Here is a 57,671-nt window from a genome sequence, read left to right as displayed (position 1 = left end):
AGCTGCGGGTAGGACCACAGCCCCTCCACCCGCATGGCGCCGACGTAGCGCCGCACGGTCTCCCACACCTGGCGCCGGTGCTCGGGGGCCAGGTGCTGCACCCGGCCGCTGCGCTCGCAGCGGATGTACTGCGGCAGCAGCTCCAGGTTCTTGGCCAGGATCACCTGCTCCCACTCGTCCACCAGGAAGCGACCGGAGAAGGGCAGGCCGTCGGCCAGGGCCAGCGCGCGCCAGCGCCGGGCCAGCTCGTCCCGGCCGATGAGGCGGGGCGCCACGCCGCTGTGGGACTGCACGACGGCGCGGGCGAGGCTGTCGATGGTGGCCACGCGCACCCGCGCGCGGACGCCGGGGTCGGGCAGGAGCTGGTCCAGCCGCTCGGCCAGGGACTGGGCCAGCGCCCGGTTGTAGGTGGTCAGCAGCACCGACTCGCGGGTGTCCTCGGGGTACACGGCGGCGTCGCGCTCGGCCAGATGGGCGGCGCGGTGCAGCGCGATCACGGTCTTGCCGGTGCCGGGGCCGCCGGTGACCTGGACGGACCCGTTGTAGTGCCCCTCGGTGATCCGGTGCTGGTCGGGGTGGAGCGTCAGCTGCCACTGGGCGAAGGGCGCGTTGAGGGCGCCCTCCAGCTCGGGCGGCCCGGCGGGGGTGGGGTCCGCGCCGCCCGGGGCGAGGTCCTCGGGGACCTCGGGGAGCAGGCCGCGGGCGAAGCGCAGTGCCTCCTCGCGGGGGCGCACGGTGACCAGCCGGTAGTGCGTGCCGTCGGCGGAGGAGCCGGGAGGGTCCGCGTCGGGCCGCCCGGACGTGTCGTCGTCCCCGGCGTCGTGGTCGGGGACGACGACGCCGGACCAGTCGGGGGAGATGCTGACGACCCGGACGCGCGGGTCGGCGGCGCCCGCGACGGACTCCAGGTCGGGGTGGTGGTCACCCGCCTGGTAGGCGCGCATCACGGTCAGGGTGTCGAGCTGGACGTCGGGCGTGAGACGGGTGAAGTCGCTGAGAAAGGTCGGGGCGATCGCGAGGGCGGACACGTCGTGGTTTCCTCCGGTCTTCGACCAGGTGGTGTCTGTGGTGCTCGGGGCGGTCGGATCGGACGGGGCCTCGTGCGGGCGGCAGGTCGCTGGCCGCCGCGCTCACCAAGGAGGATGCTCGCCGCAGAATTTGGGCAAACGCCGCTCGAAGGCCGATTCCCGTCAGGCGGAGGAGTCCGGAGGGCGCCCGCGTTCTCCCTGGTCAGGGCATGTTTTGCGGAACTGGGTTCGAATTCCCTGCGGAGGTTTTCCGGAGTGCGGTAGGGGCGTCGTCCTGACCTGCGGTTCTCTGGCGGATCATGGTGTCCTTAACCCTCTTTAGGGAGTATCCGGAACTGGTGCCCCTGGATGCCGGAGTGCGGTGGAGTGCCTGCTCCGAAGGGAAATGGAGCGGGGAGGAAAGGATGATCCTCCGGAGTTGATGCAGTATGACCGAAATCTCTGGGTAAGGAAGGGATACGAGTGGCCCCCGGGCCGGGGGTGGCGGCAGGGGCCGGAGGACGCCGAGACGGGCGGACTCACGCGGTGGCCGCTTCCGGACACGCTCTGTGCGGGAGGTGTCCCGGTGCGAGATCGTGTACCCCACGGGGGGAGAGAAGTACTCGTGTGGTTCAGGACTCTGCCGGGGTCCGTCCTACCCCGGCAGAGTCCTCAACCACCCTAGAGAAGCGGTACCCCGCCCCCGACCGTTCCAAAGCGCGTACCGACGCCGACCTCGGCCCCCACGGGGGCGGCGCCGCGGCGGTCGCGGAGGCCGGCGCCTGGCGGGGGCGCGCACACGTCCGCCAGGGCCCACGGTCACCGCTCCTCCAGGCTCTGTGCCCGTTTCCCCTCATGCTCTACCGTGGGTGTGACAAAAGAGCGGAGAGGAGCGGGACGAGTCCGTGCCCCCCAACCCTGTACCCCCTAATCCAGTGCCCTCCGACCCGGAGTCCCCGGCCGGGTCCGGCCGGGGCCGCATGCGCGTCTCCGACGCCGAACGCGACCAGGTGGCCGAGGTCCTGCGCGAGGCCGCCGCCGAGGGCCGGATCACGCTCGACGAACTCGACGAGCGGCTCGACGCGGCCTACGCCGCCAGGACCTACGACGACCTCCAACCCCTCACCGAGGACCTGCCCTCCGGTCCCGGCGCGCCCACCGGCCCCCTTCCGCCGGTGGTGGACAACCGCCCTCCGGAGTTCCGCGACGGGGGCGGGGCCCTCGTCATCCGCTCCCCGGGCACCACCGTCTCCCGCAAGGGCCACTGGCAGGTGCCGCCCCGGATCGAGGTGGACAACCCGTACGGCTCCACCCGGCTGGACTTCCGCGAGGCCTACATCCCCACCACGCTCGTCGAGGTGCACCTCAACGCCTCCTGGGGGTCGGCCGCCCTCATCCTGCCCGAGGGGGCCACCGCCGAGGTGGACGTGGACACCGCCTGGTTCGGGAGCCTGCGGGTCGACGTCGACTCCGTCCGCAGGACCTCCGGCACGCACTTCGTCATCACCGGGCAGTGCCACGGAGGCGGCCTGTCGGTCCGCTACAAGAGGCCCTTCTCCTGGGCGAACCTCGGCGGCCTCGGCTCCTGAGGGGCCCTCGGGAGCCCCCGGGAGGCACCCGGCACCACCGCGCACCCGGGGCCGGGCCGCCCCCGGATACGCCATGATGGGGTGCGAGCGATCCCGCGCGGGGCGGGAACCGGGGCGCTCGCGCGCCGGACGAGGACGAGGAGCGGCAGGCGTGGGTGTGTGGATCTCGGCGGTCCTGGGAGGAGCGTGCGCCCTGGCGCTGGCCCCCTACGGCTGGACCTACCTGGCCAGCGCCGGACGCCGCGGAAGCGTCGACACCGTGCCGCACCGCCCCGTGGCCGTGGTCCTGGGAGCCGCCGCCTGGAACGACGGACCCTCCCCACTGCTCGCCCGCCGCCTGGACCTGGCCGTGCGCCTGTACGAGACGGGCCGGGTCGAGCGCGTCGTCGTCTCGGGCGACAACCGCGAGGTCTCGCGCCGCGAGACCGACACCATGACCGCCTACCTGGTCGAGCACGGCGTACCCGCGGACCGGATCGACGCCGACCGGTACGGCTACCGCACCTGGGACACCTGCGTGCGGGTACGCGACCTGTTCGGCGTGCGCGCGGCCACCATGGTCACCCAGTCCTTCCACCTGCCGCGCACGGTCGCCCTCGCCCGTGCGGCCGGGATCGACGCCGTCGGCGTCGGCGACCCCAGCATGGGCGCCCGGCGCCGCTCCACCGTGATCGGCTACGCGCGCGAGGTCGGGGCCGCGCTCAAGGCCCTGCGCGACGCGCTCCTGCGCCCCGCGCCCGCCCGCGCCGAACCGTGACCGCCGCCCGCGCCGAACCGCGTCGGCCGCTCCCGCCACCGCCACCGCCAGCACGCAGCCCCGGCCGGTACGGCGGCGGTCCTGCGGCTGGGACAATCAGCCCCATGAACGCGACCACGGACAACGACTTCCACGACGGCGCGGAGAACGTGGACTGGGCGGCTCTGGCACCCGAGGGCGGCGCGCGCATCCCCGAGCTGCTCGGACAGCTCGCCGGGAGCGACACCGCTCTCTCCGAGCTGCACGACATCATCCGCTTCCCCGCCCCCGGACACCTCGCCGCGCCCAGGGCGGTCGACTTCCTGGTCGACACCGCCTGCGCCGAGTCCACCCCGGCCACCGACCGCTGGCGCCCGCTGAGCCTCCTGCTGGAGCTGGTCGCCGGGCACGCCGAGGACCGCCTCCCCGAGCCCCGCGACCTCGACCAGTGGCGCGAGGAGGTGGCCTGGGCCACCTCCAACGACGCCGACACGGTGCGCGAACAGTACCGCTCCTGGGCGGAGGAGGCCCCCGACGAACAGCACCACCACCGCATGCGCAACCGGCTCGCCGTCATGGAGCGGCCCGGCGGCGCCGCGCTCCTGCGCGCCGAACTCGAGACCCACGAGGCCGTCCGCGCCCGGATCCCGGACCTGGTGGGGCTGCTCCGGGGCCCCGACAACCGCGGGGGCATGGACCGCGCGGGGGAGTGGGTGAGCTACCTGCTGGGCTTCCTGGCCGCGAGCGTCGCGAACACCGCGGACGCCGAGCGGATCACGGCCGAGATCACCGGCGCCTCCCAGGTGCTGCTCGCCAAGGACCTGCGCCCGGCGCCCAAACCGCCCACGAGCCTGCGCGACGCGATGACCATGACGGACAGCGGCGAGCCGCTGCCCGCCGAGCTGTTCGCCCTGGGCCTGGTGGCCAGTCCGACCGACACCGACACCTCCGTCGGCCTCACCCACCAGATGGCGGGCGGCAACCTGTACAACTCCTTCGCCGCCGCGGTGGCGATGGTGCTCATCCACGGCGAGAACACCCCGCGCGAGGCGCTGCGCCGCATCGGACGCGGCGGCGGCACCACCGTGGGCTACGAGGGCCTGTTCAACGAGTCCTGGCCGCACTGCGGCGGCCACTCCCCGCGGGTGCTGGGCTTCCTGGCGCTGGGCCGCGCCGGTGACCGCGCCCGCCGCCTGCGCCTGGACATCCTCCCGGGCCTGGTCAAGGGCGAGGAGGACTCCCGCGCGGTGGTGACCGGGGCGGGGCTGGAGATGGTGCTCGGCCCCCGGAGCAAGGGGTACACCGCCGAGGAGCACGCCGCCGCCGACTACGACGAGGAGACCCTCAAGGTCCTGTGGGCGATCGCCGAGCTGCCCGACTCCGCCTGGGAGGACGAGGAGTTCCGGGACACCCTGCGGGCCTGGGCGCTGCCGGACGACCCCGAGGGGTTCCGCGCCCTGGCGGGGGTGGAGGCCGAACCGGAGCCCGAGGACGAGCCCGCCGCCCCGGCCGCGGGGCCGGGGCGGGCCCCCGACGCGCCCGGGCCCGGCGGTCTGCTCGGGCGCCTCTTCGGCGGCGGACGCTAGCAGGACGGCGGCCCGCGGGTCACCCCCCGCCCGCGGGCGCCTCCCCGTCCGGGGCCAGGGCGTCGTCCACACCCGTCTCGTACTCGCCCAGGAAGGTCGGATCGGGCCGCAGCACCGCCGTGCCCAGCGCCGCCACGGCGGCCGGGACCTCCCGCAGCCATCCGTACACCGTGGCGAAGGTGCGCTCGCGCAGGCTGGAGTCGGCCACCCCCACCGCGTCGATCCCCGCCGCACGGCACAGCCGCACCGCCCGGGGCAGGTGGAAGTCCTGGGTGACCACCGTGGCCTCCGCCACCCCGAACACCTCGCGGGCCCGGGCGCACGAGTCCCACGTGGAGAACCCGGCGTAGTCGCCCACGATCCGCTCCGGCGGCACCCCCGCCGCCACCAGGTAGTCGCGCATCGTGTCGGTCTCGTTGTAGTGCTCGACGCTGTTGTCGCCGGTCACCAGGACCGCGCGCACCCTGCCGTCGAAGTACAGGCCGGCGGCGGTGTCCAGCCGCCGGGCCAGCAGCAGGCTGGGCTGCCCGTCCGGGCGCACCCCGGCGCCCAGGACCAGGGCCACCGGGCGCTCCGGAACGGTCGCGGCGGTGTGGCGGTGGTCGGCGGTGGAGGAGAGCACCCACACGAACGGGGCGCACCCCACCGCCACCGCCAGTACCGCCAGCAGGAACAGGCGTCGCAGCGGCCTCCGGCCGGAGGCCGTGGCGGGGTCTGAGTCAGTCACGCCCGGAAAGACGCCCGGCCCGGCTCCGGAGTTCCGCCGCCGCGCTCCGCGGTTCGGTTCCCGCCGGAAAGTTCCCCGGTGTTCCCCGGCCGTCCACCGTTTCCCCACTCCCCTCCGCCGTTTCCACCCTGAACGGAGTGGTCGGTGGACGGGCCCGAAACCGGCTGACGGGATGGCCGGGGCGCCGTTAGAGTCGCCGCATGTCCAACCAGTTCCAGAACGACGACCTGCCCCCCAGGATCAGGGCCCTCGCCGACCTCATGCCGGGGAACATGCGCGAGGGCTCCGGCATGCACGAGTACGACGGCCGGGTCGCCGACATGTCGCCCGACGGGGTCCGCGCGGCCCTCTCCCGGCTGGGCGGAGACCCCCTCGACGACCCCCACGACGAGGCCCACCTGGCCGCCTTCGAGAACGCCCTGCGCTACGAGCTGGGCGAACTCCAGCTCCACCGCGCCAACCCCCTCTACCACCTGGGCGAACTCGACCTGTCCGCCTACGACCGCGAGTACGCGCCGCGCGCCGAGCGCGACGCCGCCCGCGTCAGGCACCTGACCGCGTGGCCGCGCGTGGTCGACAACGCGATCGCCGCCCTGGACCGGGTGCCCGGGCCCGTCGCCGAGGCGCTCCTGGGCGCCGTGCGGGGAGCGGCCGAGGGCCTCCCCGACGACCTGCCCGCCGACGTCCGCGAGGCCGCCCTCGCAGCCCACGCCAGGCTGGTCGCCCACATCGAGCGCGCCGCCGGGGAGGGGCCCGGAAGCGCCGCCCTCGGCGCCCGCGAACTCACCCGCCTCATGGGCAGCGGCGAGGCCGCCGAGGTGGACCTGGCCGACCTGGCCGCCCGCGCCGACGCCGAACGCGACCGCCTGCGGGCCCGCCTCGCCGAGTCCGTCGCGCGCCTGGCACCCGGCCGCGACACCATGGAGTTCGTCCGCGAGCTCACCCGCCAGCACCCCGACACCGACGGGGTCCTGGAGGCCGCCCGCCGCTGGACCCGGCTGGCCCTGGACTTCACCGCCGAGCGCGGCCTGGCGCCCCACGGCGACGGCGAGTGCCGGGTGGACGTCTCCCCGCCCTCCCAGCGCTGGGCCACCGCGATGATGTCCTGGTCCGGCCCGTGGGAGGCCGACACGCCCTCCTTCTACTTCATCACCCCGCCCGACGCCTCCTGGACCAAGGAGGAGGCCGAGGAGTGGCTGGAGATGTTCAGCCACACCACCCTGCCCGCGGTGAGCGTCCACGAGGTGGCGCCCGGCCACTTCTCGCACGGGCGCGCCCTGCGCCGGGCGCCCGGGCCGGTGCGCCGCGCCCTGCACTCCATGACCTTCGCCGAGGGGTGGGCGCACTACGTGGAGGAGGTGTGCGTGGAGGAGGGCTTCGGCGCCTACGCCGCCGAACGCCTGGGCGACCCCTCCTGGACCGCCGACCACTTCGAGGCCGGCGTGTGGGTGGAGGCGCTCATCCGGGTCACCCGCCTGTCCGTGGCCATCGGTGTGCACAGCGGCACCATGACCGTGGCGGAGGCGGCGGCCCGGTTCGCCGAGGACACCCCGCTCCAGGGCCCGGCGGCGCTGTCCGAGGCGCGCCGCGCCACCTTCGACCCCACCTACGGGCGTTACACCTGGGGCAAGCTGGAGATCCTCCGGCTCCGGGAACGGGCGCGCGAACTCTGGGGCGGGGAGTTCACCCTCCAGCGCTTCCACCGGGCGCTGCTCGACCTGGGCTCCCCTCCGATCGGCCTCATCGGCACCGCGCTCGAACGCGGCTGACGGCGCGGCCCGAACCCGCCGCCGCAACGGCGCTCCCCGGGCGCGGGGCCCGGGTAGCGCCGTACCCCGGCCTACCCCCGGGGCTCCTGGCCCGGCACGCCGAGCCCGGTGAGCGCGGCGCGCACCCGGCCCCGCGCCGCGTCCAGCGCCCGGGCGGCCGTCAGCGCGTCCACCCCGGCCAGCAGCGACACCAGCGCCACCCGCGTGTCACCCCCGGCGGAGTTCAGCGCCTCCGCGCACACCTTCTCCTCCATGCCGGTGGCCTGCGTCAGGATCGTCACCACCCGTCCTCGCAGCTTGCCGTTGGTGGCGTCCACCCCCACCATGAGGTTGGAGTAGGTGCGGCCCATCCGCACCATGACCGCCGTGGAGAACGCGTTCAGCGCCAGCTTCTGCGCGGTCCCCGCCTTCATCCGGGTGGACCCGGCGATCACCTCCGCGCCCGTGGACACGCCCACGTGCACGTCCACCCCGGACGCCAGCGGCGCCCGCGGGTTCGCGCTGATCAGCACCGTGGCGGCCGAGCGCTCCCGGGCCGCCTCCAGCGCCCCGCCCACGTAGGGCGTGCGCCCGCTGGCCGCGAGCCCGACGGCCAGGGACCCCGGGGCGACCCCGGCCGCGTCGGCGCGCCCGGACTCCCAGTCGTCCTCGATCCCCTCCACGGCCCGCAGCAGCGCCTCCGCGCCGCCCGCGTGGTGGGCCACCACCCAGTCCGCGGGCACGCCGTAGGTCGGCGGCAGCTCGGCGGCGTCCTGCGCGGCGATGCGCCCCGACGTTCCCGCGCCGAAGTAGTGGATGGCCGCCCCCCGCTCCAGGGCCGCCACCCCCAGTTCCACGGCACGCGCCAGCTCCGGCAGGACCGCGCCCACCGCGGCCGGGACCGTGACGTCCTCGGCGTTGATCTGCCGCAGCACCTCCAGCGCCGGGAGCAGGTCGATGTCGTGGGTCCCCGAGTTGCGGGCCTCCGTGGGCGCCCGCACGATCACGGCCCCGCTCCCCTCCACCCGTTCCCAGGACGGTTCGGCACCGGTCCCGCGCGGGGTGTTCCCGCCCTCCGCCGGGGTGTCCGGCCCGCTGTCGTGCACAGCGCTCTCCTGTTCGGTCCGCACCCGTGCCGTTCCTTTCCGTCAGAGCACCGGACGCGCCCGGCTCCGCCGCCGCTGCGAACGGCACGACGGGGCCGACGCGTACCGGCTCAGCCGTCGCTTGGGTCCGTGCTCCTGCCACCGGGGTCCTCGCCCCGGCGGCGTCTGCGGTCGTCGTTGATCCGCAGGCCCCGCACCGCCTCGAAGGTGGTCTCCAACGCGGTACGGCTGTCGGTGTAGCGGCTCTGGGCCAGGCCCACGAACAGGCAGTCCACCACGGTCAGCTGCGCGAGCCTGCTCGCCGTCGCCCCGGAGCGGAACGTGGTCTCCCGGGCCGCGGTGGTCAGCACGTGGTCGGCGAACCCGATCGCCGAGCGCGGGAAGTTCGTGATGGCCACGGTCACCGCCCCGCGCCGCCCGGCCTCGGTCAGCGCCTGGACCGTGTCGATGGTGGTGCCGCTGTGCGAGATGCCGATCGCCACGTCGCGCCGGTCCAGGACCGCGGCGCTCGTGAGCATCACGTGCGCGTCCGACCACGCGAACGAGGTCAGGCCGATCCGGTGCAGCTTCTGCTGCAGGTCGGCACCGACGAACGCGCTCGCGCCGACCCCGTACACGTCGATGCGCCGGGCGCCCGCCATCGCGTCGATGACCCGGCGCAGCACGTCCACGTCCAGCGCGGCACCGGTCTCCTCCACCGCGCGCGCGTCGGTGAAGGCGATCTTCTGGACCACCGTGACGAGGGTGTCGTCGGGGTTGATGTCGCTGGACAACTCGGGGGAGCCCGAGCGCGCGCCGCGCGCCTGACCGGCCTCGGTGGCCAGGGCCAGGCGCAGCTCCCGGTAGCCGCTGAAGTCGATGGTGCGGCAGAAGCGGATCACCGTGGCCTCGGAGGTGGCGCAGTCCTTGGCCAGCTGGGTGATGGAGGAGGCGGCGGCCCGCTCGGGGTCGTCGATGACGCGCTGGGCCACCCGCCGCTCGGCGGGGGCCAGGGAGGGAAGGAGCGACCGGATGCGCAGCACGGTCGTGGGGACGGGCGATGCGGAGGCCTTCTCGGTCTCCTGCCGCTCGCCCGTAGGCTTCGGGATTTCCGCCATGGAGGAAAGTTTCTTTCGGTCGTGGTGCAGAGTCAACGCGGTGATGGGAAAAAGCGGGAGAATCCAGGATTCCAAGGGACAGCCCTAGCGGCAAGTACCCCCCGCCGATTGCGATCTCCCAGCTCAGGCGGCACCCTGGAAACAGGGGCGCCGCCGCTCACCCGCAGGCGCGGGCGCCCGCCGCGCAGGGGGGATGGTGCTGTGGCGCTGAGTGACCCGGCCGGGCGTCGGCGCGACGCGGACGCCGCCCGGCGGACCACCGCGGCCCGCCAGGACACGCGGACCCGGCGGACCGCCGTGTCCCGCACGGGTACGGCCGCACCCACCGCCCGCGGACTCCGCGTGGGCCTGCTCGGCCACTTCGGCGTCGAGACGGACGGGGGCCCGGTGCGGCTGCGCGGTGACAAGCGCCGCGCCATGCTGGCCACCCTCCTGCTGCACGCCGGACGCACCGTCTCCACCGCCGACCTCATCGAGCGGATCTGGGCGGCACCGCCCTCCCCGGCCGCACGCAGCGCCCTGCAGGTCCACGTGGCCCGCCTCCGCGCCGTCCTCGACGACCACTGCGGCACCCCGCTGATCGCGGGCGCCGACGGCGGCTACCGGATCGACCTGGACGAGGAGGAGTGCGACCTGCTGCGCTTCCGCTCCCTGGTCCGGGGCGCCGCCGAAGCCGCCTACCGGGGTGATCCGGACACCCGGGCCGATCTGCTCATCCAGGCCCTGGGGCTGTGGCGGGGCCCGGTCCTGGCCGACGTGGCCAGCCCCGTCCTGCACGAGCGCGACGTCGCGCCCCTGACCGAGGAGCTCCTGCGCGCCGCCGAGTCGGGGTTCGGCGCCGCGCTGGCCCGGGGGGACCACGAGCGGGTGGCCGACCAGATCGGCCCCGTCGCCGCCGACCACCCCGAGCGCGAGCCCCTCATCCGGGTGCAGATGCTGGCCCTCTACCGCAGCGGCCGTCCCAGCGAGGCGCTGCGCGTGTACGCGCGCACCCGCCGGGTCCTGGCCGAGCGCCTCGGCGCGGACCCGGGCCGGGAGCTCCAGGAGACCTTCCACGGCATCCTGCGCGGTGATCTCGACCGGCCCCCGCGCACCGCCCCCGTCCCGCGCCAGCGCGACTCCGTGGAGGGCGCCGCGCAGGGCGCGGGCGCCGACCGGGCGGGCGGCCCGGTCCCCGGGGCGCGGCCCGCCCCGGTCCACCCGCCCGAGCCGATCCCCCTTCCCCCGGCCCCGGCGGAACTGCCCGCCGCGCCGCCCGCCCTGGTGGGGCGTGAGGAGGCCCTGGCCGAACTGGACCGACTGGCCGGCCCGCGCGGTTCCGCGCCGGTCAGCGTCCTGGTCCGCGGGCCCGCCGGGGCGGGGACCAGCGCCCTCGCGCTGAGCTGGGCGCACGCGGTCGCCCCGCACTTCCCCGACGGGCAGGTCTACGTCGACCTGCGCGGCGGCGACGGCGCCGCGCGCGATCCCGCCGAGGTGCTGCGGCGCCTGGTGCGCTCGCTCTCCAGCGAACCGGGGGAGGGCGGCGCGGACGCCGAGGAGTCGGCCGCCCGGCTGCGCACCCTCCTGGCCCGCAGGCGCGTCCTGTTCGTGCTGGACAACGCCTCCTCCACCCGCCAGGTGCGCCCCCTGCTGCCCGGCGGCACCGGCTGCGCGGCGGTGGTCACCAGCCGCTGCTGGCTGACCGACCTGCTGGTGCGCGACGGATTGCGGGCCCTGCCGGTGGGGCCGCTGCCCCCGGGCGCCGCCGTGGAGCTGCTGCGCGCGCACGCGGGACCGGACCGGTGTACCGAGCCGGTGCTGCGCCGCCTGGCGCACCTGGCCGGGTTCCTGCCCCTGGCCCTGCGCATGGCGGCGGTCTGGCTGGAGACCCACCCCCAGCGCTCCGCGGTCGAGCTGGTGCGGCGACTGGAGGCGGTGGACCCGGCACGCGGGGGCACTCCCACGGCCCGGATGGCCGCCGTACTACGTGCCGGGCCCGAGGAGGGCCGCCACGGCCGCGGGGAAGTACCGGCCGCACCCGACCCTCCTGAACCGAGTGTCGGCCACGCGTCTTACGTTCGGCTTTCACCGAGGTGAGGAGCCGTGGCCGGTCGCGTGGAGGCCCGGCGGCGCCGGGTCCGATTCCACGGCAATCTCACCGCGGGGTCATGAAATCGGTCGGATATGTCCATGGGGGTCCTCACCGCTCACGGGAGTCGCTAGGGTCAACCCCATGACACAGAACAACGATCCCAACAACATGGACCCGGCGGGGACCACACAGCACTTCCGCCGCTTCGTCGACGAGAACCCGGAGCCGGAGGAGCCGGCGCGCCGCCCGATCCTGCCGCTCGTGCTCGCGGGTCTCGGCGTGGTTCTGGCCATCGCCGTCGTCGTCGCGCTGGTCATGGCCTTCGCCTAGGCCGGGCCCCTCCTCCCGGAGCGCGGTACACGGGACCGGGCGCCCGGCCGGTCCGCTATCGGTTCGCGGCCACCCCCGCGGTCCTGCTAGAGTTAACGGCGTCGCCAGGGGCGCGGCCCACGGGGCCGGTGCCACGGCACGGCGGGCGTCATTAGCTCAATTGGCAGAGCAGCTGACTCTTAATCAGCGGGTTCGGGGTTCGAGTCCCTGATGACGCACAGCCCAGCGGCCCCGGAAGGAAGGCAGCACCTTCCTCCCGGGGTCTCTTGCCTGCCCGGTCGCCCGCCCCGCGCGGTGTGATCCACGACCGGCCCGGTGAGGGCCCGGAGAACTCCGGGTGTCGGGTAGAGTGAGACGCGTCGTCGCGGGCCAGCGGCCCGGCGGTGACATCGGGCGTCATTAGCTCAATTGGCAGAGCAGCTGACTCTTAATCAGCGGGTTCGGGGTTCGAGTCCCTGATGACGCACACGAGACGAGGGCCCCGGTCGGTTTCCGACCGGGGCCCCGTCGTCTCCGCGGTAGGGAGTGAATTCCGGCGGAACACTTCTCCGCGGTTTTCCGGGAGGCCGTACCGCTGTCGCTCAACGCGTTTCCCCCGGCACTCCCGGTGCCGTTTCCGGAATGGTATCCACTACGCTCCGCCCATGGTCCCGTCGCACTGAGCCACAAACGGCGTTCTTCGTTGACTGTCGTCACCGTGTGGTGTTCTCGCTCCTGACCGAGAACGCCATGCGGGCAGGAAACCGCAGGACACGGGAGCACTGGGTGACGGAATTACTCCTTTCCGTGTCCACTGGGAATCAGATTGACATAAACCCGCAGCTGGGGAATTGTTACGATCCCGCCATTCCTGCCTGGGTGGCGGATCCCCATGCATAAATTTCGGAGTATCCCCATGTCTACCCTCTCCCCCGTTCTGCGCGCCGCCGGCGCGTCCGTGCTCGCCGCCGGCACCGTCCTGTCCCTCAGCGGCTGCGGCGCTGTCATGTCCCTGCTGGGACAGGGCAACGTGATGGAGCTCAACGTCGGCGACTGCTTCGTCGAGTCGTCCATGAACACCGCCCTCGCGGACAGCGAGGTCAGCGACGTCCCCCTGGTCGACTGTGCCGAGGAGCACGACTCGGAGTTCTTCTTCTCCCACGAGATGACCGAGGACGAGTACCCGGGCGACGCCGCGACCCAGACCCAGGCGGAGGAGATCTGCACCGGCCAGAACTTCACCGACTTCGTCGGGGTCTCCTACGACGAGTCGGAGATCTACGCGGCCTACCTCTACCCGACCCAGGAGACGTGGGACCTGCTCAACGACCGCGAGATCATCTGCTACGTCAACACCCCCGGTGAGATGGTCACCGGCACCCTCGAGGGCGCCAACCGCTAACCGCTGACCGCCAGCGGTTTGAGGCCAGCGAAGGCCCTGTCCCGCCTTCGCCTCCCGGCCCCACCCGCCCCCCACCTCCGGGTTCTCCGCCCTCGGTGACACACCACACGTGGAGTCCGAGCACTTCGGAAAGTTCCTTTCGTTGCGGCTCGGGGCGGAACCTTCCCCGGGTCGCGTGCATCTGGACAGGTACCGCCGATCCGTCCCCCGTCGGCCTGAGTACCTCAACCACCCAGTGGAGACCCCATGCTGTCCGACCCGCGCCGCCCGCTGCTCGGCCGCCTTTCCCTCGGGACCCTCACCATCGGCGCCGCCCTGGCGCTGACGGCGTGCGGCCCCCTTCCCCTCCTGCCCCCGGCCTTCCAGAACGGCGGGGACGACGCGGCCACGGTCTCACCGGAGCCGACGGACACCGGGACGCCCGCCGAACCGGTGGAGACCGGGACCACCGCGCCCGCCGGGCCCGAGGACACCGGCGTCGACGCGGTCTACGTCGGGGACTGCCTCAACGAGATGAGCACCAACGCCGACGACTCGGTCTCGGAGGTGCCCAAGATCGAGTGCTCCGAGCCGCACGACTACGAGATCTACCACGCGGGGGACCTCGCCGACTCGGACACCTACCCCGGTGAGGACTCGATCGCCGAGATGGCGGGTGAGCTGTGCGTCGGGGAGTTCGAGGCCTTCGTGGGCCTGGACTACGCGAGCTCCCGCCTGGAGGTCCTCCCGCTGTACCCGACGGAGGAGGGCTGGAACGAGCTCTACGACCGCGAGGTCCTGTGCCTGCTCTCCGACCCGGCCGGGCAGACCACCGGCTCCCTGGCGGGCTCGGGGATCTAGGCGCCGCCACCGGCCCCGGCGCGCTGAGCGCGTGCGACGGCCCGCACCACGGGGGTGCGGGCCGTCACCGCGTACGGGCGGAGGTCAGAGCCCCGGGCCGCCCGCGCGGAGCGCCTCGCTCAGCGGCAGCAGCTCCTCGGCCTCCGGTTCGGCCTCGGCCAGCGGCTCCGCCCCGACCTCGGCGGGGGGCAGCCCCTGGCAGGTGGCGTCCTCTGGAGCGGCCCCCTCCACCAGGTAGGCGTCCACCGCCTCGGCCACGCAGTCCAGGCCGAAGGGCGTGTAGAAACCGTGTCCGCCGTCGCCCGTTACCGTGACGAACGCGTGGTCCAGCCGCTCGGCCATGGCCGCTCCGCCCTCGTGGGGGGTTTGGGCGTCGAACTCCCCGGCGATGACCAGCCCCTCGGGGTAGCCGTCGCGCTCCAGTCCCACCGGCGGTTCGGCGGGCTCAAGCGTGCTGAAGGTGCACGGCTGGGGCACGGCCCGGTACGCGCCGGTCCCGTACGGGTGCTCCTCCCGGTACCTGCGCGTGTCCGCCCGGTACAGGCTCAGCCGCCGGGGCCACTCCTGCTCGCACAGGACCGCGTTCTGCAGGTCGGGGGTGGCGCCCTGGTACTCCCCGGGGACGAGGAGGCTCAGCCCCACGAACTCCTCGGGCATGGGCTGGTCGTTGACGAGGAACCAGTGGTAGGCGGCGAACAGGTTCCAGTTGGCCTGGTAGCGGGAGTGTTCTCCCACCTCGTAGTCGAACATGGTGCCGTCGTAGTACTCGACCGCGGGGTGGCCTCGGTAGGGCTCCTCGCGCAGCCGTTCGGAGGTCGCGTCGAGGGTCGCGTACACCTCGTCCGGAGTGGCCCCGAAGCCGAAGGCGTCGTCGTGCTCGGCGAGCCAGGCGGTGTACCGTTCCATGTTCTCGCTGTAGGCCCGGGACTGCCAGAGGAAGGCCTCCCGATAGGTGAGCTCGGGGTGCATCGACGAGTCCAGGACGCTGCGGTCCAGCCGCTCCGGGAACAGGCTGCCGTAGACCGCGCCCAGGTAGGTGCCGTAGGAGTAGCCGAGGTAGTTCGCCTTCTCCTCGCCCAGGGCCGCACGGATGACGTCCATGTCCCGGGCGGTGTTGGCGGTGGTCATGTGCGGCAGCAGGTGGCCCTGGTTCTGTTCGCAGGCCCGCTGGTAGGAGATCGCGGCGCGCGTGGTCTGGGAGAACTCCGCGTCGGTCGGGCGGGTGTGGACGGGCAGGGGTTCGGCCTCGCAGTCCAGTCGGGGGGAGGAGCCGCCGCTGCCGCGCGGGTCCATGCCGATGACGTCGTACACCTCGCTGACCCGTGTGTCCCCGAGCATCCCGACGCCCGTCTCCAGGTCGAGGGGGAGGGGCATGGCGCGCCCGTGTCCGCCGGGTCCTCCGGGGTTGGTGAGCAGGATGCCGCGCCTGCGGTCGGGGTCGGTGGCCTCGGCGCGGCTGATAGCCACGGTGATGCGCTCACCGCCGGGGTCGGAGTAGTCGAGGGGGACCTCGACGTCGGCGCACTCCAGGCCCCGGAGGTGTTCCTCGGAGCAGGGGGCCCAGGCCGGTTCCTGGTCGTGGAACCCGGCGAGCGCCGGGTCGTCGGCGGGGGGACCGGTGGGGTCCGCGGCGACCGGGGAGGCGGCCGCGAGGGAGGCGGCCAGGGCGGCCGTGAGGACGCCCGCGGTCAGGGTGGTCGTGCGTGTTCGGCGCACAGGGGGCCTTTCACGTCGGGAACCCGTGTGGGGACGGGTTCGGGGGCGTGTCGGAGTGGCCACCGTAGACAGGAGCGGTCCGTGACCAACACTCACAAAAGTCATATGGGGGAGATGTGGCCGGATACGGCCATCACACGGACACTTTTATGCGCTGTTTTGTGACGCTCTGTTCGTTTCACAGTGCCGACCGTGTCGCGCGTTGGCCGCCGTTTGGTCGCGGGGGTGGTGTGCGCCACATCGATCGGGTTGCCGTGTCCATCTATTAGGAAACTTTCCTAATAGAAACATGGTCCTCCTGTCCCACCCCCCAAGGAGCCCCGTGGCCACCGACATCGCGGCCTCCCCGCCGCCGCCGCGGGCCGACGTCCCCCCGGCGCGCGCCGACGTCCCCCCGCTGCACCTGTGGCGCCACCACGCCCTGGTCAGGGCCCGCAAGGCCGTCGTCGTGGTGTTCGTCGTCGCCAACACCACCTTCTTCCTCGGCCGGGCCATGCCCGGCGACCCCGTCGACGTGATGGCCGGACGCCTCACCCAGGGCGGTATGACGATCGAGGAGGCCCGCGCCATCGCGGCCGACTCCCTGGCCTACGATCCCGGCGCCCCGCTGTACCAGCAGTGGTGGGACTTCCTCGTCGGCCTGGTCACCCTCGACATGGGCATGACCATCGACCGGCCGGGCCGGAGCGTCACGGAGGCCGTCGGCGCCTACCTGTCCTGGACGCTGTTCAGCATCGGCGCGGACACCGTCATCGCGGTCGGCCTCGGTCTGGCCCTGGGCATGGTGATGGCCTACCGCCGCGACCGCTTCCTGGACCACCTGCTCAGCGTGCTCGCCTCAGTCCTGGGCGCCGTGCCCGACTACCTCATCGCCATGGTCCTGGTGGTGGGCGGCGGCATGTACCTGGGCTGGTCCAACCCCATCGACCTGCGCGGCACGGTCAGCCCGGACGTGGAACCGGGCCTGACCGCCGAGTTCGTGGGCGACGCCCTCTACCACGCGGCGCTGCCGATCCTCACGTACGTGCTCGCCATCACCGGCACGTGGATGCTCGTCATGAAGGCCTCCACCACCGAGGTCCCGGGCGAGGACTACGTCACCGTCGCACGCGCCCGGGGCCTGCCCGACCGGCGCGTCGCCGTCTCCCACGTCGGGCGCAACGCGGTCCTGCCCCTGGTCGCCCAGATCGCCACCTCCTTCGGCACGCTCGTCGGCGGCGCGATCTTCGTCGAGCAGGTCCTGGCCTACAAGGGCGTCGGCGGCCTGCTGCTGGACGCCGTCAACTACCGCGACTACCCGCTCCTGCAGGGCCTGCTCGTGATCATCACCTCGTGCGTGGTGGCCGCCAACCTGGTCGCCGACCTGCCCTACAGCCGCCTCGACCCCCGCATCCGGAAGTAGGTCCCACGGACGTCACCGCGATCTGGGGCCCGGCGAGCGCCGAGCACTGGCTCGGCACCAACCACGAGGGCAAGGACACCTTCGTCCAGCTCGTACTGGGCGGACGCGAACCCATCACGGTCGGCGCCACCGCCGCCCTGGTCACCGTCGTCATCGCGGTGGTCCTGGGCGGCGTCGCCGGGTACGTCCGCGGCCGGGCGGACCACCTGCTGCTCCAGATCACCGACATCACGATGGCCATCCCCTTCATCGTGCTGATGCTGGTCGTCGCGTCGTTCTACCGCACGTCCTCGCCGATGGTGGTCTCGCTCACCATCGGCCTGGTCACCTGGCCCTACCTCATGCGCTCCATCCGCGCGCGGGTGCTCAGCCTGCGCGAGCGCGAGTTCGTCGAGACCGCCCGGCTCCAGGACCTGGGCACCGCGCGCATCCTCCTCGTCGAGGTGCTGCCCAACATGGCGGGCTACGTCTTCGTCAACTTCATCATCGCCGTCACCAACGCGATCTACGCGGTGGTCGGCATGTACCTGCCCGGACTGCTGCCCAGCACCGCCGACAACTGGGGCCTGATGATCCAGCAGGCGTGGGACAACAACGCGTTCCTGCTGCCCCGGGCCGCGCCCTTCCTCGTCGCGCCGATGGCCATGATCATGCTCTTCCAGATCGGCCTGGTCACCATGACCCGCTCCCTGGAGCAGGCCCTCAACCCACGACTCCGGGACAGGTGAGCCCGCCATGACCGACCACCCCCGACCACCGGACCGCTGCTCTCCGTCCGCGGCGTCGACGTCGGCTACCGCACCGGGCGCCGGAGCCGGGTGACGGCGGTGCACGACGTCTCCTTCGACCTCCACCCCGGCCAGTCCATGCCCCCGGTGGGGGAGTCCGGCTGCGGAAAGACCACCCTGGGCCTGGGACTGCTCCGGCTCCTGCCGCGCACCGGGGTCGTCTCCGCCGGACAGGTCCTCTTCCGCTGCAAGGACGGCCACCTCGTCGACGTGCGCACCCTGGCCCGCGAGGACCTGCGCCGCTTCCGTTGGAACGAGGCCGCCATGGTCTTCCAGGGCGCCATGAACGCCTTCAACCCCGTGCCGCGGATACGCGACCACTTCCTCGACACCTTCCGCGCGCACGCCCCCGCCCGCCGCCCGCGCGGTGAGCTGCCGGAGGAATCCGCCGAACTGCTGCGGACGGTGCGGCTCGACCCCGCCCGCGTGCTGGACGCCTTCCCGCACGAGCTCTCCGGGGGATGCGCCAGCGCACCCTCATCGCGCTCGCCCTGGCCCTGCGGCCCCAGCTGCTCATCCTGGACGAGCCCACCACGGCGCTGGACGTGCTCACCCAGCGCTCCGTCGTCGAGCGCCTGGCCGAGCTGCGCGAGGAGCTGCGCTTCGCGATGGTCTTCATCACCCACGACCTGGGCCTGGCCGCCGAACTCGCCGACCGCGTCGGGACCATGTACGCCGGGCGCCTGGTGGAGACCGGCGCCACCCGCGACATCTTCCACCGCCCCGGCACCCCTACACCTCGGCGCTGATCTCCTCGGTGCCCCCGGTCCGCGGCGGCCTGCGCGTCCCCGAACCGCTGCCCGGCGGCCCGCCCGGCGTGGGGGCGACGCCCCCGGGGTGCTCCTCCTCGTCGGCCGCTTCGGTGTCCTCACCGGGGCCTTCCTCACCCTGACCAGCGCCTGCACGGCCGCACTCACCCCCTCCGGCACGGCGGAGTCCGCCATCAGCACCGTCACGGTCGGCCTCGGCCTGGTCGTGCTCTGCCTCGGACTGCTCGCCGTCCACCTGGAAAGGAAGCGACAATGACCCCCACCCCCCACCCCGGCCACCTCAGCCGCAGGAAGCCGCTGCGCGCGGTCGGCCTCGGCGCCGCGGGAGCCGCCGGAGCCGGGCTGCTCTCGTCCTGCGCGGGCGGCGACGCGGCCCCGGGCGGCACCACCCGGTTCACCGGCGTCTTCGGCTTCGACCTGGACGCCCAGACGCGCAACGTCGCGGTCGAGGACGGCGCGCTGCTGATGAACTCGGTCTACGCCGACCTCTCCCTGCCCGCCGGGGCGTTCTACAACTGGGAGACCCACGAGTGGGACCACCTGCTCCTGGAGGGCAGCGCGTGGGAGGGCGACGACGAGCACACCGAGTTCAACGCCGAGTTCATCGAGTTCTCCCCCGAGGAGATCATCACCAGCGGCCCCTACACCTTCGACCGCGCCCGGACCTCGGACGCGCGGATCACCCTGGTGCGCGAGGAGAGCGGCTACCAGGGCACCGAGGTGGCCTTCGACGAGGTGGTCGTCCACAGGGGCGACAACCGCCAGGCCGCCCTGCTGGTCCAGCAGGGCGAGGTCGACTACTCGCCCCTGGCCACCTCCGCCGCCGACCAGCAGGCCTTCCAGACCGTGGAGGGGTTCCGCTGGGGCGAGCACCCCGGCTACGACGGCCGGGGGCTGATGTTCAACTTCAGGGCCAAGCCGGAGCTGAGGGACCCCCGGGCGCGCAAGGCGCTCAAGCACGTCCTGGACGGGGACCAGATCGGCCGGGTGGCGCGGGGTGAGGCCTACGACCCGGTGAAGTACTACGCCGGGCTGGTGGACCTGCAGGCCGAGCAGATCTTCACCGCCGAGGAGCTGGAGGGGTTCGACACCTACGACCAGGATATGGAGCGGGCCACCGAGCTCCTGGAGGAGGCGGGCTGGACGAAGGAGGGCGGGGTCTGGCACACCCCGGAGGGGGAGGAGGCGAGTTACGAGATCATCGGCGTCGCGGGCTGGGGGACTTCGAGCTGACCGCCACCCAGGCCGAGGAGGCCCGGAACGACTTCGGGGTCAGGACCACCGCGCGCAACGTGCCCGCGGACAACCCCTGGGGCATCTGGGCCGCCGGTGACTTCGAGGTGGCCGTGCGCCACTGGGGCGACCCCGAGATCCCCAGCTACTGGGGCCCCTTCCAGATGAACTACCTCGTGGGGAACGCCGGCACCGGCGACACCCCCGGGCAGTCCTTCGACCTGGAGGTGGACAGCCCCAGCCGGGGGAGGGTGGACCTGGTCGCGCTCGTGGAGACCGCCAAGACGGCGCCCACGGAGGAGGAGCAGACCGAGGCGCTGAAGACGATGGCGATCGTCTTCAACGAGCTGCTGCCGCGCATTCCGATCCGGACGTACACGTACCTGGCCCCGGCCCTGGAGGGGGTGCGCGTGGCCTCCTTCGACGAGGACCACCCGGCGGCGCGCAACCAGATCTACCGGGACAACCACGTCATGCTCGCGCTGATCCAGGGCGACCTGAGGGCGTGGAGTAGCGGGGGCGGTCCGGAGGGCCGGGCCGCGGCGGTGTGCGGGGGCGCGACCGGGGGTCGCGTCCCCGACGCGTGTGCGCGTGTGTTCTTTTCTGTCGGTTTTCCTTCCTTTAAGGGATTTGTGTGGGAATATAGCTCTCGAAGCTTCACAAGCGAGTGTCGTGGCTTCGTGGGATGAGTGTCGTTTTCCGGGACTTTCGTCCCTGGACAAAGGCGCGGGCGGTCGTTTCCTGGTTCGTCTTCATCGTGTCCCACTGAAATCTCGTGTCCGGCCTGAAAAGGGCGAAAGGCAATGTACTACCAGTTCAGGGCGGTGTGGAAGAGAATTCCGGCTTCGACGTAACACGACCCGAACGCACTCCGGAAGGGACGGGGGGCGAACTCCGCCCTCCCGCTTCCCGCGCCCCGGCTCCCCGTGCCGGGAAGGCGGGGGACCCGGGCCGGACCGGTGCCGGACCCCGGCCTCCCCCCGATTCCGAATTCGGACAGCCCTCACTCCACTTCTTCGCGCGGGCACCCGCCCCTCCGGGCGCACGTGTGCGCCTGCACGGCCACTGGTTCCGCGCGGCATCCCCACCCCGGTCGCCGGAAGGAAGAACCCATGTACAAGGACCTGTACGACCTCGGCGAGATACCCCCTCGGGGCCACGTCCCCGCGCGCATGCACGCCTTCACCATCCGGCGCGAGCGCTACGGCCGGCCCCTCGACGCCTTCGCCCGGGAGATCGTCCCGGTGCCCCGGCTCCAGCCCGGGCACGTGCTCGTGTACACCATGGCCGCGGGCATCAACTACAACAACGTCTGGGCCGCACAGGGGCGCCCCGCCGACGTCATCGCCGCGCGCCAGAAGGCAGGTGCCGAGGAGGACTACCACATCGGCGGTTCCGACGGCTCCGGCGTGGTCTGGGCCGTGGGCGAGGGCGTGCGCGGCGTGGAGGTCGGCGACCACGTCATCCTCTCCCCGGGGCAGTGGGACGAGGGCGCCGAGGACGTCCGGATGGGCCTCGACCCCGTCGCCTCGCGGAGCATGCGCGCGTGGGGCTACGAGAGCAACTTCGGTTCCTTCGGTCAGTTCTCCCTGATCCGGGACTTCCAGTGCCATCCCAAACCCGGGAAGCTGCCCTGGGACGTGGCGGCCGGCTTCATCGTGAGCGCGGCCACCGCCTACCGGCAGCTGTTCGGCTGGGAACCCCACGTGGTCCGTCCGGGCGACCCCGTGTTGGTCTGGGGCGGGGCCGGGGGGCTGGGCACCGCGGCCATCCAGCTGGCACGCCAGGTGGGCGGCAAACCGGTCGCCGTGGTCTCCACCGAGGCCAAGGCCGAGGTCTGCCGCGGACTGGGCGCCGTCGGCACGATCCTGCGCACCGAGTTCGACCACTGGGGCCGGGTCCCCGACGAGCGGGACACCCGGGCCCACGCCGAGTGGATGCACGGTGTGCGCGCCTTCGGCAAGCGGTTCTGGGCGGAGCTGGGGGAGCGGCGCTCGCCCCGGATCGTCTTCGAGCACACCGGCGCCGACACCCTGCCCACCTCGCTGTACCTGTGCGACAACGGGGGCATGGTCGTCCTGTGCGGCGCCACCTCGGGCTTCCGGGCCGACATCGACCTGCGGTTCCTGTGGATGCGGCTCAAGCGCCTGCAGGGGTCCCACTTCGCCTCCCTGTCGCAGTGCCGTATGGTGATCGGCCTCGTCGCGGGCGGCCAACTGGACCCGTGTGTGACGGAGATCGTGGAGTTCGACCGGATCGGTGAGGCGCACCAGCGGATCTTCGACAACACACAGCCCCCCGGAAACATGTCCGCGCTGGTCAACGCACGTGCCGGACAGATCGGGCTGGATGTGTGACACCCCTCCGGCGGGGTTGCTGACACCAGACCGGAAACAGACACGACCCCATAAATCTCACAAAAACAGCCGGTGCCGAGGTGCCGCCCCACCGCTGTCCGCGCACGTCAGAGCCGTTGCCGGGGAGGCATTTCCGGTGCTTCCCCGATTCGTCTGCCAAGCCCGCCGACCTTTGTTAGTCTGACGAACCGAACGACGGTTCTCGGTGGAAGTACAGGAATTGTGCGGGGTCGTGGATACTTGTCGCCGGATGGGCGCCGTACCCGTCCGCCTCCCGCACGAGCGGGGGCGACAGCGTCCCCGTCACGGCGTTCCCCCGGCGAACGGGGCGCCCGGCTGCCACGGGTCCCCGCCGCGGTCCCCGAGGCGGCCATCTCCCAGGTCAGGGCGGTGGTGCGGGACCACCGCCGATTCGCCCACCTGACGCGAGGAGACGAGATTGTGGCAGAGGCGCCGTCGCCGCGAGACACTTCCTCCGCGCAGCCGCGCGGAGGCCAACCCACACCATCGGCGGAGGACGGGCAAGGAACCAGACGAGAGGGCGTGTTCCGCCGGGCCATCTCACGTATGGTCAGGGCCCACGAACCCCCCTCACCGGAGACCGAGCAAGGAAATCCCGTGCATCATCCCGTGCATCCGCATTCGCAGGAACCCGGCCGCAGCTCGGAACGGGAAGGCGGCCAGCACACGGCCGGTGACGCCTCCGAGCCCAGTACCGCGGCACGCGGCGGTGACCCCTCGCCGCCGGCCACCGGGCCCTTCTCCGGCTCCGCCGAGAACGGCTACCGCCCCTCCGCCAGGGTGAACGTCCCCAACCCCTACACCACGCGCCGGGTCAGCGTCGACGACGTCGACACCGGCGCCACCCCGGTCGGCCAGTGGCGCGGGGCCGGCCTGAACGAGCCCGAACCCCGCACCGCGCCGCACATCCCCGCCACCACGGACACCATGACTGACACCCCCTCCGAACACCCGGAGCCATCCGAGTCCTCCGCCGCCGCGACGCGGCCCTCCGCGGCGGCCCGACCCCAGCGGTCCGAGGTCGCGCGGACCTCCTCTGCGCGGCACGAGGCCCCGCGCGAGAAGCCCTCCGCACCGCGGGCCGGATCCGACGGAACCCCTCCGGCCGAGCCCTCGCGGGACCGGGCCCCGGACGCCGGCGCACCCCGGGCCGATCACCGCTCCGAGTCGGCCGAACGCCGCGGGGAGCCCTCTCCGGAGCCGGCGGCGCCCCAGGCCCCCTCCGCCCCGCGGGAGCCGCGGGCCGAGCAGGAGCCCCAGACCGCACAGGCACCGTCGCCCGCGGGGTGGACGGCGACACACCCCGCCGAGCCCGCCCCGCCGACCGAACCCTCCGGCGGAGCACCCCACGAACCCGCGCCCCACCCCCCGTCTCCGCAGGCGCCCGCCTGGAACGGCTCCGTGCCCCAGGCGCCCGCGGCCTACCAGGGCCACCAGCCGTACCAGCAGGCTCCCGCCCCGGTCCAGGGCCAGTACGGGTACGCCCCGCAGCCGGGTGCCGCCCACGACCCCTACGCCGCGCACGGCGGCCCCTACCAGCAGGCCCCCGGCGCTCCCTACGGCCAGCCGGCCCACTGGCAGGAGCAGCAGCGGCCCCCGGCCCCCCGCCCCGACGGGTACGCGCCCGGGCCGCAGCAGCACGGCGGCTACCCGCCCCACCCGCAGGCCCAGCACGGCTACGCTCCGCAGCCGGCGCCCTACCCGGCGCCCTACCCGGCGCCCTACCCGCCGGTGGTCGCCTACCAGAGCCCCTACCCGGCGCCCTACCAGCCCCCGGGCTACGTCCTCCACGGGCAGCCGGTCTTCTACCCGGGCCAGTACAACCCCTACGGCCAGCCCGTGCAGCACGTCATCGTGCTCACCGCCGGGCAGCAGCCGCAGGTCATCAGCGCCGAGTCGGCCAGTACGCTGTTCGCCGAGCACTCCGAGCCCACCGCGGACGCGCGCGGGGAGCGGGCCCTGCCCCGCTCCGAGCGCGAGGAGGAGACCGAGGGGGACGCTCCCGCGGCGGAGACCGCCGAGCGGGACGCGGAGCCGCGGGCGGAGGCCGAGCCCGACGCGCGGCCGGCCGCGCAGGCCCCGGACACCGGGACCGCCGCCGACGAGGCCGCCCTCCAGGCCGCCGCCCGGTCGGTGGCGGAGGCCGCCTCCGAGGCCGGCCACCACGGCCTGCTCACCGAGGCCCTGGCGGGTCTGGCCATGCGCGACCTGTCCCTGGTGGACGCCCTCCTGGAGATGGTCGAGGAGCTGGAGACCGACGCCAAGGACCCCGACCTGCTCGACAAGCTCTTCCAGATCGACAACTTCGCCACCCGCATGCGGCGCAACGGCGAGAACTTCCTGGTCCTCACCGGGCACGACGGCGGCGAGTCCGACGCCCACGACGAGATCGTGCCGCTGCTGGACGTGGCCCGAGCCGCCAGCTCCGAGATCAAGGACTACCCCAGGGTCCGGCTGGGCAAGATCCCGCAGACCTCCATCACCGGTATGGCCGCCGACGACATCAGCCACCTGCTCGCCGAGCTGCTGGACAACGCCACCGCCAACTCGCCCGAGCACTCCCAGGTCGTGGTCAGCGCCCAGGAGCTGAGCGACGGCCGCCTCATGATCGTGGTGGAGGACGAGGGCGTGGGCATCCCCGAGGCCCAGCTCGCCGAACTCAACGAGCGCCTGAGCGGCGAGCCCGTCCTGGACGACGACGTGCCCCGCCACATGGGCCTGTACGTCGCCAGCAGGATCGCCAAGAAGCACGGACTGGAGACCCGGCTCGAATCACGCTCCTTCCGAGGGGTGAGCGCCTACACGATCATCCCCAAGGAGCTGCTGCGCGTGGCCACTCCGCGAACCCCCGGCCAGGCCCGCACGTCGACCGTCCCGATGAGCGCGTCGGCCGGTCCGTCCGCCCCCGCCGCCCCGCCACAGGCCGGCGGTCCCCCCCGCCGTCCCCCAGTCAACGGCTCGGCCAGGCCTTCCCCGGGCAAGCCGTCCGCGAGCGGCACCTCCGCGGTCACCGCGGCTGGCCTGCCCCGGCGCAGCGCCACCCCGCACGGCTCTCCGCTGCGCGCGATGCCGCGCCCCGGCCAGGGCGGCGGCGAGCCGCCCAAGGCGCGCGAGGACACCCCGCCCAAGCTGACCGGGGAGGCGCGGGCGCAGCAGATCCGCGACGAACTCGGCGACTTCTTCGACGGTGAGCGCGAGGCCCGAGAGGGAAGCGACTCCCCGGAGGACGGTCAGAAGTGACCTCCGCACCGCACACGACGACCTCGGTTTCGGGCACTCCCCCTCCCGGCGTGCCCCGCATCCCCCAGCGAACACGACACTCCGCCCAGGCAGGTAAGGCACAGCGATGACTGAATCCGTGAACGACAGTGTTGAGAACTTCTCCTGGCTCATCGACCGGTTCGTCCGGGACGTGCGCGGTGTCGAGCACGCCGTGGTGGTCTCCTCCGACGGTCTGGTGCTGACCCACTCCAGCGACTTCCCCGAGGAGCACGCCGAGCAGCTCGCGGCCATCGCCAGCGGCCTGCACAGCCTGGCCGTGGGCGGGGCGAGCCTCTTCCAGCGGGGTGAGTGCGAGCAGCTGCTCGTACGCTTCAACCACGGGCACCTGTTCATCATGGCGATCAGCGACGGTTCCTGCATGGCGGTCCTGACCGCCCCCGGCAGCGAGCTCAAGATCATCGGCTTCCAGATGACCAAGCTCGTGGAGAACGTCGCACACGTGCTCACGCCGCAGCTGCGCTCGCAGCTGCGCGAGGTCATCCAGAACTGACGACGGTGACCGAAACCGTTCGGGAGGAGAGGTTGCCTCGGCTATGAGCTTCCGCAGGAGAAGGAGTAACCGTGTCCGCCCGTTCACCTTCACCGGTGGGCGGACGCGGTCCCGGCATCCGCTGATGGTGCAGACCCTGGTCTCGACCTCCGAGCCAGGGCAGGAACCTCCCAGCACCCTCATGCCGGAGTCGATCAGTATCTACAAGCTTTGCCGGGAGACCCGGTCGCTGGCCGAGGTCTCGGCCGAGTTGAACATCCCCCTGGGCGTCACCCAGGTCCTGGTCAGCGACCTGGCCGAACAGGACCTGGTGTACATCCACCCGACCATCACCGGCAGCAGTCCATCGGAAAACCAGGTTCTGGAGAGGGCTCTTCGTGGTCTCGAACGACTTTTCCAGTGACAAGCGGTCCAATCGCAAGAAGATGTCGAGCAAGATCGTCATCGCCGGCGGCTTCGGCGCCGGCAAGACGACCTTGGTGAGCTCGGTGTCGGAGATCCCGCCTGTCACGACCGAGGCGATCATGACCGAGGCCAGCATCGGTCATGACGACACCTCGATCACACCCGACAAGACGACGACCACCGTCGCGATGGACTTCGGTCGCATCACCATCGACGACGAGCTGGTCATGTACATGTTCGGTACGCCGGGCCAGGCGCGGTTCTGGTTCATGTGGGACGATCTGGTCCGGGGCGCCGTGGGTGCCGTCGTCGTGGTCGACTGCCGCAGGCTCGCGGACTCCTTCGACGCCGTCGACTACTTCGAGACGACCAAGCGGATCCCCTACATCGTGGCGCTGAACAAGTTCGAGGGCCAGCTCGACTACACGGCCGAGCAGGTCCGCGAGGCGCTGGAGGTCAGTCCGGAGGTCCCCATCATCGACTTCGACGCCCGGAGCCGGTTGTCCGGGGGTGAGGTGCTCAAGACGCTGCTGCGGTACGCGTTGGAGCACAACCGCGCCAGCGAGCCCGTCGCCTGACGGGCGGGGAGACCCGGTCCTCCCCACCGCCCCGCAGATTCCCCAGGAAAGTTAGCGACAATGCGCAAGATCCTTATCGTCGGCGCGGGTCACGCCGGCCTGCACCTGGCTCACGGGCTCCTGACCCATGGTTACGACGTCACGGTGATCACGGGGCAGTCCTCGCTGGAGATTCGTACGGGCAAGGCGTCCGTCGCCCAGTTCACCTTCCCGACGGCCCTGGAGTACGAGCGCCAGCACGACCTCGACCTCTGGAGCGCTCTCTCACCCCAGATCCGTGAACAGCGAGTCCATCTGTATCCCTCGGGGGACCAGCCCGTCAGGACGTTCAAGGGCAGGACCGGCCTGAACAACGACTACGTCGTGTCGGTCGACCGGCGGGTGAAGATGGCCGACTGGCTGGAGTACTTCGAGGACCGCGGCGGCAAGGTCGTCATCCACGGCGTGACCGTGACCGACCTGGACTACTTCTCCCGGATGTTCGAGTTGATCATCGTGGCCGTCGGGCACGGTGAACTCGGTCAGCTCTTCGACTACGACGAGAGCCGGTTCAGCGGGGCCAGGCCCCGGTCCATCGCCCAGGCACAGGTCTACGACGTCTGGCCCGAAAAGGAGGGTGACGAGAACATCGGGTGGGCGGCCTCCGCGGCCGACGCGGGCAACATCATGTTCCTCCCCATCCTCACGCAGGAGGGGCCCTGCCACAACCTGCTCCTCGTGGACAAGCGGGGCGGGCCGATGGACGCCTGGCCCGACCGTCCGGGCCCCGAGGAGCAGCTGCGGCGGATGAAGGACCTGCTCCGCCAGTACGCTCCGGACTACTTCGAGCGCGTCAAGGACGCGGTCCTCACCAACGGCCGCAACAGCACCCTGGTGGAGGAGCTCACCCCCCAGGTCCGCAACCCCGTCGGCGTACTTCCCTCGGGCGGGCGCGTGCTCGGTATGGCCGACGTGGTCGTCACGATGGACCCGTACGTGGGCCAGAGCTGGAACAACTCCACACGTTGTGCGAAGGCGTACCTGGAGAGCATCATCGAGCATGGTGACGGTGCGTTCGATGAGGGATTCCTGGTCAGGACCTTCGACCGTTTCTGGGAATTCGGTCTGCACAATCAACTCTGGGCTGAGATGAATTCCACACTGTGGGATGCGGGAGACCTGCCACCGTACTTCTACGACCTCGTCGACGCGGCCGCCGCGTATCCGGAGGTGGGTGACCGGTGGATCCAGGGATGGGACTATCCGCCGGACTACAGCAGCTGGCTCCTCGATCCGGAGCTGGCGATGCAGTACGTAGCCGAGGTCCGCGCGCGACACGGGGACTGACCGAGTCGCGTCCGCCCGGAAGCCCGATGTCCCTGAGGCATCGGGCTTCTCGCTGTCCAGGTGTTTTCGCTCCGGATTATGCCGATGACCGAATTATTACAGGGAATGACCGAAAATAACCTCTGCGTTGTCACGCAACCTGAGCGGCGGTTACGATCCTTCGTGTTGGTGCCTGTAAGTGCCTTATGTTCATGAGTGGGGTTTATGTGACGTCTGTGGTTGGCACGACAGGCATCCGTCGGCATGGGCCATCCCCGAAGAGGACCCGTGCCAGTCACGAAGGGTGTTCCATGTATCCCCCGCGTACTTCTTTTCCCCTCCTGTCTCCGGCTCCGTCCGCGACGCGGATGCCGTGTTCCGCGTGGGAAAGGACTTCATCAGTTCCGGGGTAGCCCTTCTGCTCCTCGGAAAAGGCGGTTCACCCGTGCATCTGCACGTACAGTCACACCGCCCGTGAGGGCGCACATCGCAGAAGTCCTCGTGTACGCACGACGGGAACGTGAAGCGGAGGCAGCGCGTTGAGCAGTGACCATGCGTACGGTGACCGCGGGGTAGAGGCCGCTCCCATCGCCGTGGTGGGAGTCTCCTGCCGTCTTCCCGGGGCGCCGAACCCCGATGCCTTCTGGCGCCTGCTCTGCGAGGGCCGCGAGGCGATCACCCCGCCCCCCGAACGCCTCGGCGGGCCGACTCCGGACCGTGACGGGCGCTGGGGCGGTTACCTGGAGCGGGCCGAGGACTTCGACGCAGCGTTCTTCGGGATCTCTCCGCGTGAGGCGCTGGCCATGGACCCCCAGCAGCGCCTCATGCTCGAACTCAGCTGGGAGGCCGCCGAGAACGCCAGGATCGCGCCCTCCGACCTGCGGGGCACCCGCACCGGCGTGTTCACCGGCGCCATCGCCTCCGACTACGCGCTCCTGCTCCGGGCCGGCGGCCGCTCGGCCATCACCCATCACACGCTGACCGGCACCCACCGGGGCATGATCGCCAACCGGGTCTCCTACGCGCTCGGTCTGGGCGGACCGAGTCTGACCGTCGACGCGGGGCAGTCGTCCTCGCTGGTCAGCGTGCAACTGGCCGCGGAGAGCCTGCGCCGGGGCGAGTCCGACACCGCGCTCGCGGGCGGCGTGAACCTGATCCTGGTACCCGAGAGCACCGACAGCGTCAGCGAGTTCGGCGGCCTGTCACCCGACGGCCGGTGCTACACGCTGGACTCCCGTGCCAACGGCTACGTGCGCGGTGAGGGCGGCGCGGTACTGGTGCTCAAGCTCCTGGACCGGGCGCTGTCGGACGGCGACCGCGTCCACGCCGTCCTGCGCGGCGGGGCGGTGAACAACTCCGGACAGACCTCCTACCTGGCCCGGCCCGAGGTCGAGGGGCAGGTGAAGGTCCTGCGTGAGGCCTACCGCCAGGCGGGCGCGGAACCGGCCGACGTGGGCTACGTGGAGCTGCACGGGACCGGTACGCCCGCGGGGGACCCGGTCGAGGCCGCCGCTCTGGGGGAGGTGTTCTCCCGGGGCGGGCGCGAGCCCCTGCGCGTGGGTTCGGTGAAGACCAACATCGGCCACCTGGAGGGCGCCGCTGGGGTGGCCGGACTGCTCAAGGTCGTGCTGAGCCTGTCGCACGGGCAGTTGCCGCCGACCCGCAACTTCGCCTCGCCCAACCCCGGCATCGACCTGGAGCGGCTGGGGCTGTCCCCGCAGACCGAGCGCGAGCCCTGGCCCGCCGACGCTCCGCTGGCGGGTGTCTCCTCCTTCGGGATGGGCGGGACCAACTGCCACCTCGTGCTCGGGCCGCCCCCGCCTCCCAGGCCGGAGCGGACCGAGCCCAGCGCGGCGGAGGGTGCCCTGGACCCGGTGCCCTGGGTGATCTCCGCGCGTTCGGAGGCCGCGCTGCGCGCGCAGGCCGCGGCCCTGCACGCCTTCGTCTCCGCACGCCCGGGCCTGCGCGCCGAGGACGTCGGACTGTCCCTGGCCACGACCCGCGCGGTGTTCGAGCACCGCGCGGTGATACTCGCCCCGAACGGCGGGGGAACCCGGGAGCTGGAGTCGATACGCCCCGCGGCCGTGCCCGAGGACGCCCGGGACCGGAGCGGGCCGGTCCTGGTCTTCCCGGGCCAGGGCGGACAGTGGGCGGGGATGGCCCGCGACCTCCTGGGCGGAGCCGGACCCCTGGCCCAGGTGTTCACCCGACGACTGCTGGAGTGCGAGCGGGCCCTGGACCCCCACGTGGACTGGTCGCTCGTCCAGGTGCTGCGGGGCGATCCCGGGGCACCGCCCTATGCCGGGCCCGGCGCCCGGGTCGACGTGGTCCAACCGGTCCTGTGGGCCGTGATGGTCTCCCTGGCCGGGGTGTGGTCGGAGCTGGGTGTGGAACCCGCCGCCGTGATCGGTCACTCCCAGGGCGAGATCGCCGCCGCCTGCGTGGCCGGGGCGCTGTCCCTGAAGGACGCCGCGCGCGTGGTGGCCCTGCGCAGCCGGGCCCTGACCTCCCTGGCGGGGACCGGGAGCATGGCCTCGCTCGGCCTGACCAGGGAGCGGGCGCGGGAGTACGTCGCCGAGGCCGAGGACCTGTACCTGGCGGCCGTCAACGGACCGGACTCGGTCGTGGTCTCCGGCGGCGCCCAGGCGGTGCGCCGCGCGGTGGAGCACTGCCTCGACAACGGCGTCCACGGCGCCCTGATCGACGTGGACTACGCCTCCCACTCCGCGCACGTGGAACGTATCCGCGGGGAACTGCTCGACCAGCTGGCCCCGCTCGCACCGCGCTCCCCGCGGGTGCCGTTCTTCTCCACGCTGACCGGTGAGCGGTTGACGGAGGACGGCCCCGTCCTGGACGCCCGGTACTGGTACCGGAACCTGAGCGGCACGGTCCGCTTCGCCGAGGCGACGGAGGCGGCCGTCGCCGCCGGACACACCACCTTCGTCGAGGTCGGCCCGCACCCGGTGCTCTCCTTCGGGATCGAGCGCACCCTGGAGGCGGCCGGGGTCCGAGGCACGGTACTGGAGACGCTCCGCCGCGACCGCGGCGACCAGGCGCAGCTGCTCACGTCGGCGGCCCAGGCGTTCACCGCCGGAGTGGACGTGGACTGGGGCGCCCTGTTCCGGCACACGAACGCGCGCCGCGTGGACCTGCCGACCTACGCCTTCCAGCGCAGGCGCTTCTGGCCCGAGACCGCGCCGGCACCCCTCTCCGCGCCCGTGCCCGCGGCTCCGGCGCGGGTCGCCGCCGACGCCCCCGGGGGCGTCGGCGCCCGGGAACTGGTCCGCGCCCTGAGCGCCCGGATCCTGGAACAGGACTCCCTGCCCGAGGCCGACGAGCAGAGGGCCTTCCGCGACCTGGGCTTCGACTCGATCATGCTGCTCGAACTCGCCGACCTGGTGGAGGAGGAGACCGGGGTCCGGCTGGAGGACACCGTCCTGTTCGAGGTGCCCACGCCCGCCGCGCTGGCCGAGTTCCTCGCCGGTGAACTGGGCGAGGACGCCCCGCGGAGCGCCCCCGTCCCGGCCGCGCCGGCCACGCCCGCCGCCCCGGCCGCACCGGAGGACGACCCGGTGGCCATCACCGCGATGGCCTGCCGTCTGCCGGGCGGCGCCGACTCGCCCGAGGCCCTGTGGCGGCTGGTCGAGGACGGCGCCGACGCCATCGGCGCCTTCCCCGACAACCGCGGCTGGGACCTGGACGGCATCTACGACCCCGAGCCCGGCAAGCCCGGCCGCACCTACACGCGCTCGGGCGGGTTCCTCCACGACGCCGACCTGTTCGACGCAGACTTCTTCGGAATCAGCCCCCGCGAGGCCGACGCGATGGACCCCCAGCAGCGGCTCCTCCTGGAGACGTCGTGGGAGGCGATCCGGCGGGCGGGACTGGACCCGGCGGCCCTGCGCGACCAGGAGGTGGGGGTTTTCGTGGGCGCCATGCCCACCGAGTACGGCCCCCGCCTGGCGGACCCGGGCGCGGGCACCGACGGCGGATACCGCCTGACCGGCAGCACCCTGAGCGTGGCCTCGGGGCGCATCGCCTACGTGTTCGGTCTACGCGGCCCCGCGATGACCGTCGACACCGCGTGCTCCTCCTCCCTGGTGGCCCTGCACCAGGCCGCGGAGGCCGTCCGGCGGGGCGAGTGCTCCATGGCGCTGGCGGGCGGAGCCACGGTGATGGCCACCCCCGGCATGTTCCTGGAGTTCTCCGCCCAGCGCGGCCTGTCCCCGGACGGGCGCTGCAAGGCCTTCGGAGCCGGGGCCGACGGCACGGCCTGGGCGGAGGGCGCGGGCATGCTGGTGCTGGAGCGCCTCTCCCAGGCCCGCCGCGCCGGACGGCCCGTGCTGGCCCTGCTCAGGGGAAGCGCGGTCAACTCCGACGGTGCGAGCAACGGCCTGACCGCTCCCAGCCGAGAGGCCCAGGAACGGGTGATCCGGCAGGCGCTGGCCTCGGCCCGGCTCACCTCGCACGACGTCGACGCGGTGGAGGCGCACGGCACCGGCACCCGCCTGGGCGACCCCATCGAGGCCCGGGCCCTCATCTCCGTCTACGGCAACGCGCGCCAGGGCGAGGACGAGCTGCGGCTGGGCTCGCTCAAGTCCAACATCGGCCACGCCCAGGCCGCCGCCGGTGTGGCCGGGGTGATCAAGATGGTGGAGGCGCTGCGGCACGGGAAGCTGCCCAGGACACTGCACGCCGACGAGCCCACGGACAAGGTCGACTGGGCGGGCAGCGGTGTGCGACTGCTCCGCGAGGCCGAACCGTGGCCGGAGACCGGGCGACCCCGGCGGGCGGCGGTCTCCTCCTTCGGTATCAGCGGCACGAACGCGCACGTCGTGCTGGAGGGCGTCGAGGACGAGGGCGCTCCCGTCGTCGTGCCCGAGCTCCCCTTCCGGCGCCGCCGCCACTGGATGTCCGCCCCCGCCCTCGCTCCGGCTCCGCTGCTCGACGGCGGACTGGAGCTGGCTGACGGGCGCACCGTGTTCAGCGGACGGATCAGTCCGGCCGACCACCCCTGGGTCAGCGACCACCGGGTGTGGGAGCGGACCCTCGTTCCCGGGACGGCCATGGTGGAGGCGGCCGCCCACGCCGCCGCGCGCGTCGGTTCCCCCTCGATACGCGATTTAGTCCTGGAGGCCCCGCTGGTGCTGACCGCGGACCGGGGCGTGTCGCTCCAGGTCACCGTGGGCCCCGCCGACGGCGACGGCGTTCGCGAACTGCACCTCCACGCCCGCCCCGAGGGCGGCGGAGACGCCGCCTGGACACGGCACGCCTCGGGCACCCTCGCCCCCGACGATCCGTCGGCCCCGCGGCACCAGGCGCCGACCTGGCCCCCCGAGGACGCCGAACCCGTGGACACCGGGGCCGACTACGCCCTCCTGGAGGGGCGCGGCTACACCTACGGTCCGGTGTTCCGCGGCCTGCGCTCGGTCTGGCGGCGTGACCGGGACCTCCTGGCCGAGGTGGTCCTCCCCGACGGCGCGGCCACGGGCGGTCCCTTCCACGGCCCGCACCCGGCCCTGGTGGACTCCGTACTGCACGCGCTGCTCGCGCACGGCGCGGAGCGGCAGGGACTCCTGGTGCCCTTCGCCTGGTCGGGTGTGCGCGTCACGCCGCCGACGGGGGGCGCCGCCCCCCGAACCCTGCGGGCGCGGATCACCGAGCTGGGCGAGGGGCGCTACCGCATCCTGGCCGCCGACGAGCACGGCGCCCCCGTCGTGACCGTGGACGAACTGGGAATGCGCCCCCTGGACCGGCAGTCCCTGCCCGAACGCGACCCCGCCGAACTGCCCGGGCTCTACGAACTGGTGTGGGAGGCGGCGCCCGTCCCCGACCCCGTGCCGGACGTGCCCACCGACCTGCCCGACCTGGCCTCCCTCGGCCCGGACGAGCCCGTACCGTCCACGGTCTACACCGAGCTGCCCCCCACCGCGGTCTACACGGAGGGCACGCCGGTCCCCGAGGCGGTCCGCGCCGGACTCGACGCGGCGCTGCGCATCGTCCGCTCCTGGCTGACCGACGAACGGTACGCCCACGCGCGGTTGGTCGTGGTGACCTGGCGCGCCGTGGCCACCGGCCGGGAGGACGGGGTCGCTGGTCTGGGGGCCGCCCCGGTCTGGGGGCTGTTGCGCGCTGCGCAGCGGGAGCACCCCGACCGCCTCGTGCTCGTGGACTCCGACGGCTCCGAGGACTCCCACCGGGTACTCCCCGGAGCGGTCGAGCTGGGTGAACCGCAGCTGGCACTGCGCTCGGGCACGGTCCTGGTACCCCGCCTGACCGAGGCGGGGGCCCGGGAACTCACTCCGCCCGGGCCGCTGTGGCGGATGGACACCCGGGCCCCGGGGTCGCTGGAAAATCTAGAGCTGCTGCCCGCGCCCGGGGCCGCCGCTCCCCTGGACCCCGGGGAGGTGCGGGTCGCCGTGCGGGCTGCGGGGGTGAACTTCCGCGACGTGGTGGTCGCCCTCGGCCTGGTCGAGGGCGAACGCGGCATGGGCATCGAGGGAGCGGGCATCGTCCTGGAGACGGGCTCCGCCGTCCACGACCTGGCTCCGGGCGACCGCGTCACCGGCATGTTCGACGGCGCGTTCGGGCCGGTCGCCGTCGCCCACGCCGACCGGCTCGCCCGTATCCCCGAGGGGTGGACCTTCGAGCAGGCGGCGGCGGTCCCCGTCGCCTTCCTGAGCGCGTACCACGGGTTGGTGGACCTGGCCGCGGTGCGTCCGGGCGACAGCGTCCTGGTGCACGCGGCCGCGGGCGGCGTGGGAACGGCCGCCGTCCAGCTCGCCCAGCACATGGGCGCGCGCGTGTTCGGAACCGCGAGCCCCCACAAGTGGGCCGGACTGGCGGAGTACGGGCTCCCCGAGGAACGGCTGGCCTCCTCCCGGACCCTGGAGTTCGAGGAGCGTCTTCGCGCCGCCAACGGCGGGCGGGGCATGGACGTGGTCCTCAACTCGTTGACCGGCGAGTTCGTGGACGCATCGCTACGTCTGCTGCGCTCACCCCAGGACGGGGAGGGTCCGGGCGGACGGTTCGTGGAGATGGGCAAGACCGACATCCGCTCCCAGGAGGACCTCACCGAGTCCCACCCCGGCCGCGACTATCAGGCGTTCAACCTTCCCGACGTGGACCCGAAGCGGATCGGGCAGATGCTCAGGCGCCTCATGGAGCTCTTCGCCAGCGGCGCGATTCGGTCCCTACCCACCACCGTCCACGATCTGCGCGACGCGGGAACCGCCCTGCGGGCCCTCCAGCGCGGTGAGACCGTCGGCAAGCTCGTCCTGACCGTCCCGGCGCCGTTCCCGCAGGAACGCACCGTGCTGGTCACGGGCGGCACCGGGACCCTCGGCCACAGGGTGGCGCGCCACCTGGTCACCGGGTACGGGGTGCGCCACCTGCTGCTCACCAGCCGGGGCGGTCCGGACACCGCGGACCAGGCCGCGCGCACAGCGGAACTGGAGGCCCTGGGCGCCCGGGTGGAGGTGGCGGCCTGCGACGCCGCCGGCCGCGGCGACCTGGAACGGCTCCTGCGCCGGATCCCCGAGGACCGCCCCCTGGGGGCCGTCGTGCACGCCGCGGGCGTCCTCGACGACGCCCTCCTCACCTCGCTCACCGCCGAACAGGTCGACCGGGTGCTGCGTCCCAAGGCCGACATCGCCTGGAACCTGCACGAGCTGACCGCCGACGCCGACCTGGGGGCGTTCGTGCTCTTCTCCTCGGCCGTCGGGGTCCTGGGCAACCCGGGGCAGGCCAACTACGCGGCGGCCAACGTCTTCTGCGACGCCCTGGCCCACCACCGCCGCGAGCAGGGGCTGCCCGCCACCTCGTTGTCCTGGGGGCTGTGGGCCGGGCCCAGCGGCATGACCGGGCACCTGGACGAGGCCGACCTCGGCGCGCTCGGCCGCGGTGGCCTGCTGCCGATGCCCGCCGAGGAGGCACTGCGCCACCTGGACACCGCGCTGCTGTGGGACATGGTCCACAGTGTCCCCGCCCGCCTGGACACCGCGGCCGGCACCGGCGCCGCCGTACTGCGCGGCCTGGCCGGGCCTACGGTCCGGGCCGGCGGGGAGACCCCGGCGGCCGCAGGGCCCGCGGACCCCGCCGCCGACCGGTTCGCCGGGATGTCCGGGGCCGAGCGGGAGCGTGCCCTGCTCCACGAGGTCCGCGCGCACACCGCCGTGGTCCTGGGTCACGGGCCGGACGCCGGACCCTCCCGGGTGGACGCGGAACGGCCCTTCACGGAGCTGGGGCTGGACTCGCTCACCGGCGTGGAGCTGCGCAACCGGCTCAGCGCCGCGGTCGGCGTCCGGGTTCCGGCCACCGCCGTCTTCGACCACCCGACCCCGCGAGCGCTGGCGCTCCTGTTGGCCGACCTCGTGACCGACGACCTCCCGGAGGAGACCCCCCGGAGGCACACAGCGGACGACGCGCCCGCCGACGACGCCGGAGCGCAGGAGAGCAGCATCGATGCGATGGGGGTCGAGGACCTGTTGAACCTCGCCCTCCAGGGCGAGGCCCACGCACCCCCACGTGGACAGGAGACGGCAGATGACTACCGATGACCGACTGGTCGCGGCACTCAGGTCCGCGCTGAAGGAGAACGCACGTCTGAAGGAGGCGGTCGGCCGGGCCGCCTTCCGGGAACCGATCGCGATCGTGGGGATGGGCTGCCGCCTGCCGGGCGGGGTCCGCAGCCCCGAGGACCTGTGGGACCTGCTCACCCACGGCCGCGAGGCCGTGGGCCCCCTCCCCGGCGACCGAGGCTGGGACCTCGCCGCGCTCCTGGGGGAGGGCGGCGGGGAGCCCCGCTCCGCGATGTCCCAGGGGTCCTTCCTCGACGCCGCGGGCGAGTTCGACCCCGAGGCCTTCGGGATCTCCCCCCGCGAGGCCGAGGCCATGGACCCGCAGCAGCGCCTCCTGCTGGAGGTGGCCTGGGAGTCCCTGGAGCGCTCCGGGATCGCCCCGTCCTCGCTCTCCGGGTCCGACACCGGCGTCTACGTCGGCACGCTCACCCCCGAGTACGGTCCCCGGCTGTCCCAGGCGCCCGAGGACGGGCTCGCGATGACCGGGACGGCGCTCAGCGTCGCCTCCGGCCGGATCTCCTACACCCTCGGGCTGACCGGCCCCGCCATGACCGTGGACACCGCCTGCTCCTCCTCACTCGTGGCCGTGCACCTGGCCGTGCGCGCCCTGCGCGCGGGCGAGTGCTCGCTCGCGCTGGCGGGCGGGGCGACGGTCATGTCCTCCCCGGGCCCGCTCACCGAGTTCACCCACCTGCGGGGACTGGCTCCGGACGGGCGCTGCAAGGCCTTCGGCGCGGGTGCCGACGGCGCGGGCTTCGCCGAGGGCGTGGGCATGGTCGTCCTGGAACGCCTCTCCGACGCCCGCCGCAACGGGCACCGGGTCCTGGCCGTGGTCCGCGGCGGCGCCGTCAACCAGGACGGCGCCTCCAACGGCCTCACCGCGCCCAACGGGCCCTCCCAGGTGCGGGTGATCCGCGGTGCCCTGGCCGACGCCGGACTCGAACCGGGCGACGTCGACCTGGTCGAGGCGCACGGCACCGGCACCACCCTGGGCGACCCGATCGAGGCGCAGGCGCTGCTGACCGCCTACGGCCGCGAGCGCCCGGCCGACCGGCCCCTGTGGCTGGGCTCGCTCAAGTCCAACGTCGGCCACTCCCAGGCCGCGGCCGGGGTCGCGGGACTCATCAAGCTGGTGCTGGCCCTCCAACACGGAGCGCTGCCGCGCACCCTGCACGCCGACGAGCCCACACCGCACGTGGACTGGTCGGTGGGGGCGGTCCGACTGCTCACCGAGGAGCGCCCCTGGCCGCGGACCGACCGTCCCCGCCGGGCCGCAGTGTCCTCCTTCGGGATGAGCGGCACCAACGCCCACGTCATCGTCGAGCAGGCGCCCGAGGCCGACCACGCGCACGAGGAGGGTCCCGCGCGGGTCACGGAGCCCGCGCTCGCGGTCGGCCCCCGGCCCTGGACGCTCTCGGCGCGCGGTGAGGCCGCCCTGCGCGGGCAGGCGGCGCGGCTGCGCGACCACCTGCGGGACCGGCCCGGGGCCGACCCCGCCGACGTCGGCTGGTCGCTGGCCACCACCCGTTCCGCGCTGGAGCACCGGGCCGCCGTCGTCGCCGACGGCCGGGAGGGGTACCTCGAGGCCCTGGACGCCCTGGCCCGGGCGCGGCCCCACCCCCGGACGGTCCTCGGCGTGGCCAGGGGCGAGCGCCAGCCCGTGTTCGTCTTCCCCGGCCAGGGAGGCCAGTGGGAGGGCATGGCGGCCGAACTCCTGGAGGCCTCGCCCGTCTTCGCCGGGCGTGTGGCTGAGTGCGAGCGGGCGCTGGCCCCCCATGTGGACTGGTCGCTGACCTCGGTGCTGCGGGGGCGGGAGGCGGGCGCCCTGGAGCGGGTGGACGTGGTCCAGCCCGCGCTGTGGGCGGTGATGGTCTCCCTCGCCGAGCTGTGGCGCGCCCACGGGGTGCGCCCGGCGGCCGTGGTCGGCCACTCCCAGGGTGAGATCGCCGCCGCCTGCGTGGCCGGGGCGCTGTCCCTGGAGGACGCCGCGAAGGTCGTGGCGCTGCGCAGCCGGGCGCTCCTGGAACTGTCGGGCACCGGGGCGATGGCGTCAGTGGCCCAGCCCGCCGGCCGGGTCCGCGAGCGCCTCGCCGCACTGGGCGGCGACGTCCACGTGGCGGCCGTCAACGGCCCGTCGGCCACGGTCGTGGCGGGCGAACCCGAGGCGGTGCGCACCCTGGTCGCGCGGTACGAGGCCGAGGGCGTCCACGCCCGGCTGGTCGCGGTGGACTACGCCTCGCACACCCCCCACGTGGAGCGCCTGCGCGCGCGCGTCACCACGGCGCTGGCCGGGATCACGCCGCTCCGGCCCGACGTGCCCTTGTACTCCACCCTCACCGGCGACAGGCTGGAGTCCGCGGAGACGGACGCCGCCTACTGGTACCGCAACCTCGCCGGCCCGGTCGCGTTCGCCGACGCCGCCCGGGCCCTGCTGCGCGACGGCTACGACACGTTCGTCGAGGTCGGACCGCACCCCGTGCTCAACTCCGCGCTCCAGGAGACCTGCGAGGAGTCCCAGGTGCGCGACACCGTGGTCCTGGGCACCCTGCGCCGGGACGAGGGCGGACCGCGCCGGTTCCTGACCTCACTGGCCGAGGCCCACGTGCACGGCGTGGCCCCGGACTGGGAGCGGGTGTACGGCGGCGGCCGCGGCGTGGTCGACCTGCCCACCTACGCCTTCCAGCACCAGTACTTCTGGAGGGCGGGCGGAGGCGACGGGGCCGGCGCCGCACCGCCCTTCCCCGCGGCCGCCGGGAGCGCCGACCCGTGGGACGAGTGGTCCTACACCGAGGAGTGGACGCCCGCTCAGGCGGGACCGTCCCGCCCGGTTCCGCCCGGCACCTGGCTGGTGCTCGGCTCCGGCGCGACGGACCCCGCCGTCGCGGACGGCGCCGCGTCCCTGGAGGCGCGCGGCTACCGCGTGCGGACGGTGGACGTGCCCGCGGACGCCGACCGCGCCCTGACCGCCGCGCTCATCGGCAAGGCCTACCAGGAGACCGGGGACCTCGTCGGGGTCCTCTCGGCCCTGGCCCTGCCCGGTGCCTCCGGGGACGGGGCGCCCGCCCTGCCCACCGAAGCCACCGGCCACCCGCGCACCGTCGCGCTCGTCCAGGCCCTCGGTGACGCCGGGGTCACCGCACCCCTGTGGTGCCTGACCCGGGGCGCGGTTCCGGCCGGGGCCGGGGTGACCGACCCTCTGGGCTCCCTCGTGTGGGGGTTCGGCCGGGTCGCCGCCCAGGAGCACTCCGACCGGTGGGGCGGCCTCGTCGACCTGCCCGCCGCCGCGACGGAGGACGCGGGCCGGGTGCTGGCGGAGGTCCTGAGCGGGGGGCGCGCACCCGGCGAGGACCAGGTCGCGATCCGCGGCGGCGAGGTCCTCGTCCGCCGGCTCACGCGGGCGCCGCTGGGCCGGACGCGGGCGGTACGCCGCTGGGAGCCCTCCGGGACCGTCCTGGTCACGGGCGGCACCGGCGCGCTGGGCGCGCACACCGCGCGCTGGCTCGCCCGGCGCGGCGCCGACCACCTGCTCCTGGTGAGCCGCCGGGGCTCGGCCTCCCCCGGGGCCGGGGCGCTGGAGGCCGAACTGCGCGAGGCGGGGGCCCGGGTGACCCTCGCCGCGTGCGACGTCGCCGACCGGGCGGCCCTCGCCGAGGTCCTGTCCGCGGTGCCGGAGGAGTACCCGCTCCGCGCAGTGGTGCACACGGCGGTCTCCCTGGACGACGGCGCGGTCGACGCGCTCACCCCCGGCCAGGTGGCCCGCGCCCTGCGCGCCAAGGCCGACGGAGCCGTACACCTGCACGAGCTCACCCGGGACGCGGACCTGTCGGCCTTCGTGCTGTTCTCCTCGGTCTCCGCCGTCCTCGGTGTGTCCGGACAGGGCAACTACGCACCGGGCAACGCTTTCTGTGAGGCGCTGGCGCACCACCGCCGCGCGCTCGGGCTGCCCGCCACGTCGGTGGCGTGGGGATCCTGGGCGGGCGGGGGCCTGGCCGAGGACGAGGCGGTCGCCGCCCTCCTCAACCGCCACGGCCTGCCGATGATGGAACCCGGGGCCGCCCTCGCTGCGCTGGAGCGCACGCTCGACCGGGACCTGACCGCGCTCGCGATCGCCAGGGTCGACTGGCCGCGTTTCCGCACCGCGTTCACCGCCAACCGGCCGAGCCCGTTCGTCGGCGACCTCGGCCGCGCCGACGGCGAGCACACCGTCCCCGGCGGCGCCGCGGCGGGCGGTCTGGAGGCGCGGCTGTCCTCGCTGGGACGCGCCGAACGCCGAAGGGTCCTCACCGACCACGTGTGCGAACAGGTGGCCGCCATCCTCGGCTACCCCTCCGGCGAGGCGCTCGACGCCGACCGGGGGCTGAAGGACCTGGGCATGGACTCGGTGACCGCCGTCGAGCTGCGCAACCGGCTCTCCGCCCTCACCGGGCTGCGGCTGCCCTCCGGGCTGGCCTTCTCCCACCCCACGTGCGCGGCGCTCGCCCGACACCTGGAGGAACGGCTCTTCGGCGACACCGAGCAGCTCGTGATGGCGCGGATCGACGGCATCGAGGCGGCCCTGGCCGAGCACGAGGGTTCCGACCTGGACCGCGAGGCCGTCGCCCGGCGGCTGCGCGGGCTGCTCGACCGGCTGTCCCCCTCCAGCGCGGGAGCCGTGGACCGGGACCTGGAGTCCGCGACCCCGGAGGAGCTGTTCGCGTTCCTCGACGACACCCTGCGCGACTGATCCACACCGCCTCCGACCCACCCCCGCCCCCTTCCACCCGTGGCCCCGGGCCGTGGACAACGTGAAACGGTGAGCCAACACCATGACGGAAGACGCCCGACTCCTCGACTACCTCAAACGGGTGACCGCCGACCTGCGCCGTACACGCGCCGAACTGGACGACCTGCGCTCCCGCGACCGGGAACCGATCGCGATCGTGGGCATGGGGTGCCGCCTGCCCGGGGGAGCGGACTCCCCCGAGGCGCTGTGGCGCCTGCTGGAGGAGGCCGCCGACGCGGTCGGTGACCCGCCCACCGACCGGGGATGGGACCTGGACGCCCTGGCCGAGCGGCTCGGCTCCCGGCGCTGGGGCGGTTTCCTGGACGGGGCCGCCGACTTCGACGCCGACTTCTTCGGGATCTCGCCGCGCGAGGCGGCGGCCATGGACCCGCAGCAGCGCCTCATGCTCCACGTGACGTGGGAGGCGCTCGAACGCGCGGGGATCGACCCCTCCTCCCTCGCGGGCAGCGCGACCGGGGTGTTCACGGGGATCAGCGCCCGCGACTACGCCGGGGGCGCGACCTCCGGGTCGCTGCCCGTGCCGGAGGAGGCCGAGGGGTACCTGATGACCGGTACCGCGACCAGCGTCGCCTCCGGGCGGGTGGCGTACACGCTGGGCTTGGAGGGCCCGGCCCTGACCGTGGACACGGCCTGCTCCTCCTCCCTGGTGGCGGTGCACATGGCCGTGCGGGCGCTGCGCTCGGGGGAGTGCTCCCTGGCGCTGGCGGGCGGAGCCACGGTGATGGCCGGACCGTCGCTGTTCACCGAGATCGGCCGGCAGGGCGGCCTGGCCGCCGACGGGCGCTGCAAGGCCTTCGGCGCGGAGGCGGACGGCGCGGGGTTCTCCGAGGGCGCGGGCGCGGTGGTCCTGGAACGGCTCTCCGACGCCCGACGCCACGGCCGCCGGGTGCTGGCGGTGATCCGGGGGAGCGCGGTCAACCAGGACGGCGCCTCCAACGGGCTGACGGCTCCCAGCGGTCCGGCGCAGGTACGGGTGGTGCGCGCGGCGCTGGCGGACGCCGGCCTGTCCGCGGACGACATCGACGCCGTGGAGGCGCACGGAACGGGAACCGCACTGGGCGACCCCATCGAGGCCCAGGCGCTGATGGACGTGTTCGGGCCGGACCGGGGTGCCGGGACGGTGGGGTTGGGCTCGCTGAAGTCCAACGTCGGCCACACCCAGGCCGCCGCCGGGGTGGCCGGGATCATGAAGATGGTGCTCGCCCTGCGCCACGGGACACTGCCGCGCACCCTGCACGCCGACGAGCCCACACCGCACGTGGACTGGTCGTCGGGACGGCTGCGCGTGCTGTCCGAACCGCGCCGCTGGGAGCGGGGCGAGCGGGTCCGCCGGGCCGGGGTGTCCTCCTTCGGCGTCAGCGGGACCAACGCGCACGTGATCGTGGAGGAGGCCCCCGAGGAGCGGGCGCCGGAGGGGGCCGCGGAGGCGGACCCGGCACGGGGAGGGGAGGTTGCCGCCAGGCCGCTGGTGGAGGGGCCGCTGCCGTGGGTGCTCTCCGCGCGCACCGCCCCGGCCCTGGCCGAACAGGCCGCGCGTCTGCGCGCGCACCTGGAGGGGGGCGCCGCGCCGCCCGCCGGGGTGGCCCGGGCCCTGGCCACCGCCCGGACCGCCTTCGCGCACCGGGCCGCGGTCGTGGGCGCCGGGCACGCCGAACTCGTCGAAGGGCTGCGCGCGCTGGCCGAGGGCCGTCCCGCCGAGGGGGTGGTCACCGGCACGGTCGGCCGCACCGGCCGCTCCGTGGACCCCGTGTTCGTGTTCCCCGGGCAGGGGGGCCAGTGGCCGGGGATGGCCCGGGGCCTGATGGCCTCCTCGCGGGTGTTCGCGGACTCGCTGGCCGAGTGCGGGGCTGCCCTGGCGCCGTTCACCGACTGGTCCCTGGAGGCCGTGCTGCGTGGCGAACCCGGGGCACCGGAGGTGGCGGGGCCCCGAGCCCGGGTGGACGTGGTGCAGCCCGCGTTGTGGGCGGTCATGGTCTCGCTGGCGCGGCTGTGGCGCGCCGCCGGAGTGGAGCCCGCCGCCGTGGTGGGGCACTCCCAGGGCGAGGTCGCCGCGGCGTGCGTGGCGGGCGCGCTGTCGCTGGAGGACGGCGCCCGGGTCAGCGCGCTGCGCAGCCGCGTCTTCCACGACGTGGCCGGACACGGCGGCATGGCGGCGGTCCGGGTCGGTGCCGAGCGCCTGACGGAACTCATCGCACCCTGGAAGGGCCAGATCGTCGTGGCCGGGGTGAACGGCCCGGACGCCACCGTCGCAGCCGGTGACCGCGACGCGGTCACCGAGTTCGTCGCCGCCTGCGAGCGCGACGGCGTGCGGGTGCGCGACTTCGGCCTGGACTACTGCTCCCACGCCTTCCCGGTCGACCGGGTCAGGGACCGGCTGCTGGAGGACCTGGCGCCGATCCGGCCGCGCTCGGGAGAGGTCCCCTTCTACTCCACGGTCGCCACCGCCCCCGAGTGGTCGCCGGAGTCCGTGCCCGAACTCGTGCCCGTGGACGGCGCCCGCCTGGACGCGCACTACTGGTACCGCAACCTGCGCCACCCGGTGGCCCTGGCCCCGGTGATCGCGGGCCTGTCCCGCCGCTCCGGCGCGTTCGTCGAGGTCGGCCCGCACCAGGTGCTGACGCCGGTGATGGAGGAGACCCTGGAGGCGGCCGGTACCGACCGGCCGGTGATCAGCACGCTGCGCCGGGACGAGGACGGACCCTCCCGGTTCACGGCCGCCCTGGCCCGAGCCCACTGCCAGGGCGTCGGCGTGGACTGGGACCGCGTGCTCGGCTCCACCGGCGGGGCGCCGGTGGAGCTTCCCACCTACCCGTTCCAGGTCCGCCGGTACTGGCTGCCCGAACTCCGGGCCTCGGGAGACCCCTCCGCGCTGGGCGTCACGGGCACCGGACACGCGCTCCTCGGCGCACGCGTCCCCGTCGGCGACACCGGGCGCACGGTGTTCACCGGCGTGCTCGACCCCGGGCGGCACCCGTGGCTGACCGAGCACGCCCTCGGTGACCGTGCCCTGCTGCCCGGCACCGCCGTGGTGGACCTGCTGCTCCACGCGGGACGCGAGTGCGGGTGTCCCGAGATCGCCGACCTCACACTGCGGACACCGGTGGTGGTGCCCTCCGGCGAGGGGGAGCCGGGACCGCGGATCCAGGTCCTGGTCGAGGCCCCCGACGGCGGCGGAGCCCGCGCCGTGCGCGTGTTCTCCCTCGCCCAAGGAGAGGAGGCCTGGACCCTGCACGCGGAGGGCGAACTCGTCCCCGAGACCGGGCAGGGCCCGCCCCCCGCCGAGGGCCCGCGCGCGGACGCGGTGCCGCTGCCGGTGGAGGGGGCCTACCCGCGCTTCTCCGCGCTCGGCTACCACTACGGGCCCGCCTTCCGGGGGCTGCGCGCCGCGTGGGAGGACGGGGCCGGGGTGGTGAGCGAGGCCGGGTCCGACACCCCGCCGCAGGACGCCCCCGGCGTTGCGGGCCCCCACCCCGCGCTGACCGACGCCGGGCTGCAGGCGCTGCTGCTGCACCACCTCGCGGGCGGTGGTGAGCGGCGCTCCCCGATGCCCTTCGCCTGGCGGGGCGTGCGCCTGTACACCACCGAGGCGCCCTCCCGGCTGCGGACCCGCGTCACCCGGACCGGCCGCGACACGTGGTCGGTGATCCACACCGGCCCCGACGGCGCGCCGGTGCTGTCGATCGACAGCCTCACCGTGCGCGAGGCCCCGGCCGCCGCGGAGCCGCCCGCCCTCTTCCAGCAGGACTGGACGGAACTGGCCCCGCCCGCGGTCGGCGGGCACCCGGACCGCACCGACACGTGGGTGGCCGTGGGCGCCACCGGCCCGGAGGGCCTGCGGCGCCACACCGACACGGCCGCCCTGGAGGCCGTGCTGGAGGCGGGCGCGCCCGCACCCGAGATGATCGTCGTCCCCGCGGGCGGCGGCGACGGGGAGGCACCCGACCGCGTCCGCGCCGAACTCCACCGCCTTCTGGCCCTGCTCCGGGAGTGGGTGGACGACGAGCGCCTCGCCGGGGCCAGGATCGCGGTCCTCACCGACGGCGCCGTTCGCCTTCCCGACGACCCCGCCGGGCACGTGGATCTGCCCGGGGCCGCCGTGTGGGGTCTGGTGGCCTCCGCCGAGACCGAGAACCCGGGACGCTTCCTCCTCCTGGACGCCGACCGGGTCGACACCGCCCTCCTCGCGGCGGCCGCCGCGACCGGGGAGCCGCGGGTGGCCGTCCGCGACGGCCGCCTGTACGCCCCCCGCCTGGCCGAGGCCCGGACGGACCGTGACGGCGTCCGCCCGCCGCGGCGCCGCACGGACTGGAGGCTGGACGTGCGCGACCCGGGCAGGGTCGACGGGCTCGCCCCCGTCCCCGACCCCGACCAGCGCCGTCCCCTGGCCCCCGACGAGGTCCGCGTCGCGGTCCGGGCGGCCGGGGTCAACTTCCGCGACGTCCTGATCACCGTGGGCATGTACCCCGAACCCGGGGGTATCGGCAACGAGGGCGCGGGCCTGGTCCTGGAGGTCGGCTCCGGCGTGGCGGACCTGGCCCCGGGCGACCGGGTGATGGGCGTCTTCCCCGGCGCCTTCGGCCCGGTCGCCGTCGCCCGGCGCGCCTTCGTGGCTCCCGTCCCGTCCGGCTGGGACTACGCCACGGCGGCCTCAGTGCCCGCCGTCTACCTGTCCGCCCATCTGGCCCTGGAGGAGGCCGGACTCAGATCCGGCGAGACGCTGCTCGTCCACTCCGCGGCCGGGGGAGTGGGCCAGGCTGCCCTGCACCTGGCCCGGCGCCTGGGCGTCGAGGTCCTGGCCACGGCCAGCCCGGAGAAGTGGGAGGTCCTGCGCGAGCAGGGCGTCGAGGAGGAGCGCCTGGCGCACTCGCGCCGACTCGACTTCGAGGAGCGCTTCCGCGAGGTGGCTCCGCCCGTGGACGTCGTCCTCAACTCCCTCACCGGTGCGGCCATCGACGCCTCACTGCGGCTGATGGCCCCCACGGGACGCTTCGTGGAGTTGGGGCGCAACGAACTCCGCGACCCCGCCCGCGTGGCGGCCGACCACGGCGGCGTCCGCTACATCCCGTTCGTCCTGCCGCTTGAGGATCCCGAACGCATCCAGCGGGCCCTCACCGACGTCCTGGCCCTCCTGGGGGGAGAGCGGCCCCCGGCGCGGATCACCCGCTACCCCGTGGAGCGGGCGGTGGAGGCCTTCCGCCACATGCAGCAGGGCCGCAACGTCGGCAAGCTCGTCCTGGACATGTCCACCCGGCTGCGCCCCGGCGGCACCGTCCTGGTCACCGGCGGCGCCGGCACACTCGGTGCCCTCGTCGCCCGCCACCTGGTCGTCCGGCACGGCGTCACCCGGCTGCTTCTGGTCGGACGCCGGGGAGCCGACGCCCCCGGAGCCGCCGAGCTCGCGGCCGAACTCGGCGCCCTGGGCGCACACGTGACCCCGGCCGCCTGCGACGTCGCCGATCCCGGGGCCGTGCGGGCGCTCCTGGACACGATCCCCGACGCCCACCCGCTCACCGCCGTGATCCACTCCGCGGGCGTGGTCGACGACGCCACCGTCACCCGGCTCACCCCCGAGGCCCTGGACAGGGTCCTGGCCCCCAAGGTCGACGGCGCCTGGAACCTGCACCGGGCCACCGCCCACCTGGACCTGGACGCCTTCGTGCTGTTCTCCTCCGCGGCCGGTGTGCTCGGCTCGGCGGGCCAGGCCGGGTACGCGGCGGCCAACGCGTTCCTGGACGCGCTCGCCCACCACCGCAGGGCCCTGGGGCTGCCCGCGCAGTCGCTGGCCTGGGGGCGGTGGGCCGACACGAGCGAGGCGACCGCACGCCTGGGGGAGGTGGAGACCTCCCGCATGTCCCGGATGTGGGGCGTGGAGGCCATCGGCGCGGACGAGGGGTGCGCGCTGCTGGACGCCGCCGCGGACGTCGACCGCGCCCACCTGCTCCCCGTCCCGATGGACCTGGCCGGCCTGCGGGCGCGCGCGGACTCACCCGAAGCCGTCCCGCACCTGCTGCGCGGACTCGTGCGGGCCCAGCGGGTACGGCGCTCCGACTCCGGGGCGGGCGCGCGGCTGCGGGCCGCCGCACCCGGCGACGAACGCCGCGCCCTGCTGCGCGAACTGATCGGGGTGCGCGCCGCCGAGATCCTCGGGTACCCCTCGGGCCGGCGTGTGGAGGCCGACCAGGACTTCCTGGAGACGGGCTTCGACTCGCTCACGGTGGTGGAGCTGCGCAACCACCTGCGTGAGACCACCGGGCTGCGGCTGTCCGCGTCCGTGGTGTTCGAGCACCGGACCCCCTCCCTGCTGGCCGCCCACCTGGACGAGCGGATGGGCGGGGGCACGGACCAGGCCGGACCGGAGCGGCCCACCGACACCCTGGTGGGGCTGTTCCGCGACACCTGCGCGGACGGCAGGCCCCAGGAAGCGGTCGCGATGGTCCGGGCCGCGTCCCGGGGCCGGGCGGTGATCACCGCCGGGCAGGCGTGGCCGGTCGAGCCGGTCCAGCTCTGCGCGGGCTCGGAGGAACCGGTCCTGGTCTGCTTCCCGTCCCTGGTCATGACCTCGGGCGCCCAGGAGTTCGCCCGGTTCGCGGCGGGGCTGCGGGACCGGCGCCGGGTGCACGCCCTGCCCGCCCCCGGGTTCCTCGCCGAGGAGGGGCTGCCCGCCGATCTCGGGGTCTTCGTCAACGGGCAGGCCGACGCGGCGCTCCGCGCCGCGGACGGTGCGCCGCTCGTCCTGGTGGGACGGTCCTCGGGCGGCTGGGCGGCGCACGCCGTGGCGGAGGAGCTCCACCGGCGCGGCCGCACCCCCGCGGGGCTGGTGCTGCTGGACACACCCCTGCCGGGTGAGGAGGGCGTGCTGCCGCTGGTCGCCGCCTCGCTGCCCATCGTCACGGAGTCGGTGATGGCCCGCGCCAGCGAGTTCGAACTCCTCGACGCCGCCCGGCTGACCGCCATGGGTGGCTACCTGGGGCTGTTCGCCGACTGGCGGCCCGGCCCCCTCCCGGTGCCCATCACCCAGGTCTGCCCGGAGGAGCCGGTGCGCACCCCCTCGGGCGAGGTGCTTGAAACGGGGTGGGAGTGGCCCGGCCAGGACGCCGGCGTCCGGGTCCCGGGCGACCACCTCACCATGTTGGAGGCGTACGCCCAGGACACGGCCGAGGCCGTCGAGGAGATCGTCGCCCGGCCCGACGGGGAGGCCGCCGCCCAGCCCGACGGGGAGTCGAGGAGGCGCTCGCTGGTGCGCCGCCTGCGCAACCGGGTCAGGAAACTCCGCTGACCGGTCCGCCCGCCGCGTGGCCCCGTCCACGCGGCGGGCGCTGGTGACGGCGGCCACCTCCCGGGGGGCCCGGCCGCGCGAGCGGCCCAGGCCCACCCCGGGCCCGGGAACCGTTCCGTTCCCCCCCCGCGAACCACAGGGCGCCCGCGTGGAAGGGCCCGTGGCCCGGGGCGGAACAGAACCGGCCCGGCGCGCGTTGGGCCCTACGTGCCCGCGGCCCCCGACGTGCCGTCCGCCCCGGCGCGGCCCCGGCGGGAAAAACCGGTTGCCGCCCCTTCTACCCTTGACTACTGATGAGCACCACCACGCCCGCGCCCGCCGCGGACACACTGCGTTCCCGGTTGCGCGACCTCATGCCCTCGGACCGCCACCGGCTCCGTCGGCGTATCGACGGCCTGGCCAAGATCCGCGACGAGCGCCGCCGCGCCGCCGTCACCGCCCAGATCGCCGCGGACATCGACGAGGCCGTCCTGCGCGTCGCGCTGCGCCGCGAGGCGGTGCCGGAGCTCACCTACCCCGAGGCGCTCCCGGTCAGCGCCCGCCGCGAGGACATCGCCGAGGCCATCCGCGACCACCAGGTCGTCATCGTCGCCGGTGAGACCGGCTCGGGAAAGACCACCCAGCTGCCCAAGATCTGCCTGGAGCTGGGTCGCGGCGTCATGGGCACCATCGGCCACACCCAGCCCCGGCGGCTGGCCGCCCGCACGGTCGCCGAGCGCATCGCCGAGGAGATCGGCACGCCCCTGGGCGAGACGGTCGGCTACAAGGTCCGCTTCACCGACTCCTCCAGCGACAGCACGCTGGTCAAGCTCATGACCGACGGCATCCTGCTGGCCGAGATCCAGCACGACCGGATGCTGCGCCAGTACGACACGCTCATCATCGACGAGGCCCACGAGCGCAGCCTCAACATCGACTTCCTGCTGGGCTACCTCAAGCAGCTGCTGCCCAGGCGCCCGGACCTGAAGGTGGTCATCACCTCCGCCACCATCGACCCCGAGCGCTTCTCCCGCCACTTCGACGACGCCCCCATCGTCGAGGTCTCCGGCCGCACCTACCCCGTGGAGGTGCGCTACCGGCCGATCTCGGAGGAGATCCTCGACCCCGAGGAGAGAAACCCGGGCGGGGGCACCGACCGCGACCAGACCCAGGCCATCCTGGACGCCGTCGACGAGCTCGGCCGCGAGGCCCCCGGCGACGTGCTGGTCTTCCTCAGCGGCGAGCGCGAGATCCGCGACACCGCCGAGGCCCTGGAGAAGAAGAAGCTCCCGAACACCGAGGTCCTCCCGCTGTACGCGCGGCTGTCGGTCGCCGAGCAGAAACGCGTGTGGTCCTCCCACAGAGGCCGCCGCATCGTGCTGGCCACCAACGTCGCAGAGACCTCGCTGACCGTGCCGGGCATCAAGTACGTCATCGATCCCGGCACCGCGCGCATCTCCCGCTACTCCCACCGCACCAAGGTCCAGCGCCTGCCCATCGAGGCCGTCTCGCAGGCCTCGGCCAATCAGCGCAAGGGCCGCTGCGGCCGCGTGTCGGAGGGCATCTGTATCCGGCTGTACTCGGAGGAGGACTTCCTCTCCCGCCCCGAGTACACCGACCCCGAGATCCTGCGCACCAACCTGGCCTCGGTCATCCTGCAGATGGCCGCCCTGGGCCTGGGCGACGTGGCCGCCTTCCCGTTCGTGGACGGCCCGGACCACCGCCAGATCAAGGACGGCGTCAACCTCCTCACCGAGCTGGGCGCCCTGCACCCCGACCCCTCGGGCGCCAAGCGCAGACTCACCCGGACGGGCCGCCGCCTGGCCCAGCTGCCGGTGGACCCGCGCCTGGGCCGGATGATCCTGGAGGCCGAACAGCGCGACTGCCTGGGCGAGGTCCTGGTCATCACCTCGGCCCTGTCCATCCAGGACCCGCGTGAGCGCCCCTCCGACAAGCAGCAGCAGGCCCAGCAGGCGCACGCCCGGTTCGCCGACAAGGAGTCGGACTTCCTGGCCTTCCTCAACCTGTGGAACTACCTGCGCGAGAAGCAGCGGGAGCTGTCGGGCAACCAGTTCCGCAGGCTGTGCCGCGACGAGTACCTCAACTACCTGCGCGTCCGCGAGTGGCAGGACATCCACGGCCAGCTCAAACAGGTGCTGCGCTCCATGGACGTGGAGGTCCCGGCCCCGCGCGAGGAGGCCGCCGACCCCCGCGGCGTGCACATGTCTCTGCTGGCCGGTCTCCTCTCCCACGTGGGCCTCAAGGACCCCGAGAAGCACGAGTACCTCGGCGGGCGCGGCGCCCGCTTCGCGATCTTCCCCGGGTCGGCGCTGTTCAAGAAGCAGCCCCGCTACGTGATGGCCGCCGAGCTGGTGGAGACCTCCAAGCTCTGGGGCCGCATGGTCGCCCGGATCGAACCGGAGTGGGCCGAGGAGCTGGCCGGGGACATCGTCAAGCGTCAGTACAGCGAGCCGCACTGGGAGCGCAGGCGCGGCGCCGTCATGGCCTTCGAGCGCGTCACCCTCTACGGCGTGCCCATCGTCGTGCAGCGCAAGGTCTCCTACGGCAGGATCGACCCCGAGCTGTCCCGGGAGCTGTTCATCCGCCGCGCCCTGGTCGAGGGCGACTGGGAGACCCGCCACCACTTCTTCCACGACAACCGCAGGCTGCTGGAGGAGGTGGAGGACCTCGAACACCGGGCTCGGCGCCGCGACATCGTCGTGGACGACGAGACCCTCTTCGCCTTCTACGACGCCCGCGTCCCGGACTCGGTGGTCTCGGCCGCCCACTTCGACGCCTGGTGGAAGCAGGCCCGGCGCACCGACCCCAAGCTCCTGGACTTCACCCGCGAGGAGCTCATCAACGAGGGCGCCGGGGCGATCAGCGAGGACGACTACCCCGACGTGTGGCGCCAGGGCGCGTTCGCGTTCGCGCTCACCTACCAGTTCGAGCCGGGCAGCGACTCCGACGGCGTCACCGCGCACATCCCGCTGAAGTTCCTCAACCAGGTGGAGAACACCGGGTTCGACTGGCAGATCCCGGGGCTGCGCGCCGAGCTGGTCACCGCGCTCATCCGCTCCCTGCCCAAGCCGCTGCGCCGCAACTTCGTGCCCGTGCCCGACAACGCCGCCCGGGCGCTGTCCGGACTGGCCCCCTACGAGGGGACGCTGGCCGAGGCGCTGGCCGCGGAGCTCACCCAGATGGCGGGCGACCGGATCCGGCCGTCCGACTTCGACCTGGCGAAGGTGCCCGACCACCTGCGCATCACCTTCCGCGCCGTGGACGACCGCCAGCGCACCCTGGCCGAGGACAAGGACCTGGAGCGGCTGCGGGCCAAGCTCAAGCCGCGCCTGCGCGAGGCCATCTCCGCCGAGGCCAGGGGTGTGGAGAAGAAGGGACTCACCTCCTGGGACTTCGGCCCGCTGGAGCAGACCCTGGAGCGCAAGGCCCTGGGCCCCAAGGTCAAGGGCTACCCGGCGCTGGTGGACGAGGGCGACAGCGTCGCGATCCGCATCTTCGACACCCGCCCCGAGCAGCGCGCCGCCATGTGGGCGGGCACCCGCCGCCTGCTGCTGCTCACCGTGCCCTCCGTGGCGCACGTGGTCAGCAAGGGGCTGAACAACCCCGACAAGCTCGCCCTGGCCGACAACCCGCACGGTTCGGTCAAGAAGATGCTCGCCGACGCCGAGATGGCCGCCGTCGACCACCTGCTGGCCCGTGAGGGCGGGCCGGTGTGGAACGGCGAGGACTTCCACAAACTCTCCGAGCGGGTGCGCGCCGACCTCGGTGACACCCTCCAGGAGGTCCTGGACAAGTCCGCCCGCGTCCTCGTGCAGTGGCGCAAGGTGTCCAAGAAGGTCAAGGGCACCACCTCGCTGGCGGTGCTGCCCTCGCTCAACGACGTGCAGGGCCAGCTCGGCGACCTGGTCGGGGACGGTTTCGTCACCCGCACCGGCCTGGCCCGCCTGGACCACCTGCACCGCTACCTGCGCGGGGTGGAGGTACGGCTGGACAAGCTGCCGGAGAACCCGCGCCGCGACCAGGTGAACATGTCCAAGGTCGAGCAGATGCGCCAGGCCGTCGCCGGGGTGCGGGGGGCCCTCCCCGCCGGACGCGCCGCCGACCCGGACGTCCGGGAGCTGCGCTGGATGCTGGAGGAGTACCGGGTCAGCCTGTTCGCCCAGGAGCTGCGCACCGCCTACCCCGTCTCCGACAAGCGCATCCTCAAGGCCGTCGAGGCGGTCAGGGCCGCCGAGCGCGGGTAGGCCCCGGGGCCGTGCGTTCCCGGGCGGCGGCGTCCGTTCAGGTCTCGCGGCGGCGGAAGAGGAAGATCCCGTACGGGGTCTCGGAGTCCCGCCACTGGGCCTGGAGGCTGAAACCGTGCGCTCCCACCTCGCGGGTCAGCCGCTGGACGCTGAACTTCACCGAGTAGCCGACGTTGAGGAAGTGCCCGCGCGGTATGCGCAGTGTGAGTCCGAGCCCCGGCACGGGCACCGTCCGGTCGGCTCGGGCACGGAGGCGTCCCTCCACGGTGGAGGTGTCCGCGTCGTAACAGGCCTCCGGGACGAAGTCGTCGAGCACGAAGGCGGAGCCGTAGCGACGGTTGAGCTGGGTGAGGTAGTTGAGCCGAAAGTCGGCGAAGGCCGAGTGTCCGGCGGGATCGTTGTAGCAGGTCTCCAGGGCCTCACGGTCTTTGTCCATATCGGCGGAGACCAGGAAGCCCTCACCCGGGCCCAGGGTGCGGGCGATCTCGCCGAGCAGCGCGTCACGCTCCCCGCGCGTGGCGTTGCCGAAGCTGCTGCCGAGGAAGGCGACCGCGAGCGGCTCGCCCGGGTGGGTGCGCAGCCAGTCGAGACCGGCTTCGTAGCGCCCCCACAGGCCCGTGACCTCCAACCGGTCCAGCTCCGCGCACAGCGCGGCGCCGCTGGACCGCAGCATGCCCCGGTCGACGTCGATCGGAAGGTAGGTGGTCGCGCGCAGGCGCACGCAGCTTTCCAACAGCAGCCGTGTCTTCTTCGCGCTTCCGCTGCCCAGTTCCGCGATCCGCCCGCAGGCGAGCAGCTCGGCTATCTCGGGGGAGTGGCGTTCCAGCAGGCCGCGTTCCACGCGGGTCAGGTAGTAGGTGGGCAGCTCGGTGATCTGTTCGAACAGTTCGGAGCCGACCGCGTCGTAGCCGAGCCAGGGCGGCAGCCGGGGCGGTGTCCGCCGGAGGCAGTCGCGCACGACCGCGTCCTCCGGCACCGTGCCGCCCCTGTCGGCGACCGGGAGGACGCTGGCCCGCGCCGCCGGTCCGGGCGGTTTCATGGTCTCCCCGCGTTCGACCCGTCGCGAAAGCTCGACTCGCCGTGGTTCCAGTGGTGCAACAGGCGCTCCTCCAACCGGGCGGCCAGGAACGTGCTACCGCGGATTCCGAACGAGACGTCGGGGGCCAACCCCGGTTCGGCCCTCAGCAGCGGTGCGATCACCTCGCGCCGGACGAGCTGCTCGTGCACCGCGTCGGCCTCGACGTGCTCGGCGTAGAACCGCAGGGCGGTCGGACCGCAGCCCAGCCTCCGCATGGCCTTGACCATCCGGTCCGCACCGGGGGAGGAGGTGAGCTCGACGGTGGCGAACTGCCCGATCAGAGCCGCGCGCAACCCGCGGTGCAGCCCGCACAGCGACATGAAGTTGACCTCGGCCAGTACTTCGGCGGGGGCGGAGTCGAGATAGGCGCCATAGGTGTCGGAGAGGCCGAGCTCGACCATCATGTCGGCGAAGAGCCTGGAGTGCGCCCGCTCGGGGTCTCCCGAACCGTACTCGTCGTGCTGCACCGTCACGAGGGCGGTTTTCGGCGGGCCGTCCAGGCGCGGGATGACGAAGGTCTGCGGGTCGGCCTCCTTCAGGTGGTAGAGCGAGCGGTGCGCGACGTACTCGCGCAGCTGCCACAGCTCCCCGCGGCGGCGCAGGTGGTGGGAGACGCCGAACGCGTCGACGTGTTCGACGAGGAGTGCGCTGATCTCGCCCTCGACGTCCGCGTCGGCGGGCACGTCGTCTCTGAGCGCACCGAGGAAGGCCCTCTCCAACCCGGCGCGGAACGCCAGCAGCGCCGGGTCCCACTCGCGTTCGGCGTCGACCCCCCGGAACCCGCGATAGTGGAGCTCGTAGCAGCAGTAGAGCGCCAGCTGGAGGTCCTCGCCGTAGGGCGGGGACTCCTCCACGTCGGGAAGTTCGGGCCGGTCTCCGCGCAGTGCGGACAGAACCGCCCCGGAGAGCGGGCCGCGGGGCGCGGGAAGCGTCGGCGTCCCCAGCATCGTCGTGGTCACGGGGCGTGCTCCTTCCCCTCCTCGCCGCGTACGCGGCGACGGTGGCTGGTGTCGCAGAACGGGCGGCGCCGACTGCGGCCGCACGCGCACAGCGCGGTGACCGCCCGGTCGCTGCGCACGCGTGTTCCGTCGGGCATCTCCACGTCGGTCGGGCCGTAGACGAGGACCGGGCCCTCGTCGGTGACGATGACCCGGCGACGGGCCTCACCCATGGCGCGCCTCGATGACCACGAGTTCCTCCTCCACCTGCTCGGGGCCGAGCAGCCCGCGGGCGCGCAGCATCGGAGCACGCGCCCGCAGGACCGGCCCGAACGGGACGCGGGCCCTCGCGATGACCTCGGCCACCAGCCCCGCCCGCCTGAGCTGGTCCACGGTGGTCCGCCCGTCGGCGAGCTCGGACTGCACGAGCAGCAGCGCGCCGTCCTCGCTGAGCACCGAAGGCGCCTCCGCGCAGATGCGGTCCAACAGGATCCGTCCGTCCGGTCCCGCGTCCCAGCACCTCGCCATCCGGTGGCGGGGCGGCAGCGGACCGGCGGCGGGCACGTAGGGCGGGTTGGCGAGCACGAGGTCGAAGCGGCGCGGGGCCACGGGAGCGAACAGGTCACCGCGCCGGACCGTCGCCGGGACCCCGTGCAGCCGGCTGTTGAGCCAGCTCGCCAGTACGGAGCGCCGCGACAGGTCGATCGAGGTGAGACTGACCGCGCCGTTGCGGAAGGCCTCGATGCCCAGCGCCCCGGTACCCGAACCGACGTCGAGGACCGAACGGCCGGCGACCTGGCCGCGCTGGCGCAGCACGTCACGGAGCAACGCGGTGTCCTCCTGTGCCCGGTACACGCCCGGCGGTCTCACTAGCAGCATGCGCGGACCACTACCCGGTCCCCGGGCCGCCAACCGTGTCCGCGTCCACGGCGTCAACCGCGGGGAACCCGACCGCGGAGGTCCCGTCGCCCGCCGGGGCACGCCCGAGGGGCGGGGAAGCGGACCCGCTTCCGGCAGCGGGCACCGCGGAGTTCACCCGGCGTGTCCGGCTCACCGGAAACGGCATCCCGGAGCCGGGCGGTGGAACACCGTGCCTGTAGCATGCGCCCGGCTGTTCAGACCACTGACGCCATAGGACGAGGGAAACGGGGATTCCGGTGGACGACTCCTGGGACGGGCGGCGGCTGCTGCTCGTGGGCACCTACACCCCCGACTCCGACCCGTCCGGGGAGGGCGAGGGCGTCTACCGGGTCTGGTTCGACCCCATCACCGGCCACATGGCGGACGGGGGCGTGGCCGCCCGCACCCCGGGTCCCTCCTTCCTGGCCTTCCACGCGGACCCGCCCACGGTGTACGCGGTCAACGAGCGCGCCGAGGGCACCGTCACCGCCTTCCGCGTCGACGGGAGGGCCGAGCTCACCGAGCTGGGCCGGGCCGCCACCGGAGGCGGGTCGCCCTGCCACGTGCTCGCGCGCGGCTCCGAGCTGGTGGTGACCAACTACGCCAACGGCGTGGCCGCCGTGTACGGCCTGGGCGGCGACGGAGCGTTCGCCGCCGGACCGGTGGAGCTCGCGCACACCGGGAGCGGCCCGGTCACCGAACGCCAGGAGGGCCCGCACGCGCACAGCGCGGCCGCTCCCGACGACCGGCACGTCCTGGTGGCCGACCTGGGCACCGACGAGCTGCGCGTCCTGCGCGGCGACGCACAGGCGGGCGCCGTGGCGCTGCCCCCGGGCACCGGTCCCCGGCACGCGGCGGTGGCGGGGGAGTACGTGTACGTGGCCGGTGAGCTGGACTCACGGGTGCACGTGGTGCGCTGGGACGCCCGGGAGGGCGCCGGCGAGCACCTGGGGTCGGTCCACGCCACCGGCGAGGAGGCCGCGGGGGACAACTTCCCCGCCGAGATCCTCGTGCACGGCGGTTGCGTGTACGTGTCCAACCGGGGCGCCGACTCGATCGCCACCCTCGCCGTCCGCGACGGAGGCGCCCGCCTGGAGCACGTCGCCGACACCCCGGCGGGAGGTGCCTGGCCGCGCAACTTCACCGTCGTGCGCGGGCACCGCGAGGAGCCCGACCACCTGGTGGTGGCGGCCCAGAACGGGGACTCGCTGGCCTCGCTGCGGATCGACCCCGACACGGGCGTTCCGGCCGACACGGGGCACCGTCTGGACGTCCCCGTTCCGGTGTGCGTGCTCCCGGTTCCCATCA

30 protein-coding genes, 2 tRNA genes and 3 pseudogenes (2 of these 35 running past the window's edge) are annotated in these 57,671 nt (G+C 73.7%); 26 read left to right on the top strand and 9 right to left on the bottom strand.

Going from position 1 to position 57,671, the window contains the following annotated elements; translation table 11 throughout:
• Positions 1–1,028: the 5' portion of a UvrD-helicase domain-containing protein gene (locus tag FYW95_RS11110; protein ID WP_159942983.1), read on the bottom strand. The gene continues 811 nt to the left of window position 1, outside the view; 1,028 of the gene's 1,839 nt are visible here — the first part of the coding sequence; it begins with the start codon at positions 1,026–1,028; the stop codon falls past the left edge of the window.
• Positions 1,029–1,987: 959 nt separating this feature from the next.
• Here FYW95_RS11110 and FYW95_RS11105 point away from each other — a divergent pair.
• The 3 genes from FYW95_RS11105 to FYW95_RS11095 all read left to right on the top strand — a co-directional run bounded on the left by FYW95_RS11105 (position 1,988) and on the right by FYW95_RS11095 (position 4,918).
• Positions 1,988–2,596: a DUF1707 SHOCT-like domain-containing protein gene (locus FYW95_RS11105; RefSeq protein ID WP_159943052.1), complete on the top strand. Its 609-nt coding sequence runs from the start codon at positions 1,988–1,990 to the stop codon at positions 2,594–2,596.
• 151 nt (positions 2,597–2,747) lie between these two features.
• Positions 2,748–3,353: a SanA/YdcF family protein gene (locus FYW95_RS11100; RefSeq protein WP_159942982.1), complete on the top strand. Its 606-nt coding sequence runs from the start codon at positions 2,748–2,750 to the stop codon at positions 3,351–3,353.
• 104 nt (positions 3,354–3,457) lie between these two features.
• The gene (locus FYW95_RS11095) at positions 3,458–4,918 is read left to right on the top strand and encodes a hypothetical protein (RefSeq protein ID WP_159942981.1); all 1,461 of its coding nucleotides are present in this window, start codon (positions 3,458–3,460) and stop codon (positions 4,916–4,918) included.
• A 19-nt stretch (positions 4,919–4,937) separates the two neighbouring features.
• Here FYW95_RS11095 and FYW95_RS11090 read toward each other — a convergent pair whose 3' ends face one another.
• On the bottom strand, positions 4,938–5,645 hold the full coding sequence (locus tag FYW95_RS11090; RefSeq protein ID WP_159942980.1) for a SanA/YdcF family protein: 708 nt from the start codon (positions 5,643–5,645) through the stop codon (positions 4,938–4,940).
• Positions 5,646–5,845: 200 nt separating this feature from the next.
• Between FYW95_RS11090 and FYW95_RS11085 the strand changes: the two genes are divergently transcribed.
• Complete coding sequence (locus tag FYW95_RS11085; RefSeq protein ID WP_160050319.1) at positions 5,846–7,414, top strand: DUF885 family protein; 1,569 nt, start codon at positions 5,846–5,848, stop codon at positions 7,412–7,414.
• Between the two features lie 71 nt (positions 7,415–7,485).
• On the opposite strand, the gene FYW95_RS11080 is transcribed toward FYW95_RS11085, so the two are convergent.
• Together FYW95_RS11080 and FYW95_RS11075 are read right to left on the bottom strand one after the other, a co-directional pair.
• Positions 7,486–8,523, bottom strand: coding sequence for an N-acetylmuramic acid 6-phosphate etherase (locus FYW95_RS11080; RefSeq protein WP_159942978.1), 1,038 nt, complete (start codon positions 8,521–8,523; stop codon positions 7,486–7,488).
• Positions 8,524–8,609: 86 nt separating this feature from the next.
• Complete coding sequence (locus FYW95_RS11075; RefSeq protein WP_159942977.1) at positions 8,610–9,596, bottom strand: MurR/RpiR family transcriptional regulator; 987 nt, start codon at positions 9,594–9,596, stop codon at positions 8,610–8,612.
• 201 nt (positions 9,597–9,797) lie between these two features.
• Here FYW95_RS11075 and FYW95_RS11070 point away from each other — a divergent pair, with 201 nt between their 5' ends.
• From FYW95_RS11070 to FYW95_RS11045, 6 genes are all read left to right on the top strand, one after another.
• Positions 9,798–11,672, top strand: a complete 1,875-nt coding sequence (locus FYW95_RS11070; RefSeq protein ID WP_370462995.1) for an AfsR/SARP family transcriptional regulator — start codon at positions 9,798–9,800, stop codon at positions 11,670–11,672.
• Positions 11,673–11,808: 136 nt separating this feature from the next.
• On the top strand, positions 11,809–11,997 hold the full coding sequence (locus FYW95_RS11065) for a hypothetical protein (protein WP_159942976.1): 189 nt from the start codon (positions 11,809–11,811) through the stop codon (positions 11,995–11,997).
• A 145-nt stretch (positions 11,998–12,142) separates the two neighbouring features.
• Positions 12,143–12,215, top strand: a tRNA-Lys gene (locus FYW95_RS11060).
• A 175-nt stretch (positions 12,216–12,390) separates the two neighbouring features.
• Positions 12,391–12,463: transfer RNA gene (locus FYW95_RS11055), tRNA-Lys, on the top strand.
• A gap of 429 nt (positions 12,464–12,892) precedes the next feature.
• On the top strand, positions 12,893–13,378 hold the full coding sequence (locus FYW95_RS11050; RefSeq protein ID WP_160050318.1) for a septum formation family protein: 486 nt from the start codon (positions 12,893–12,895) through the stop codon (positions 13,376–13,378).
• 246 nt (positions 13,379–13,624) lie between these two features.
• A complete protein-coding gene (locus FYW95_RS11045) occupies positions 13,625–14,218 on the top strand; it encodes a septum formation family protein (protein ID WP_160050317.1) in 594 nt (197 codons plus the stop codon).
• A gap of 84 nt (positions 14,219–14,302) precedes the next feature.
• Here the strand turns inward: FYW95_RS11045 and FYW95_RS11040 are convergent, their stop codons facing one another.
• A complete protein-coding gene (locus FYW95_RS11040; protein WP_159942973.1) occupies positions 14,303–15,934 on the bottom strand; it encodes an alpha/beta fold hydrolase in 1,632 nt (543 codons plus the stop codon).
• 322 nt (positions 15,935–16,256) lie between these two features.
• On the opposite strand from FYW95_RS11040, the gene FYW95_RS11035 reads away from it, so the two are divergent.
• The 15 genes and pseudogenes from FYW95_RS11035 to hrpA all read left to right on the top strand — a co-directional run bounded on the left by FYW95_RS11035 (position 16,257) and on the right by hrpA (position 53,447).
• Positions 16,257–17,336 (top strand): ABC transporter permease, encoded by a 1,080-nt coding sequence (locus FYW95_RS11035; protein WP_159942972.1) that lies wholly within the window; start codon positions 16,257–16,259, stop codon positions 17,334–17,336.
• 2 nt (positions 17,337–17,338) lie between these two features.
• Positions 17,339–18,064: pseudogene (locus FYW95_RS11030) on the top strand (ABC transporter permease); the annotation flags it as partial.
• A gap of 36 nt (positions 18,065–18,100) precedes the next feature.
• A pseudogene (locus FYW95_RS11025) lies at positions 18,101–18,968 on the top strand (ABC transporter ATP-binding protein); the annotation flags it as partial.
• Positions 18,962–19,150, top strand: coding sequence for a hypothetical protein (locus FYW95_RS11020; protein ID WP_159942970.1), 189 nt, complete (start codon positions 18,962–18,964; stop codon positions 19,148–19,150). The pseudogene FYW95_RS11025 and the gene FYW95_RS11020, both read left to right, overlap by 7 nt.
• A pseudogene (locus FYW95_RS11015) lies at positions 19,147–20,816 on the top strand (ABC transporter substrate-binding protein). The gene FYW95_RS11020 and the pseudogene FYW95_RS11015 overlap by 4 nt, the downstream one beginning before the upstream one ends.
• A gap of 423 nt (positions 20,817–21,239) precedes the next feature.
• Positions 21,240–22,484, top strand: a complete 1,245-nt coding sequence (ccrA, locus tag FYW95_RS11010) for a crotonyl-CoA carboxylase/reductase (protein ID WP_159942969.1) — start codon at positions 21,240–21,242, stop codon at positions 22,482–22,484.
• 618 nt (positions 22,485–23,102) lie between these two features.
• Positions 23,103–25,745: an ATP-binding protein gene (locus FYW95_RS11005; RefSeq protein WP_236572167.1), complete on the top strand. Its 2,643-nt coding sequence runs from the start codon at positions 23,103–23,105 to the stop codon at positions 25,743–25,745.
• Between the two features lie 106 nt (positions 25,746–25,851).
• Complete coding sequence (locus FYW95_RS11000; protein ID WP_159942968.1) at positions 25,852–26,277, top strand: roadblock/LC7 domain-containing protein; 426 nt, start codon at positions 25,852–25,854, stop codon at positions 26,275–26,277.
• A gap of 43 nt (positions 26,278–26,320) precedes the next feature.
• Positions 26,321–26,680, top strand: coding sequence for a DUF742 domain-containing protein (locus tag FYW95_RS10995; RefSeq protein ID WP_159942967.1), 360 nt, complete (start codon positions 26,321–26,323; stop codon positions 26,678–26,680).
• Between the two features lie 22 nt (positions 26,681–26,702).
• On the top strand, positions 26,703–27,260 hold the full coding sequence (locus FYW95_RS10990; protein ID WP_159942966.1) for a GTP-binding protein: 558 nt from the start codon (positions 26,703–26,705) through the stop codon (positions 27,258–27,260).
• 60 nt (positions 27,261–27,320) lie between these two features.
• Entirely contained in the window at positions 27,321–28,586 is a 1,266-nt protein-coding gene (locus tag FYW95_RS10985) for a styrene monooxygenase/indole monooxygenase family protein (protein WP_160050316.1), read from the top strand.
• A 518-nt stretch (positions 28,587–29,104) separates the two neighbouring features.
• Positions 29,105–37,123 carry a type I polyketide synthase gene (locus FYW95_RS10980; protein ID WP_236567825.1) on the top strand — a complete coding sequence of 2,673 codons (8,019 nt, stop codon included), beginning with the start codon at positions 29,105–29,107 and terminating at the stop codon, positions 37,121–37,123.
• Positions 37,110–41,867, top strand: a complete 4,758-nt coding sequence (locus FYW95_RS10975) for a type I polyketide synthase (RefSeq protein WP_159942964.1) — start codon at positions 37,110–37,112, stop codon at positions 41,865–41,867. Before FYW95_RS10980 ends, FYW95_RS10975 begins: the two co-directional genes overlap by 14 nt.
• 82 nt (positions 41,868–41,949) lie before the next feature.
• Positions 41,950–49,203, top strand: a complete 7,254-nt coding sequence (locus FYW95_RS10970) for a type I polyketide synthase (RefSeq protein WP_160050315.1) — start codon at positions 41,950–41,952, stop codon at positions 49,201–49,203.
• 293 nt (positions 49,204–49,496) lie between these two features.
• A complete protein-coding gene (gene hrpA / locus FYW95_RS10965) occupies positions 49,497–53,447 on the top strand; it encodes an ATP-dependent RNA helicase HrpA (RefSeq protein WP_159942962.1) in 3,951 nt (1,316 codons plus the stop codon).
• Between the two features lie 37 nt (positions 53,448–53,484).
• Here the strand turns inward: hrpA and FYW95_RS10960 are convergent, their stop codons facing one another.
• The 4 genes from FYW95_RS10960 to FYW95_RS10945 are packed head-to-tail and all read right to left on the bottom strand — an operon-like array spanning position 53,485 to position 56,342.
• Positions 53,485–54,486 (bottom strand): L-histidine N(alpha)-methyltransferase, encoded by a 1,002-nt coding sequence (locus FYW95_RS10960; protein ID WP_159942961.1) that lies wholly within the window; start codon positions 54,484–54,486, stop codon positions 53,485–53,487.
• Positions 54,483–55,484: an iron-containing redox enzyme family protein gene (locus FYW95_RS10955; protein ID WP_201294810.1), complete on the bottom strand. Its 1,002-nt coding sequence runs from the start codon at positions 55,482–55,484 to the stop codon at positions 54,483–54,485. The genes FYW95_RS10960 and FYW95_RS10955 overlap by 4 nt, the downstream gene beginning before the upstream one ends.
• On the bottom strand, positions 55,481–55,696 hold the full coding sequence (locus FYW95_RS10950) for a CDGSH iron-sulfur domain-containing protein (RefSeq protein WP_159942960.1): 216 nt from the start codon (positions 55,694–55,696) through the stop codon (positions 55,481–55,483). The genes FYW95_RS10955 and FYW95_RS10950 overlap by 4 nt, the downstream gene beginning before the upstream one ends.
• A complete protein-coding gene (locus FYW95_RS10945) occupies positions 55,689–56,342 on the bottom strand; it encodes a HemK2/MTQ2 family protein methyltransferase (RefSeq protein ID WP_201294809.1) in 654 nt (217 codons plus the stop codon). The genes FYW95_RS10950 and FYW95_RS10945 overlap by 8 nt, the downstream gene beginning before the upstream one ends.
• Positions 56,343–56,620: 278 nt before the next feature.
• Between FYW95_RS10945 and FYW95_RS10940 the strand changes: the two genes are divergently transcribed.
• Positions 56,621–57,671, top strand: the 5' portion of a protein-coding gene (locus FYW95_RS10940) for a lactonase family protein (protein ID WP_159942959.1). 35 nt of this gene lie beyond the right edge of the window; the window shows 1,051 of its 1,086 coding nt (coding positions 1–1,051); its start codon is at positions 56,621–56,623; its stop codon lies beyond the right edge, outside the window.

It is taken from the genome of Nocardiopsis sp. FR4 (genome assembly GCF_009830945.1).
Taxonomy (GTDB): Bacteria; Actinomycetota; Actinomycetes; order Streptosporangiales; family Streptosporangiaceae; genus Nocardiopsis.
Note: the sequence above shows the minus strand (reverse complement) of the source record. Positions and strands in the feature narration are given on the sequence as shown.

Excerpts from the sequence above, each read along its gene's own strand:
- FYW95_RS11105 (WP_159943052.1), top strand. The coding sequence starts at position 1,988 with ATGCGCGTCTCCGACGCCGAACGCGACCAGGTGGCCGAGGTCCTGCGC.
- FYW95_RS11095 (WP_159942981.1), top strand. The coding sequence starts at position 3,458 with ATGAACGCGACCACGGACAACGACTTCCACGACGGCGCGGAGAACGTG.
- FYW95_RS11085 (WP_160050319.1), top strand. The coding sequence starts at position 5,846 with ATGTCCAACCAGTTCCAGAACGACGACCTGCCCCCCAGGATCAGGGCC.
- FYW95_RS11075 (WP_159942977.1), bottom strand. The coding sequence starts at position 9,596 with ATGGCGGAAATCCCGAAGCCTACGGGCGAGCGGCAGGAGACCGAGAAG.
- FYW95_RS11065 (WP_159942976.1), top strand. The coding sequence starts at position 11,809 with ATGACACAGAACAACGATCCCAACAACATGGACCCGGCGGGGACCACA.
- FYW95_RS11050 (WP_160050318.1), top strand. The coding sequence starts at position 12,893 with ATGTCTACCCTCTCCCCCGTTCTGCGCGCCGCCGGCGCGTCCGTGCTC.
- FYW95_RS11045 (WP_160050317.1), top strand. The coding sequence starts at position 13,625 with ATGCTGTCCGACCCGCGCCGCCCGCTGCTCGGCCGCCTTTCCCTCGGG.
- ccrA (WP_159942969.1), top strand. The coding sequence starts at position 21,240 with ATGTACAAGGACCTGTACGACCTCGGCGAGATACCCCCTCGGGGCCAC.
- FYW95_RS11000 (WP_159942968.1), top strand. The coding sequence starts at position 25,852 with ATGACTGAATCCGTGAACGACAGTGTTGAGAACTTCTCCTGGCTCATC.
- FYW95_RS10995 (WP_159942967.1), top strand. The coding sequence starts at position 26,321 with ATGAGCTTCCGCAGGAGAAGGAGTAACCGTGTCCGCCCGTTCACCTTC.
- FYW95_RS10990 (WP_159942966.1), top strand. The coding sequence starts at position 26,703 with ATGTCGAGCAAGATCGTCATCGCCGGCGGCTTCGGCGCCGGCAAGACG.
- FYW95_RS10985 (WP_160050316.1), top strand. The coding sequence starts at position 27,321 with ATGCGCAAGATCCTTATCGTCGGCGCGGGTCACGCCGGCCTGCACCTG.
- FYW95_RS10975 (WP_159942964.1), top strand. The coding sequence starts at position 37,110 with ATGACTACCGATGACCGACTGGTCGCGGCACTCAGGTCCGCGCTGAAG.
- FYW95_RS10970 (WP_160050315.1), top strand. The coding sequence starts at position 41,950 with ATGACGGAAGACGCCCGACTCCTCGACTACCTCAAACGGGTGACCGCC.
- hrpA (WP_159942962.1), top strand. The coding sequence starts at position 49,497 with ATGAGCACCACCACGCCCGCGCCCGCCGCGGACACACTGCGTTCCCGG.
- FYW95_RS10960 (WP_159942961.1), bottom strand. The coding sequence starts at position 54,486 with ATGAAACCGCCCGGACCGGCGGCGCGGGCCAGCGTCCTCCCGGTCGCC.
- FYW95_RS10950 (WP_159942960.1), bottom strand. The coding sequence starts at position 55,696 with ATGGGTGAGGCCCGTCGCCGGGTCATCGTCACCGACGAGGGCCCGGTC.
- FYW95_RS10945 (WP_201294809.1), bottom strand. The coding sequence starts at position 56,342 with ATGCTGCTAGTGAGACCGCCGGGCGTGTACCGGGCACAGGAGGACACC.